Origin of the sequence: Pseudomonas japonica, from assembly GCF_900188455.1 — a bacterium.
Lineage (GTDB): Bacteria > Pseudomonadota > Gammaproteobacteria > Pseudomonadales > Pseudomonadaceae > Aquipseudomonas > Aquipseudomonas japonica.
The window spans coordinates 172,214-228,913 of sequence record NZ_FZOL01000009.1; the positions used below are offsets into that span (position 1 = coordinate 172,214).

Consider the following 56,700-nt stretch of genomic DNA (forward strand, 5'->3'; position numbering starts at 1 on the left):
CCACCGTCGAGCAGACGCACTTCAGCCGGCACGGGGGTCGATTCGGGCATGTTCACGGGTCTCCTGATGGCGGTTGGGCATGGCCTTTCGAGGGGTGGGCGGCGCCAACGTTCCTTGCTGATCGGGATGGAGTATAGGCGGGGATCGGCAGCCGCTCCGGTACTGGCCGATGACGCCGTTGTCGGCTAGCATCCTGCCTTTTACCCAGGATTGTCCTTCCATGAAGATCGTCTCGTTCAACATCAACGGCCTGCGCGCCCGACCGCACCAACTGGCGGCGTTGATCGACAAGCACCAGCCGGATGTGATCGGCCTGCAGGAAACCAAGGTCGCCGACGATCAGTTCCCGCTGGAAGACGTCCAGGCCCTCGGTTACCACGTGCACTACCACGGACAGAAAGGCCACTACGGGGTCGCCCTGCTCTCGCGCCAGGCTCCGTTGAGCCTGCACAAGGGCTTCCACACCGACGACGAGGACGCTCAGCGCCGCTTCATCTGGGGCACCTTCGCCGACGCCGACGGCACCCCGGTGACCATCATGAACGGCTACTTCCCCCAGGGCGAAAGCCGCGACCACCCCACCAAGTTCCCGGCCAAGCAGCGCTTCTACGCCGATCTGCAGGCCCTGCTGGAAACCCGGTTCAAGAACGACCAGCCACTGGTGGTCATGGGTGACGTCAACATCTCTCCGCAAGACTGCGATATCGGCATCGGCGCGGACAACGCCAAGCGCTGGCTGAAGACCGGCAAGTGCAGCTTCCTCCCGGAAGAACGCGAGTGGATGGAGAAACTCAAAGCCTGGGGGCTGACCGACAGCTTCCGCCATCTGTATCCGGACGTGACCGACCAGTTCAGCTGGTTCGACTATCGCAGCCGTGGTTTCGAAGTCGAGCCCAAGCGCGGCCTGCGCATCGACCTGATCATGACCTCCCATGGGCTGCTGCCACGGGTCAAGGCCGCCGGGGTCGACTATGAATTGCGCGGGATGGAGAAGCCTTCGGACCATGCGCCGATCTGGCTCGAGCTGAGCTGATTACCTGTCCGGGCCTGCTTTGCGGGCCCGGTCACACTTCTGTCACCTGCCTGTCTTAATCTGCCGAAACCTTCGTTTCGCGAGCCCCCGACGGCAATGACCCGCCTCTGTGCCCTTCTTCTGGCCCTGCTCACACCCCTGGCGATTGCCGATACCCTGCGCATCCAGGGCTCCAACACCATCGGCGCGACACTGGCACCGGCACTGGTCCGTGGCCTGCTGCAAAGCCGCGGTATCAGCGAGATCCACAGCGAACCCGGGGCGCAGGCCAACGAAGTGCGGATCCGCGGCGGCGACATCCAGGTAGACATCGCCGCCCACGGCAGCAGCACCGGTTTCGTCGCCCTGAAAGCAGGCGATGCCGAACTCGCCGCCGCCTCGCGACCGATCAAGGACAGCGAAGTGGCCGATCTCCAGGCCCTCGGCAACCTGACCAGCGCCGAGGCCGAGCAGGTCATCGCCCTCGATGGGGTCGCGGTGCTGGTGCACCCTGACAATCCGCTGCCGCAACTGACCATCGAACAATTGGCGCGCATCTTTTCCGGGCAGATCGCCAGTTGGGAAGAACTCGGCGTCGGTGGCGGGCCGATCCAGTTGTATGCCCGCGACGATCGCTCCGGCACCTGGGAAACCTTCAAGGCCCTGGTCCTCGATCCGCATGGACAGCGTCTGGCCGACAGCGCCCGACGCTTCGAGTCCGGCGAGGAACTGGCCGAGGCGGTGCGTCAGGACCGCCACGCCATCGGTTTCAGCAGCTTGAGCACGGTGCACGGTGCGCGGGTCCTGGCGGTCGCCGATGGTGCTTCGCGGGCCCTGCTGCCAAGCCCCGCGCAGATCGCCAGCGAGGACTACCCGCTGTCCCGTCGCCTGTATTTCTATCTGCCACCGGCGCAAGGCAATCCCCTCGCCCGCGCCCTGCTGGATTTCACCCAGAGCCCGCGCGGGCAGGCCATCGTCGCCAGCAACGGCTTCATCGACCAGCGCGTGCGCACCCTCAGCGAACCACCCCAGGCCGACATGCCGCCGAGCTACCGGCGCCTGTCCGGCGAGGCCCAGCGCCTGTCGGTCAACTTCCGTTTCCAGGAAGGCAGCGCAACCCTCGACAACAAGGCCCAGCGCGATGTCCAGCGCCTGGTGGACTACCTGAAGCAGAACCGCAAACTGGAGCGCAAGGTCGTGCTGGTAGGCTTCGGTGACGCCAAGGACGACGCTCGCCGCGCCTTTCTGCTCTCGCGCCTGCGGGCCATGGCGGTGCGTCGCGAACTGGTCAGGCAGGGTGTGACGCTGCGCGAAGTCATCGGCCTGGGTGCGGAACTGCCGGTGGCGGCCAACACCGACACCCAGGGGCGAATTCGCAATCGCCGTGTCGAAGCCTGGGTTTATTGAAGGAAAATTCCGTAAACCTTGTAAGACCTTGTAACGCTCTCATCCCGCTCCCGCCCCATTCCGCGACTAGGCTCAAGCCTGTGACGCCGGGCCCCTCTGACGGTTCGCCAACCGCCATGTCGGAGTCACTTCTTCGACATCGGGAGGGGCTCATGACAGCTCTGCATGATTTTTTCAGCGCCGAATTCCTCGGCACCAGCAGCCTGCTCTGGCTGGCTTTCATCGCTATCGTCATCGCCCTGCTGGTCTTCGACCTCGGGGTCCTGCACCGCGACCAGCACGAAATCGAAATGCGCGAGAGCCTGCTGCTGTACGCCGGCTACTTCAGCGTCGGCCTGATGTTCGGCGGCTGGATCTGGTACGAACTGGGCGCGCAGAGTGCTCTGGAGTTCTACACCGGGCTGCTGGTGGAGCAGTCGCTGTCGATGGACAACGTGTTCGTCATGGCGATGATCTTCGGCTTTTTCGGGATTCCCCGGCGCTACCAGCACCGCGTGCTGTTCTGGGGGATTCTCGGCGTGGTGCTGCTGCGGGCGATCATGATCGGTGTCGGCAGCGCACTGGTGAAGGAGTTCGACTGGATTCTCTACGTCTTCGGCGCCTTCCTGCTGCTGACCGGGGTGAAGATGCTGTTCAGCCGCCAGGAGGCCCATCCGGACCTGGCCAACAACCCGCTGGTCCGCTTCATCAGAAAGCACATGCGGGTCACCGATCGGTTGCACGAAGGGCACTTCTTCGTGCGCCTGACGCCCCCCGGGCAGACCCGGGCGCTGCTCTACGCCACGCCCCTGTTCCTCGCCCTGGTGCTGATCGAACTGGCCGACCTGGTGTTCGCCGTGGACAGCGTGCCGGCGATCTTCGCCATCACCCAGGACCCGTTCATCGTCTACACCTCGAACATCTTCGCCATTCTCGGCCTGCGCGCGCTGTACTTCGCCCTGGCGGCGCTGATGCACCGCTTCGTCTACCTCAAGTACGCGCTGGCGCTGGTGCTGATCTTCATCGGCGGGAAGATCTTCCTGCACGGGTTCATCGGCAAGATTCCGGCGCTGCTGTCGCTGGGGGTGACGTTCGGCTTGCTGGCGGGAGGGGTGGTGCTGTCGCTGTTCAAGACGCGGGAAACTGTAGAAGAAAAAGGTTGAGGCTGTTGGAGCTGCTTCGCAGCCCTTCGCGAGCAAGCTCGCTCCCACAAGAACTGCGCCGATCGGCCTTTCCTTGTGGGAGCGAGCTTGCTCGCGAAGGGCCGCAAAGCGGCCCCAGAAACCTCAATGGCTGCTACGCAGCATCTCCGCCGGCACGTACTTGCCGACCTCGTACTTGCCGATCGCCGCCCGGTGCACCTCATCCGGCCCGTCCGCCAGACGCAGGCTGCGCTGCAAGGCGTACATGTAGGCCAGCGGGAAGTCCCCGGACACCCCGGCGCCACCATGGATCTGGATCGCCCGGTCGATCACCTTCAGGGCGATGTTCGGCGCCACCACCTTGATCTGGGCGATTTCGCTGCGGGCCACCTTGTTGCCAACGGTGTCCATCATGTACGCCGCCTTCAGGGTCAGCAGGCGAGCCATGTCGATTTCCATCCGCGAGTCGGCGATCTTGTCGATGTTGCCACCCAGCCGCGCCAACGGGCGACCGAAGGCGGTGCGCTCCACCGAACGCTTGCACATCAGTTCCAGCGCCCGTTCGGCCATGCCGATGGAACGCATGCAGTGGTGGATGCGACCCGGGCCGAGACGGCCCTGGGCGATCTCGAAACCGCGCCCCTCGCCCAGCAGCACGTTTTCATAAGGCACCCGCACATTCTCGAACAGCACTTCGGCGTGGCCATGCGGCGCGTCGTCATAACCGAACACCGGCAGCGGCCGAACGATCTTCACCCCCGGCGTATCGGTGGGCACGAGGATCATCGAATGCTGCTGGTGGCGCGGGTTGTCCGGATTGCTCAGGCCCATGAAGATCATCACTTTGCAGCGCGGATCGCAGGCACCGGAGGTCCACCATTTGCGGCCATTGATGACCCACTCGTCGCCATCGCGCACGGCGCGGGCGGCCATGTTGGTGGCGTCCGACGACGCCACGCCCGGTTCGGTCATGGCGAAGGCGGAACGGATCTCGCCGCGCAGCAGCGGTTCCAGCCATTGGCGCTTCTGTTCCTCGTTGGCATAACGCACCAGCACTTCCATGTTGCCGGTGTCCGGCGCCGAGCAGTTGAACGGCTCCGGCCCGAGCAGCGAGCGGCCCATGATTTCGGCCAGCGGCGCGTATTCCAGGTTGGTCAACCCGGCACCCAGTTCCGACTCGGGCAGGAACAGGTTCCACAGGCCTTCGGCCTTGGCCTTGTTCTTCAGTTCTTCCATGATGGCCGTCGGCTGCCAGCGATCACCCTCGGCGACCTGCTGATCGAACACCGCTTCGGCGGGATAGACATAGGCATCCATGAACGCGGTGACACGTTCGCGCAGGGCCTGGACCTTGGGGGAATATGCGAAATCCATGAGCAGTACCTTCATTGGGAAAGGGGTCTGGAATGGATGCTAGATCACCGAGCAAAATCCACCTAGTCTATTTTCGGCGTGTATAAACATTCATAAGCGATATATGATCGACCCATAACACCAACAAGAGTGGCGCCCATGAACCTGAACAAGGTCGACCTCAATCTGTTCATCGTCTTCGATGCGATCTACACCGAAGCCAACCTGACCCGTGCCGGGCAGATCGTCGGCATCACTCAGCCGGCGGTATCCAACGCCCTGGCGCGGCTGCGCGAGACATTCAACGACCCGCTGTTCGTGCGCACCGCCCAGGGAATGGTACCGACGCCCATGGCGCAGAACATCATCGGTCCGGTGCGCAATGCCCTGTCGCTGCTGCGGGTGTCGGTGCAGGAAAGCCGCATCTTCAATCCCCTGCAGGCGAACAAGACCTTCCGCATCAGCATGACCGACCTCACCGAGGCGGTGATCCTGCCGCCGCTGTTCCAGCGTCTGCACCGCCTGGCGCCAGCGGTGGTGATCGAAAGCTTCCTGTGCAAGCGCCGCGAAACCACCAAGGAACTGGCCGCCGGCCGTCTCGACTTCGCCGTCGACGCCCCGCTCAACACCGACCCGCAGGTGCGCCACGTCAAGCTGATACAGGATCAGTTCGTCTGCGCCCTGCGCCAGGGTCATCCGCTGGCGAAAGGCAAGCTCAGCCTCGACGAGTACATGGGGCTGACCCACATCCATATTTCCAGTCGGCGCAATGGCCTGGGCTATGTCGACCTGGCGCTGGGCAAGATGGGCCTGCAGCGGCGCATCGCCCTGCGCTCGCAGCATTACCTGATGGCCTCGCAGGTCATGCAGCAGACCGATATGGTGATGACCGTACCCGAGCGTTTCGCCCGCCGGCACAACCTCAACTATGTGAGCCTGCCGGTGAACGGCGTGCCGCCGCTGGAAACCCATCTGTACTGGCACGAAAGCACCGACCAGGACCCGGCCAACCGCTGGATGCGCGAGCAGATGATCGAGCTGTGCCAGGCGGTGATGGCGCAGGATGAAGCGCAGCAGTAGACGCAAAAGACAATCGCGGAGCCAGGGAATGCGTGGTTCCCTGACTCCGCGATTGTGATGTTGCCCAGGATTGTCTGGTGTCCTCGAGGGCCCTATCGCTGGCAAGCCAGCGCCCACAAGGTCCGCGCCGTACTCAGGCCCACCGGTCGACACGAAACCTTGTGTGAGCTGGCTTGCCAGCGATAGGGCCCTCGAGAACACCGGAAGATCAGAAGGTCATTTCCTTCACATCATCGGCGACGATCAGCTTGCCCGCGGTCTTCTCGATGATTTCCTCGACACTCACCCCCGGCGCGGTCTCCTTGAGGATGAAGGCGCCGTTTTCGATTTCCAGGTAGGCCAGGTCGGTCAGCACCTTGCGGATGCAGCCGGCACCGGTCAGCGGCAGGCTGCAGCGCGGCAGCAGCTTGGATTCGCCGTCCTTGGAGGCGTGGGTCATGGTGACGATGATGTTCTCGGCACCGGCCACCAGGTCCATCGCCCCGCCCATGCCCTTGACCAGCTTGCCGGGAATCATCCAGGAGGCGATGTTGCCTTGCACATCGACCTCGAACGCACCCAGTACGGTCAGGTCGACATGACCGCCGCGGATCATGGCGAAGGACTCGGCGGAGTTGAAGATCGAGGCGCCACGACGGGCGGTCACGGTCTGTTTGCCGGCGTTGATCATGTCGGCATCGATCTGGCCTTCGGTGGGGAACTCGCCCATGCCGAGCAGACCGTTTTCCGATTGCAGCATCACATCCATATCCGCCGGGACGTAGTTGGCCACCAGGGTCGGGATACCGATGCCGAGGTTGACGTAGTAGCCGTCCTTGAGTTCGCGGGCGACGCGCTGGGCCATTTGTTCGCGGGTAAGTGCCATGGTCAGGATCTCTTCGTTGTTCTTGTGCGGGGACGGATCAGGCTTTGACGGTGCGCTTTTCGATGCGCTTCTCGAAGGTGCCGACGATGACCCGGTCGACATAGATGCCCGGGGTGTGGATCTCGCTCGGCAGCAGTACGCCCGGCTCGACGATTTCCTCGACCTCGACCACGGTGATCCTGCCGGCGGTGGCGGCCAGCGGGTTGAAGTTCTGCGCGGTGTTGCGGTACACCACGTTGCCGTAGTGGTCGGCCTTCCAGCCCTTGACGATGGCGAAGTCACCGGTGATGGCTTCTTCGAGGATGTACGGGCGACCGTTGAACTCGCGCACTTCCTTGCCTTCGGCGACCGGGGTGCCGTAGCCGGTGGCGGTGTAGAACGCCGGAATGCCGGCACCGCCAGCGCGCATCTTCTCGGCCAGGGTGCCTTGCGGGGTCAGTTCCACTTCCAGCTCGCCGCTGAGCAGCTGGCGCTCGAACTCGGCGTTCTCGCCAACGTAGGAGGCGACCATCTTGCGGATCTGGCGGTCTTCCAGGAGCACACCGAGACCGAAGCCGTCGACGCCGCAGTTGTTCGACACAACGGTCAGGCCGCTGACGCCACGGCGCTTGATCTCGGCGATAAGGTTCTCGGGGATGCCGCACAGACCGAAACCGCCGGCCAGTACCGTCATGTTGTCGGTCAGGCCTTCGAGGGCCTGTTCATAGGTTGCTACGCGCTTGTCCAGTCCGGCCATGTGATCCGCCTTGTTGTCGTTGTAGGAGCCCGACGGGTTGTCGGGAAGCGTCTGACGCGCATCTTCACTCGGCTCGACTGATTTGTTAATTTTGTTTTTTTCATTGATTGATTTGGAATTCAAAACAATCCCATGAACCTCAAACAACTGCGCGCCTTCGTCGCCGTCGCCACCTGCCAGAGCTTCGCCCAGGCCTGCGAGCACCTGCACCTGTCGCAACCGGCCCTGAGCCTGACCATCAAGAGTCTTGAAGAGCAGTTGGGCGGCGCCCTGCTCAGTCGTACCACCCGCAGCGTCAACCTGACCCCGGAGGGCGAGGTGCTGCTGCCGCTGGCGCGGCAACTGCTGGCGGACTGGGACAATACCGAGGAACTGCTGCGCCAGCGCTTCACCCTGCAACTGGGCCGGGTGTCCATCGCCGCCATGCCGGCCTTCGCCGGCAACCTGTTGCCGCCGGTGCTCAAGCTGTTCCGCGAGCGTTACCCGCGGGTCAATGTCACGGTGCACGACGTCATCAACGAACAGGTGCTGGAACTGGTGCGTCACCGCCGGGTCGAGCTGGGTATCGGTTTCGAACCGGAGGCCGGCGAGCCGTTGCTGTTCAGGCCGTTGTACCTGGACCGTTTCGTGGCCGTGGTCCCGAAGGATTCGCCGCTGGCCGGGCAGGCCCAGGTCAGTTGGAAAGAGCTGCTGCGCGAGGACTTCATCGCCCTGCAACGCCCGTCGGCGGTACGCCTGCTGCTGGAGCGGCATGTGGCGGCGGACCATGGCAAGCTGGCGGTCGCCTTCGAAAGCCATCAGTTGTCTACCATTGGCCGGATGGTCGCCAATGGCCTGGGGGTCAGTGCGGTGCCGGCCCTGTGCATCGGCCAGATGCGCGAACTGGGAGCACAGTGCGTGCCCCTGGTGGAGCCGAGTATCGAACGGCGGATCGGCGTGACCCTGCTGGCGGGTCACAAGCTGTCGGCGGCGGCGCAGGCGGTGCTCGACGTGCTGGTGGAGCACGTCACGGATCCGGCGTTGGGATAATGTTCCGGGACCGCCTTGCGGTCCTTTCGCGGGCAAGCCACGCTCCTACGGCGCAATGCAGGCCCGCTGTTCCGCAGGAGCGTGGCTTGCCCGCGAAAGGGCCGCAAAGCGGCCCCTATTTACAACAGGAGGTTTTCTGACAATGCGCCAAACCAATCTCGGCAACCACCAGGTTCCCGTCATCGGCCAGGGCACCTGGTACATGGGCGAGGACCCCGGCCAGCGCCGTCGCGAAGTCGCCGCCCTGCAACAGGGCATCGACCTCGGCCTGACCCTGATCGACACCGCGGAGATGTACGCCGAAGGCGGTGCCGAGGAAGTGCTCGGCGAAGCCCTGGTCGGCCGTCGCGATCAGGTTTTCCTGGTCAGCAAGGTCTATCCGCACAACGCCAGCCGCAAGGGTGCCATCGCCGCCTGCGAAGGCAGCCTCGCCCGCCTGGCCACCGACCATATCGACCTGTACCTGCTGCACTGGCGCGGCCAGTACCCGCTGGAAGAAACCGTCGAGGCCTTCGAGCGCCTGCGCGAGGCCGGCAAGATCGGCCGCTGGGGCGTCTCGAACTTCGACACCGACGACCTGCGCGAACTGGCCAACCCCGCCTGCGCCACCAACCAGGTGCTGTACAACCCGGAACAGCGCGGCATCGAATTCGACCTGCTGCCCTGGTGCCGCGAGCGGCAGATGCCGGTCATGGCCTACTGTCCGCTGGCCCAGGCCGGGCGCCTGCTGCGCCAGCCGGTGCTGGCGCGGATCGCCGAACGCCACGGCGTCACCCCGGCCCAGGTCAGCCTGGCCTGGGTCACACGCGAGGACGGCGTGATCGCCATTCCCAAGGCGGTGGAGCCCCGCCATGTGCAGCTCAATGCCGCGGCGGGTCGCTTGCAACTGACCGGCGAAGACCTGCGCGAGCTGGACCAGGCGTTTGCGCCACCGACCCGCAAGCAGCGCCTGGCCATGGTCTGAACCTCAGTGAAAATCCCGGCTGCGCACATTCAGCCCGTGTAACAACGGGCTGAGATCCTCCAGGCGGCGGGCGATCAGATGGCGCACGCCATCGGCGAACTCCAGCTTGCCCCTCACCTGCATCAACTGCGCCCCCACCAGCACCCGCCGCTGGCGCTCGGCCAGGTCGCGCCAGACCACCACATTGAGCATGCCGAACTCGTCCTCCAGGGTGACGAAGGTCACCCCGCTGGCGGTCTGCGGGCGCTGCCGGCCGACCACCAGCCCGGCCACGCTGATGCTGTCGCCGTGCTCGACATCGTCCAGCGCCCGCGAGCTGCGGCAACCCAGGCCGGTGAGGCGGCGGCGCAGCAAAGCCAGCGGATGCGGGCCGAGGGTGGTGCCCACGCTGGCGTAGTCGGCGAACAGCTCTTCGCCAAGGCTCGGCGCCGGCAGTTGCACCGCCACTTCCGGGGTCGGCTCGACGGCGGCGAACAGCGGCAGTTGCGCCTGCACCGCCGCCACTTCCCAGCGCGCCTGGTAACGGTGTCCGGCCAGCGCCGCCAGCGCATCGGCATCGGCCAGCAGGTCGCGGGCGCGGCCATCCAGTTCGGCGCGCAGGCACAGATCACCGACATCGCGAAAAGCCCGTGCCTCCCGCGCCCAGGCCAGGCGCTCGGCATCCTCCTGGCGAAAACCGCGGACCTGCCGCAGTCCGATGCGCAGGGCCAGCGCCCCGCCCGCCCCCGGCTCCAGCGTGCAATCCCAGTGGCTGTGCCGCACATCCACCGGACGGATCTCGATAGAGTGGCGGCGCGCGTCCTGGAGGACCTGGTCCGGGCTGTAGAACCCCATGGGCCAGCTGTTGATCAGGGCGCAGGCGAAGATCGCCGGCTCATGGCACTTGAGCCAGCAACTGGCGTAGGTCAGCAGGGCGAAACTGGCGGCGTGGGACTCGGGGAAGCCATAGCTGCCGAAGCCCTTGATCTGTTCGAAGATGCGCTTGGCGAATTCCAGATCGTAGCCATTGCGCAGCATGCCTTCGGTCAGGCGAATGCGGTGTGGCTCCAGTCCGCCATGGCGTTTCCAGGCGGCCATGGAACGGCGCAGCTCATCGGCCTCGCCGGGGGTGTAATCGGCGGCGACGATGGCCAGGGACATGACCTGCTCCTGGAACAGCGGTACGCCCAGGGTTCTTTTGAAGACGGCCTTGAGTTCTTCCGAGGGATAAACCACCGGCTCCTCTCCGTTGCGCCGACGCAGGTACGGATGGACCATGTCCCCCTGGATCGGCCCCGGCCGCACGATCGCCACCTGGATCACCAGGTCGTAGAACGTCTGCGGCCTGAGTCGCGGCAACATGGCCATCTGCGCCCGCGACTCGATCTGGAACACGCCGATGGTGTCGGCACGGCTGATCATGTCGTAGGTGGGCCGGTCGTCCGCGGGGATCCCGGCAATGCTCAGACGGCGCCCGCGATGCCGCTGGTAGAGATCGAAACAGCGCCGCAAGGCACTGAGCATGCCCAGCGCCAGCACATCCACCTTGAGCAGGCCGACGGCGTCGAGGTCGTCCTTGTCCCACTGGATCACCGTGCGCTCATCCATGGCGGCGTTCTCCACCGGTACCAGGCTGTCCAGCGGCTGTTCGCTGATGACGAAACCGCCCGGGTGCTGCGACAGGTGGCGGGGAAAACCCATCAGGTCGCCGGTCAACGTCAGCACCCGGTGCAGCAGCGGGCTGTCGGGGTCGAAGCCGGCTTCGACGAGACGCTCCGCCGAAGGCACGCGGTCGCTCCAGCGCCCGCAGCAGTCGGACAAGGCACCCAGCTGATCCGGCGGCAAGCCCAGTACCCGACCGATATCCCGGACCGCACCGGAGGCATGGTAGGTGCTGACCACGGCGGTCAGCGCCGCGCGATGACGACCATAGCGGTTGAACACGTACTGCAGGACTTCCTCGCGCCGGTCGTGCTCGAAGTCCACGTCGATATCCGGCGGCTCGTTGCGCTCGCGGGACAGAAAGCGCTCGAACAGCAGGCTGCTCTTGCCCGGGTCCAGCTCGGTGATGCCGAGGACGAAGCACACCACCGAATTGGCCGCCGAACCGCGCCCCTGGCAGAGAATCCCGCGCTCGCGGGCGAAGCGGACGATGTCATGCACGGTGAGGAAATAGGACGCGTATTCGAGCTCGCTGATCAGGGTCAGTTCGTGCTCCAGGGCCATCCGGTTCTTGTCACTGATGCCCCCGGGCCAGCGCTCGGGAATACGCCGCTCGCACAGTTCCCGCAACCAGCCGCCGGCGTCGTAGCCCGCGGGCACGACTTCGCGCGGGTACTGGTACTTGAGATCGCGCTTGAGATCGAAGTGGCAACGCGCGGCGACCCGCGTGCTTTCCTCCAGCAAGGCCGGTGGATACAGCGCCCTCAATTGCTCCTGGGCACGCAGATGACGCTCGCCATTGGCGAACAGGCGATGCCCGGCCTCGGCGACGGTGGTGTGATGACGAATGGCCGTCATGCAGTCCTGCAGGGCCCGCCGTCCACGGCTGTGCATATGCACGTCGCCGCAGGCCAGCGGCTCGATACCCAGTTCGCGGGCCAGTTGCCGCAGGTCGTGCAGGCGCTGACGATCGTCGTGCCCGTGGTGCAGGTGCACCGCCAGCCACAGGCGCTCGGCGAAGATCCCGCGCAGCCAGCGGCCTGGCGCGGGATCGTCCGGCGCCTCCGGCACCCAGAGAGCGAGCAGGCCGTCCATGGGCTGGGCGAAATCCTCGCGCAGCACGCGGTAGCTGCCCTTCTCGGCCCGCCGTCGGGCGCGGGTGATCAAGGCGCAGAGATGCTGGTAACCGCTGAGGTTCTCCACCAGCAGGACAAGCCTGGGCCCGTCGTCCACACGCATTTCACTGCCGACGATCAGTGGCACGCCGGTCTTCAGCGAGGCCTGCCAGGCCCGCACGATCCCCGCCAGGGTGCATTCGTCGGTGATCGCCAGCGCCTGGTAGCCCTGGTCCTTGGCCCGGGCGAACAACTCCAGGGCACTGGAGGCACCGCGCTGGAAACTGAAGTTGGACAGGCAGTGCAGCTCGGCATAGCCGCTCATGCGAACCAGCCCTGCAGCCACAGCGGGCTGTCGCGGCCGTCGCCGAACTGGCGATAGGCCCAGCCACGCTGGCCGGACGCGGTCTCGATCAGGTAGTAGTCGCGGCGCACATCGCCGCCATCCCACCAGCCGGACTCGATGCGCTCCGGCCCAGCCAGCAGGCGCAGGCCGTTCAGCGGCAATGCCCGGGGCTCATCCAGCAGCCAGCCGGGACGCGGTGCCGTGCAGCCACCGGCATTCGCCGCGGGCAGACCGGCACTGCGCCAGGCGCATTCGGGACGATGATCGGCCACCACGCCCACGGCGCGCACGGCGTCATCGCCGAGACGCGCGCGCAGGCGTTCGCGCAGTTGTTCCCAGTTCTGCTGTTGCTGGGCCCGTGCCGAAAACAGCTCGCCGGCCTGGGGCACGAAGGCCGGCAGTTCCTCGGCGCTCAGGCGCAGATTGCGTACGGGTGCCCTCAGCGTCAGTTGCTCAAGCCGCCCACGGGCCAGTTCCAGCAGACGCCCGGCCTCGCGCTCGGCCGCCAGCAGGCCGACCCGCAGCAGGGTGTCGGCGCCTTCGGCGTGCTCCAGGAACAGGCTGAAGCGCTGTACCCCGGCATCGCGTCCGGCGAGAAAGGCGGCCAGGTCCTCGATCATCCGGCGCAGCGGGAACAGCAGGGCCTGGCTGGATTCCACATCGAAATTCAGTTCCAGACGCGAGTCGAAACGGTCCGGCGGCAGGTAACAGTCCAGGGCCATGGCGCGCAGGCCGAGCAGGCGGTCGAGATGCAGTTGCACCTCGGCGGCGAAACGCCGAGCCAGGGTGTCGCGGGGCAGGGCCAGCACCTGGTCGAGCCGACGCAGGCCCATGCGGGTGAAGGCCGTGGCGGCTTCCGCCGGCAACCCGAGACGTTCGATGGGCATGGCAGCCAGGGCGGCGCGGGTCGCCTCGGGATCGCTGACGGCGAGGCCGTCATGGGCGTTGGCAAGCATGCGCGCCGCCACCGGATTACTGGCCAGGACGATGCGATGGCTGAAACCCAGGGCCCGCAACTCCTCGCGCAGGCGCGCTTCGAAACGCGGCCAGGGACCGAACAGGCCAAGGCTGGAGCGCACCTCCATCAGCAGCGCCCGGGGGTAATGCAGGCTGACCTGGGAACTGAAGCGATAGGCCCAGGCCGCGAGCAGGCGCTGCTGACGCTCGGTGGCGGCGGGATCGTGCTCGACCGTGGTGAAGCCCTGGGCCAGGGCCTGGGCGCTGGTCAGGCTCAGGCCGGCGCGCAGGCCGAGGGCACGGGCGGCCGGATTGACCGCCTGCAGCACCCGGCGATTGGCCGGGCCGGTGAGCAGCACCAGCGGCTGGTCGGCGTCGTCACGCCCGCGCAGGACGCTGTCGAGCGCCAGTTGCGGCAACAGGATGCAGGCCCAGAGCATGCCACTTCACCCCGTGTGTCCGGCAGCGATCGGGCGGTTGGGTGCCAGTCCGCCACGGCATTTGAGCACCCGCCATTGCGCCGGCCGGGTGTCGATGGCGATACGCAGGGCGGCGGGCGAAGGATTGAGCGCCGCGGCCTGGTCGCGACAGGCAAAGGCCAGGGCCTGGCCGGTTTCCGCGGCCACCTGCAGACGGCGCAGGGCGCGGTCGTCGACGCGTTGCGGCCAGCACAGCACGGCCGCGCAACTGCCGGAACGCAGGCATTGCTCGGCGGCCCAGAGGCTTTCACCGGCTTCGGCCTCGACCACCGCAAGCCAGCGCAGGTCGACCCCCGCCGCCTGCCAGGCGGGCGGGTACGGAATGAACGGTGGCGCAACCAGCACCACCCGCTCCCCCGCCCGGCTCAACCTGGCCAGGCTGGGCCAGAGCAGGTGCAGTTCGCCGGCGCCCTCGCCGGACAGCAGCAGTTCGCTGAGCGCCGCCGGCGGCCAACCGCCTCCCGGCAGCACGGCGTCCAGCGCGGCATGCCCGGTGGGTTGCAGGCCATGCGCCTCGGTCAGTGGCCGGCCCTTCCACACCCGGCGGGTGTCGAGCAGCCCGTCGAGGCTGACCACCGCGCCCATCAGTCGCGCCTCACCAGGCCGCAGAACACCCCTTCGATGACGAAGTCGCGCTCCGGGCCGACGATGATCGGCGCATAGGCCGGGTTGCGCGGCAGCAGGCGGTAATGGCCGACGCCGCGTTCGAAGCGCTTGATGGTCACCTCGCCATCGAGGCGGGCGACGATGATCTGCCCGTCGCGAGCCTCGGCCTGCTGACGGATGCCCACCAGGTCGCCATCGAGGATGCCGTCGTCGATCATCGAGTCACCGCGGACCTTGAGCAGATAGCTGGGGGTGCGGCTGAACAGGTGGGCATCCAGCATGAGCTGCTCGTGGATATCCACGTCCGGACCGATCGGCCGCCCCGCGGCGACCTGGCCGAGCACCGGGATCTCCAGCACCTCGGGACGACGCAGGGGCCCGGCCAGGCGGATGCTCCGCGCCTGGTTCGGGGTGACTTCGATGAAACCCGCCTCACAGAGGGCCTGGACATGCTTGCGCGCCACGCTGCGCGAAGCGAAGCCGAAGGTCTGGGCGATATCGGCGAGGCTGGGCGGTCGCCCTTCTCCGGCGATGCGATCGCGGATGAAAGCGAGAATGGCGCTGCGTTTGGGAGAGAGTCTGGTCATGGAGCACATTTGTACTCTTTTCCTTCCGCGCTGACCAGCCCCGTCGATCGGCAGGTATGATGGCCAGTCACTGTTACCGGATGTTCCCCCATGCTCGACGCCCTGCTCTTCGATCTCGACGGCACCCTCGCCGATACCGACAAGCTCCATCTGCTGGCCATGCAGCAACTGCTGCACGAGGACGGCCGCACGCTGACCGAGGCGCAATTCGAGGCGCATATCAGTGGACGGGCGAATGCCGATCTGTGCCGTTACCTGTTTCCGGACCGGCCACTGAGCGAGCATCTGCTCTTCGCCGAGCGCAAGGAGGCACGTTTTCGCGAGCTGTCGCCAACCCTGCAGCCGACGCCCGGGCTGCTGCGCCTGCTGGAGTACGCGCAAGGCCGCCGTATCGGCATGGCGGTGGTGACCAATGCGCCGCGGGCCAATGCCGAGCACATGCTCGCCGCGCTGGGGCTGGAGGGACGTTTCGAGCCTGTTCTGGTGGCCGAGGAACTGGCCCGGGCCAAGCCGGACCCACTGCCCTATCTCACCGGCTTGCAGCGTTTGGCTGCGCGGGCCGAAACGGCCCTGGCGTTCGAGGATTCGCTGCCGGGAGTGCAGGCCGCCAGTGGCGCCGGGATCTTCACCGTGGGCTTGACCACCAGCCAGTCGGCGCAGGCGCTGATGGCCGCGGGTGCGAGCCTGGCTGTGGCGGACTTCGAGGATGCGCGGTTGTGGGAAGTGATTGCGCGGATGAGCGGAAGATAGTTTTCGCCTGCCTCGCCAATCACCTTGACGTAAACGTCAACCTGGCTTTAGGTTAGGCCCATTGTCTTTACCAGAGCCCACCCATGAGCAGCCAGACCTACAGCATTTCCGACCTGTCCCGCGAGCTGGACATCACCACCCGGGCGATCCGCTTCTACGAGGAGCAGGGGCTTCTCAGCCCCGAACGCCGCGGCCTGGAACGCATCTACTCGGCCCGCGACAAGGTCAGCCTGAAACTGATCCTGCGTGGCAAGCGCATTGGTTTCTCTCTCGCCGAATGCCGCGAGCTGATCGAGCTGTACGACCCCAGCGGGGGCAACACCAAGCAGCTCAACAGCATGCTGGCGAAGATCGCCGAACGCCGCGCCCAGCTGGAACAGCAACTGCTCGACATCCAGCAGATGCAACTGGAACTGGACACCGCCGAGGAGCGCTGCATGCAGGCGCTGACGGCCACCCTGAACAAACAGAACAACGGCCACTGAGCCCCATCAGGAAACCCCACGCCATGCCATTGCCCGCCAAAGTTCGTCTGGTCGAAGTCGGTCCTCGCGACGGTCTGCAGAATGAAGCCCAACCCATCAGCGTCGCCGACAAGGTGCGCCTGGTCGATGACCTCACCGCCGCCGGCCTGTCCTACGTCGAAGTCGGCAGTTTCGTCTCGCCCAAGTGGGTGCCACAGATGGCCGGCTCGGCCGAGGTCTTCGCCGGCATCCGCCAGCAGCCCGGGGTGACCTATGCCGCCCTGGCCCCCAACATGCGCGGCTTCGAGGACGCCCTGGGCGCCGGGGTCAAGGAAGTGGCGGTGTTCGCCGCCGCGTCCGAGTCCTTCTCCCAGCGCAATATCAACTGCTCCATCAGCGAGAGCCTGCAACGCTTCGTGCCGATCATGGACGCCGCGCGCCAGCACGGTGTGCGGGTGCGCGGGTACGTGTCCTGCGTGCTCGGCTGCCCCTACGAGGGCCAGGTGGATGCCGCCCAGGTCGCCGCGGTGGCCCGCGAGCTGTACGAGATGGGCTGCTATGAGGTCTCCCTCGGCGACACCATCGGCACCGGCACTCCGGGCGCTACCCGCCACCTGTTCAACGTGGTCGGCGCCCAGGTGCCGCGCCCGCAACTGGCCGGGCATTTCCACGATACCTACGGCCAGGCCCTGGCCAACGTGTATGCCAGCCTGCTGGAAGGCATCAGCGTCTTCGACAGCTCGGTCGCCGGCCTCGGCGGCTGCCCGTACGCCAAGGGCGCCAGCGGCAACGTCGCCAGCGAGGACGTGCTGTACATGCTGCAAGGCCTGGGTATCGAGACCGGCATTGACCTGGAAAAGCTCATCGAAGCCGGGCAACGCATCAGTCTGGTGCTCGGGCGCGCCACTGGCTCCCGTGTGGCGCGTGCGCGCAACGCCTGCTGAATCCCCTGCTGAAACATGGCGGTAACACCTCGCGCGGGCTCACAAAGTGTTACCGCCTTCACACTTCCCAGGGAAAAACCGGGTAACACGGAAACAAATCAGCGGATTTTCCCGTGCCAGAATTTTTCTCAAACCGATCAAACCCCTGATTTCATTGGGTTTTAAAAAGTTGGCACGGCATCTGCTATATCTCTGGCACAACAAGAATAAAAAATGCGGCAAACCCAATAAAAACAAGACGTAACGGATCTGACACAACAAGAACAATACGGCAGAGACGAAGCTAACTGATTTTTTTGGAGTGGATGACTTTTCGGGGGCGTGCCCCGCAACCAGACAGAGAACAATAAAACTACCTCAAGGTAGCGCCCGTCACGGTTGGATCAGCAATGATGAAGGTCGATCAGCGCTCAAAAAAATACGTTTGCTCTTGATCCCGGATGGGGATCGCACAAGCACCAAAGAGGCAACGGTTGCCAAAAACAACAATAGACCGCCCTCCAATAACAAAAAAAGAGCACGCAACAATCTTTGAGGGGAGCTTCGGCTCCCCTCAGTGCATTCAGGGCTTTTTCAACGCCTGTCGTCCCGCTTCTCCTCCTTCCCCTCCAGCCAGTCCACCACCCAGGGCATCACCCCCAGCACCACCAGCGCCAGCACCGTGCTGAACAGCGCCGTGGCCTCGCGCCCCATGCCGGCGGCAACACCGATGGCGGCGGTCATCCACAGGCCGGCCGCGGTGGTCAGCCCCTTGACGTGACTGGCCTCCTGATCGCGGCCCTTGAGAATGGTGCCCGCGCCGAGAAAACCGATGCCGGCGACGATCCCCTGCACCACCCGGCTCAGCGCCGCATCGTCGACCCCGGCCATGCGCGGCACGAGGACGAACAGCGCCGCGCCGATCGCCACCAGCATGTGGGTACGCACACCGGCGGCCTTGCCCTTCATCTCCCGCTCGAAGCCCAGCACCGCGCCCAGCAGCGCAGCCATCAGCAGGCGCACCGACACCTGGGTCAACTGCCTGGCATCGGTGATGTCGGCAAATTCCGCCACCAGGGTCACCCACACTTCGTGCCACCAGGCGTCCATGGTCCTTGTCCATTGTCAGGGAAGTCAGACGATGGACAACGAGCGCCCGAGCAAAGTGCGACGCGACCGCTGATCGGTTGCCGGAGGCAACCCGCGCCGCCCTGCGGTCACAAGCGATAAGCCCCCCGTGACGAGGATCACGCCATGCCCATCGAGATCGACGAACAGACCCGCCGCTGCACGCTGATCGGCGAAGACCTGAATATCGAAGGCGCCGCCGAGGAAGTGCGGGTGGTGACCGACGAGCACCTGCGCATGTCGGTCGCGGAACTGGCCGGCAAGCGCGTGCCGATCACCGAAGCCGAGGCCGACGCGCTCACCGTGGCGGGTGCGGTGGATGGTCGCAGGCATCTGAAGAGCAGCGTTCCGGGCTCGATAATCTAAGGCTTCGAGCCATTTCCAGGAGAATCTGATACGGTTTTTACACAAATACCTGAGCCTGTTATGCAAACAGATGGGGCGCCATAGTGCTCTGGCCTGATCGAGGCCTGATGAGCGACGAACCATGAGCGAACACATCCCTGTCCAGATCGTCGAAGTTGCCGAGCCGTCCCACAAGAAGAAGGCCGCCAGCAGCGACGGACACATCTACACCCGCAGTTTCTCCGGTCTGTACCGCAACCTGCGCCTGGGTGGCGCGGGTTTCCTTTTCCTGCTGTTCTTCGCCACCGCCTGGCTCGACTGGGACGGTCGCCAGGCGGTGCTCTGGGACCTGGCGGAAAGCAAGTTCCACATCTTCGGCGCAACCTTCTGGCCGCAGGATTTCATCCTTCTGTCCGCCCTGCTGATCATCTGCGCCTTCGGCCTGTTCGCCATCACCGTCTTCGCCGGGCGGGTGTGGTGCGGCTACACCTGCCCGCAGAGCACCTGGACCTGGCTGTTCATGTGGTGCGAAAAAGTCACCGAGGGCGACCGCAACCAGCGCATGAAACTGGCCAAGGCCCCCTGGGGCCCGAACAAGCTGGCCCGCCGCGCCGTCAAGCACAGCCTGTGGCTGGCCATCAGCGTGCTCACCGGCCTGACCTTCGTCGGCTACTTCACCCCGATCCGTCCCCTGGCCGAGGAGCTGTTCACACTGCAGGCCGGTGGCGTCAGCCTGTTCTGGATCCTGTTCTTCACCGGCGCCACCTACATCAACGCCGGCTGGATGCGCGAAGCGGTGTGCATGCACATGTGCCCTTATGCGCGTTTCCAGAGCGTGATGTTCGACAAGGACACCCTGGCCGTGGCCTACGATCCGCGCCGCGGCGAAACCCGCGGGCCGCGCAAGAAGGAAGTCGACCACCACGCCAAGGGCCTGGGCGACTGCATCGACTGCCAGATGTGCGTGCAGGTGTGCCCCACCGGCATCGACATCCGCGACGGCCTGCAGATGGAATGCATCGGCTGCGCGGCGTGCATCGATGCCTGCGACAGCATCATGGACAAGATGAACTACCCGCGCGGCCTGATCGGCTACAAGTCCGAGCACACCCTGCAAGGTGGCCGGACCCACTGGCTGCGTCCGCGCCTGCTCGGCTACGTCACGGTACTGGTGGCGATGATCGGTGCCCTGGTCATCGCCCTGCACGAGCGCCCGATGGTCTCCATGGACGTGATCAAGGACCGTGGCCTGTTCCGCGAGAACGCCCAGGGCCAGATCGAGAACATCTACATCCTCAAGGTCATCAACAAGACCCAGCAGCCACAGGAATACCAGTTGCGCCTGCTCGACGCCGAGGGCTTCGAACTGCACGGCAAGACTCGCTTCAGCATCCCCGCCGGGGAAATGGCCGAGTTGCCGGTCTCGGTGGCGATGCTCGCCGATCGCCCCGCCAGCAGTTCCCTGGAGCTGGACTTCGAACTGGTGGACAGCGACCAGCCGGCGATTCGCAGCGTCGCCCGCAGCCGTTTCGTTGCGCCGTTGAACCGTTGATCCCCTACACTGCGTTGCCCGCCGAACCTGCAGAGCCATGATGAAACGCTACGAGAAATTCGCCGACGACATTGCCGAACTGATCTACACCGGGGTTCTCGGCCCCGGACAACGGGTGCCGTCGGTGCGCTATGCCAGCCAGACCTACGGGGTCAGCCCGTCCACGGTGTTCCAGGCCTATTACCTGCTGGAACGCCGCGGGCTGATCCGCGCCCGGCCGCGCTCGGGCTATTTCGTCAACGCCCACGCACCGCGGCCGTTCAGCGAGCCGCAGATCGGCGAGCCGGCCAGCGAGTCCACCGAAGTGGATGTCAGCGAGCTGGTGTTCTCCATCCTCGAATCGATCAAGGATCCGCACACCGTGCCGTTCGGCTCGGCCTTCCCCAGCCCGGCGCTGTTTCCCCTGCAGCGCCTGGCCCGCTCCCTGGCCAGCGCCACGCGCGACATGGACCCGCGCATGGTGGTCACCGACCTGTCGCCCGGCAATCCGCAACTGCGCCGGCAGATCGCCCTGCGCTACATGGTCGGCGGGCTGATGCTGCCGATGGAGGAACTGCTGATCACCAACGGCGCGCTGGAAGCGCTGAACCTGTGCCTGCAGGCAGTGACCGAGCCGGGCGACCTGGTGGCCATCGAAGCCCCGGCCTTCTATGCCTGCCTGCAGGTGCTGGAACGGCTCAAGCTCAAGGCCGTGGAAATTCCCGTGCATCCGCGCGAGGGCATCGACCTCGGCGTGCTGGCGCAGACCCTGGAACGGCATCCGGTCAAGGCCGTGTGGTGCATGAGCAACTTCCAGAACCCGGTGGGCGCCAGCCTGCCGGAGGACAAGAAGCGCGCCCTGGTCGAACTGTTGCGCCAGCACCAGGTGCCGCTGATCGAGGACGACGTCTACGCCGAGCTGTACTACGCGCAGCAGGCGCCGAAGCCGGCCAAGGCCTTCGACAGCGAAGGCCTGGTGATGCACTGCTGTTCGTTTTCCAAGAGCCTGGCCCCGGGCTACCGCATCGGCTGGGTCGCCGCCGGGCGTTTCGCGCAGAAGATCGAACGCCTGAAACTGATGACCTCGCTGTGCGCCTCGATGCCGGCCCAGGCGGCCATCGCCGACTACCTCCAGCACGGCGGCTACGACCGCCACCTGCGGCGCCTGCGCTATGCCCTGGAAGAACAGAAGAACGCCATGCTCGCCGCGATCGGCCGCTACTTTCCGGCGACGGTGCGGGTCAGCCATCCTTCCGGCGGCTACTTCCTCTGGCTGGAACTGCCGGAAGGCATGGACTCCCTGAAGCTGTTCCAGATGGCCCTGGCCCAGGGCATCAGCATCGCCCCGGGGCCAATCTTCTCGCCGACCCGGCGCTTCCGTAACTGCATTCGCCTGAACTACGGCAGCCCATGGAGCGAGCAATCGGAAAAAGCCATGGAAACCCTCGGAAGGATCGTACGTTCTTTCTAGCCGCCAGCCAGCCGTCGGTCTACAGTGGCGGCATTGGCTTGCGTCCGGACGTTTCCATGCCTTCCAGCGAACTCGATTCACTGCGCCTGCAATTGCGTGAGCTGCAACAGCGCAATGCTGCCCTCGAACAACAACTGGTACAGCAACCGCCGCTGGACGAGGACTTCTACCGCTTTCTCTTCGACACCATGGACGAGGGCTTCTGTGTCATCGAGTTCTTCGATGGCCCCCACGGCCCGTTGAGCGATTACATCCACGTCCTGGCCAACGCCGCCTATGCGCGGCACGCCGGCATCCCCAACGTGGTCGGACAGAAACTGCGGGAAATGGTGCCGGACGAGGCCGACGACTGGGTGGCCCGCTACGGCGCGGTGCTGCGTACCGGTCAGCCACTGCACTTCGAACAGGAACTGGTGGCCACCGGCCGCGTCCTCTCGATCACCACCTTCCGCATCGAACCGCTCGAACGTCGCCAGGTCGCTGTGCTGTTCAAGGACGTCACCGAACGCCGCCGCGCCGAAGAGGCCCTGCAACAGCTCAATGAGCAGCTGGAACAGCGTGTCCTGCAGACCGTGGCCGAGCGCCAGTTGCTGGCCAAGCTGGTGGACAACAGCATCGCCTGTGTCCAGGTGGTAAGCCCCGACCTGCGCTGGATGGCGATCAACCAGCAGGCGCTGCGCGACTTCCACTACCTCTACGACGAAGCCCCCTGTGTCGGCGACAGCGTCGAATACACCCTGCGTCGCCATCCCTCCGACTGCGCCCGCGGCCTGGCCCTGTGGCGACGGGCCCTGGCCGGCGAGGCGTTCATCGAGACCGGCGAGTTCGGCAGCGGCGAGCGCCGCCGGCACTACGAGCTGCGCTTCAATATCCTCCACGACGAGCACGGCACGCTGCGCGGGGCTTACCTGTTCGCCTATGACATCAGCACCCGGGTCGCGGAACAGCAGCGTCTGCTGCGCGCCGAGGAAGCCTTGCGCCAGGCGCAGAAGATGGAAGCGGTGGGCCAGCTCACCGGCGGTATCGCTCATGACTTCAACAACCTGCTCGACGGCATCCTCGGTGCCCACGAGCTGATGCGCCAGCGCCTGCAGCAGGAGCGGCATGCCGACCTCGGCCCGCTGCTCGATGCCGCCAGCGGCTCGGCCCAACGCGCCGCCTCGCTGGTGCACCGCCTGCTGGCGTTCTCCCGCCAGCAGACCCTGCTGCCCCAGGCGACCCACGTCGGCAGCCTGATCAGCGACATGCAGGAACTGATCTGCCGCAGCGTCGGCCCGTCCATCGAAGTGCGCAGCCATTTCGCCGACGACCTGTGGCCGACCTTCATCGACCCGCCGCAACTGGAAAGCGCCCTGCTCAACCTGTGCATCAATGCCCGCGATGCCCTGCCAGGTGGTGGACTGATCGATATCCATATCGAGAACCTGAGCCTCGACGAAGAACGCGGGTCACCGCTGGACCTGGCCGCCGGGCATTACCTGTGCCTGAGTGTCGCGGACAACGGCCTGGGCATGTCCGCCGAGGTGGCGGCACGGGCCATCGATCCGTTCTTCACCACCAAGCCGCTGGGCCAGGGCACCGGGCTCGGCCTGTCGATGGCCTACGGTTTCGTGCGTCAGTCCGGCGGGCAACTGCGCATCGTCAGCGCGCCGGGCAAGGGCACGCGCATCGAACTGTACCTGCCGCGGCATCATCAGCAGCCGGCGGCGCACCAGGCGCCGGGCGCGGCCACGCCCCTCGTCGCCCAGGGCAGTGGCGTGCATATCGTCCTGGTGGAAGACCAGGAAACCCTGCGCATGGTGATCAGCGAGGTGCTGGAGGAGTCGGGGTACCGGGTCGATGTCTACAACAGCGGCGTGGCCGCCCTGCCGGCACTGCGCAACGGGCCGGCACCGGACCTGCTGATCAGCGACATCGGCCTGCCCGGCGGGCTGAATGGCAAGCAACTGGCGGAAGCGCTGCGCCTGGCGCATCCGGGGTTGCCGGTGCTGTTCATCACCGGCTACGACGAAAGCGCCGCGCTGAGCGACGGGCAACTGGCGCCGGGGATGAGCGTGATGACCAAGCCGTTCGGGCTGGAAGCGCTGGTGCTGCGGGTGGAGCAGATGCTGGTCTAGATTGGTGGTCAGGTGAAAATTTCCAACGTGCTGTGGAGCCCATGTAAATGACGGAACGAATCTATTTACCAGGCTTGGCATTGGCTCACTACAAGGGATTCGGCCCGGATCTCCAGTTCATGGGGCCGTTCAAGGCCATCAACTTCTTCGTGGGCACCAACAACTCGGGGAAGTCTTCAATCCTGGAGTTCATTTCAAATCACTCGAACACCTTTCTCTCTCAAAGTATGGAACGCAGAGAGGCAACCGATCTGAAGGACCTGGACTTCAACGTCAAAATTCATAAAAGGGGGCCTGAAGTTGCCTTGTGCGAAAACGCGAATGAACTACGCGATAAGTCGACCTACACGTTGAGCGCCTCTGACATCCAGAATGCCTTAAGTGACCTGATTGGTAGCTACAGTGATAAGCAAGGGCTCGTTTGGTATAACAAGAACGAGCGCGACCTGATATCACACTACGCCCTATGCGAAATATCAGAAAAAAGCCTTAACCTGCTACATGACTATTACAGAACACCTCAACCCATGGAAGTATGGAAGCAACATATCATCGACAACACCCAGGACTGGTATGGTGCAAAATGCATAAGCATCCCCTCCCTACGAGAAACAACCTACACCAATGACAATACGCACAGTTCCAACGGCCAAGGATTCATCAATAGAATATCCGAAATCCAGAACCCGGCTGACTATGGGGTCAACGTCCACGCCCAATACAACAAGCTGAACGACTTCCTGCGAAAGGTTACCGAAGAGGAAAGCATAAAAATCGAGGTATCGCACAAACATGAACTGTCGGTCATCATCGAAGATAAAAAGCTGCCTATCGCCTCATTGGGCATGGGGCTCCAGCAATTGATCGTGATCGGGGTCAACTGCGTATTGAACGACGGCATTCTGATCTGCATCGAAGAGCCGGAGCTGCATCTGCATCCGACCTTGCAACGCCGTCTGATCCACTACCTGCATGAAGAGACGACGAATCAGTATTTCATCGCCACCCATTCGGCAACCCTGATAGATACCCCGAACGCCGCCATATTCCAGGTTTATCAAGCGGAGGGCTTCACCCGCGTAAGCGCTGCACCCAGCTCCGACGAACGCTGGAGCACTTTGCAGAACCTTGGCTATCGACAATCGGACCTGATCCAGAGCAACTGCATCGTCTGGGTGGAAGGCCCCTCCGACCGCCTCTATGTAAACCATTGGCTTCATAAGAAAGACAGCACGCTGCGCGAAGGCATCGACTACGCAATCATGTTCTATGGGGGACGTCTACTGGCCCACCTGAGCGCGGACGCGCCTGACAGCAAACAGGACATCGAGGCCCTGATTGCCCTGCGCAACATCAACCAGAACCTCGCCTTCCTTATCGACAGCGACAAGGACACCCCGGACAAACCCATCAACAGCACCAAAGAGAGAGTCAGGAGCGAACTAAAAAAATGCGCTGGCCTCTGCTGGATCACCCAAGGGAGAGAAATCGAGAACTACGTCTCTGCCACCTCCATGCAGGAAGCGTTGAGCACCTGTTATCCCAAATTCAAACAGCAGATCAGCAACGGCCAATACGATCACACCCTTCCGTTTCTCCGGACGGATGATAAGGAGCAGGATGTCGTCGACAAGATGAAGGTCGCGCAGAACATTTGCTCCAGAGAGGCCGAACTGGATGTGCTCGATCTGGAAGCTCGTATCGACGAGCTGGTGACGTTCATTCACCGTTGCAACGGGCATCGGGCAACAGCGCCTCGACCTGCGGATTCAATACCTTAACGCCCGCCACCAAGATCGATGAAACTCCCGGTCGAATACGAGGCCTTGTCCGACAGCAGCCAGATGATCGCCTCGGCCACTTCCTCGGCCTGCCCGCCGCGGCCCATCGGAATGCCCGGTGCCAGCTTGCTGACCCGGTCCGGGTCGCCGCTCAGGGCATGGAAGTCGGTGAAGATGTACCCCGGCCGCACCGCATTGACGCGAACGCCCTCGCCCGCCACTTCCTTGGCCAGGCCCAGGGTGAAGGTGTCCAGGGCGCCCTTGGAGGCGGCGTAGTCGACGTATTCGTTGGGCGAGCCCAGGCGCGCGGCCACCGAGGAGACGTTGACGATGCTGCCACCACTGCCGCCATGCCGCGTCGACATCCGCGCCAGGGCGTGCTTGGCGCAGAGGATCGGCCCGACCACGTTGGTCTTCATCAGTTTCAGCAGGCGGAACTCGGACATTTCCTCGACCCGGCTCTTCTGGCCGATGGTCCCGGCGTTGTTGACCAGCGCGGTGACCCGGCCCAGCTCGTGATCGACCTGGTTGAACAGATGAATGACCTCGTCCTCGACGCTGACATCGGCGCGCACGGCGATGGCCCTGGCACCCAGCTCACGGACCTGGGCCAGCACGCGCTGGGCCGCCTCGTCGTCGGCGTGATAGTTGATGCAGATCCGGTAACCCTGGCGCGCGGCCTGCAGCGCGGTGGCGGCGCCGATGCCGCGACTGGCTCCGGTGATGATGATGACCTTGTCCATGACAACCCCACTGGTGTTCAACCGCGCAAGGCTAACGCAGTCCGCCGCCGACGCAAAGCCTGCGACGCCAGCTGACAAATCTGTAATTCACTACTCAGCTTTCTGACAGGACTATCAGAATAAGGTCGTGCCATCCCTGTTGATGGACACGACGCCCCATGCCTCACCTTCCCTCCCGACGCACCTTCGTCAAGGGCCTGGCCGCCGCCGGTGCCCTCGGCGGCCTCGGTCTCTGGCGCCCGCACGCCTGGGCCCGTGGCCCCCACGATTTCGCCGAACTGGACGGCCAGCATTTCGAGCTGTTCATCGGCCAGACCGCGGTGAACATCACCGGCACCCCGCGCACCGCGCTGACCATCAACGACAGCCTGCCCGGCCCGGTGCTGCGCTGGCGCGAAGGCGATACGGTGACCCTGCGGGTGCGCAACCGTCTGGAGGAAAGCACCTCGCTGCACTGGCACGGGATCATCCTCCCGGCCAACATGGACGGCGTGCCGGGGCTGAGCTTCGCCGGCATCGAGCCCGGCGGCGACTACCTCTACCGCTTCACCCTGGAGCAGCACGGCACCTACTGGTACCACAGCCATTCGGGGCTGCAGGAGCAGGCCGGCGTCTACGGCGCCATCGTGATCGAGCCGAAGACGCCGGAGCCCCACGTCTACCAGCGCGACTGCGTACTCCTGCTCAGCGACTGGAGCGACGAGAAACCCACGGCCCTGCTGGCGCAGTTGAAGAAGCAGGCTGACTACTTCAACCGCCAGCAACGCACTGTCGGTGACTTCATCGACGACGTCGCCCGCGACGGCTGGAGCACCACCCTGGCCGAACGCGGGCAATGGGCGCAGATGCGCATGACGCCCACCGACATCGCCGATGTCAGTGCCGCCACCTACACCTACCTGCTCAATGGCCTGGCCCCGGAAGGCAACTTCACCTGCCTGTTCCAGCCCGGCGAAACCCTGCGCCTGCGCCTGATCAACGGCTCGGCGATGACCTATTTCGACTTCCGCATTCCCGGCCTGAAGCTGACGGTGATCGCCGCCGATGGCCAGCCGGTACAACCGGTGACGGTGGACGAACTGCGCCTGGCGGTGGCGGAGACCTACGATGTGCTGGTCAGCGTCGGCGATGCGCCGGCCTACACCCTGTTCGCCCAGAGCATGGACCGCAGCGGCTACGCCCGCGGCACCCTGGCCCGCGCATCAGGCCTGAGCGCCGCGGTGCCGGCGCTGGACCCGCGGCCGCGGCTGAGCATGGCGGACATGGGCCATGGCGACATGCAGGGCATGGATCACGGCGCCATGGCGGGCATGGATCACGCCAGCATGGCCGGCATGAACCACGCCATGCATGGCATGCAGCGACATCCGGACTCGGAAAGCGGCAACCCGCTGGTGGACATGCAGACCATGATGCCCACGGCCAAGCTGGACGATCCCGGTCTCGGCCTGCGCGACAACGGCCGCCGCGTGCTGACCTACGCCGATCTGAAGAGCACCTTCGCCGATCCCGACGGCCGCGAGCCGGGACGGGAGATCGAACTGCACCTGACCGGGCACATGGAGCGTTTTTCCTGGTCGTTCGACGGCATCCGCTTCTCCGACGCCGAACCCCTGCGCCTGCGCTATGGCGAGCGCCTGCGCATCACCCTGGTCAACGACACCATGATGGCCCACCCGATTCACCTGCACGGCCTGTGGAGCGACCTGGAGGACGAGCACGGTCGCTTCCAGGTGCGCAAGCACACCATCGACATGCCACCGGGCAGCCGCCGCAGCTACCGGGTCAGCGCCGATGCCCCGGGCCGCTGGGCCTACCACTGCCACCTGCTCTACCACATGGAGACCGGCATGTTCCGCGAGGTGCGCGTCGATGAATGAACGACTCAACCGGCCCCTGCTCGGCGGCATCGCCCTGCTGCTGTTGCTGGGCAGCGAAACAGTGCGCGCAGCGGCCATGGACCATTCGACGATGGACCACGGCAGCATGGACCACGGCGCGATGAATCATGCCGGCATGGATCACGGCGGCATGACGGCCGCCCCGGCGCAGCCGCGCACGCCGCTCAAACCGATCACCGACGCCGACCGTCAGGCCGCCTTCCCGCCGCTGCCCGGCCACCAGGTGCATGACCGACAGATCAACTGGGCGGTGACCGTCGAACAACTGGAGTACCAGAGCGTTGAAAACAGCAGCGCACTGAACTGGAACGGCAACGCCTGGATCGGCGGCGACATCGATCGCCTGTGGCTGCGCAGCGAAGGCGAACGGGAACAGGGCCGCACGCACAAGGCTGAACTGCAGGCGCTCTGGGGACATGCCGTCAGTCCGTGGTGGGAGGTGGTCGCGGGGCTGCGTCAGGACTTCAAGCCGGCCAGCGGCCAGACCTGGGCCGCCTTCGGTATCCAGGGCACGCCGCTGTCCAACCTCGAACTGGAAGCCACGCTGTACGCGGGTGAGCGACAACAGACCGCGCTGCGCCTGGAGGCCGCCTACGCTATCCTCCTGACGCAACGCTGGCGGCTGGAACCGAGCCTGGAGCTGAACCTCCATGGGCGTGACGACCGCAGTCGCAGCCAGGGCGCGGGGTTGTCGGACAGTGAGGCGGGGCTGCGCCTGCGCTATGAGATCACGCCGGGGTTCGCGCCCTATGTGGGGGTCAGCTTCAACCAGGCGTATGGCAGTACCGCCGATCTGATCCGCGAGGACGCCGGCGATATCGGACAGACCCGCTGGGTGGCGGGGGTTCGATTGAGATTCTGACCCTGAGGGTGGCCGCTTTGCGGCTATTCGCGGGCAAGCCACGCTCCTACGGGGCCGGCGACTTCCTGGTAGGAGCGTGGCTTGCCCGCGAAGGACCGCAAAGCGGTCCCAAGCCTGAAATACAAAGGAGATACCTATGCTGAAAAAGAACCTGATCACCCTCGGCCTGCTGGCCCTGAGCAGCCTGGCCCAGGCCAGCCAGACCATCGACGTCTACCGCGATCCGAACTGCGGCTGCTGCAAGGAGTGGATCACCCACCTGCGCGACAACGGCTACACCGTCAACGACCATGTCGAGCCGAACATGAGCGCGGTCAAACAGAAGCTCGGCGTCGCCCCGCGTCTGGCTTCCTGCCATACCGGCGTGCTCAACGGCCAGTTCATCGAAGGCCATGTTCCGGCCGAACAGATTGCCCTGCTGGGCAAGCGCCCGGACCTCAAGGGCATCGCCGTGCCGGGCATGCCAATGGGCTCGCCAGGCATGGAAATGGGCGATCACAAGGACGCCTACGAGGTCATCGGCCTGACCGCTGAAGGCAAGGACGAAGTGGTGGCGCGCTACTGATTGCGTCGGAGATTGTCCCCGCCAAGGGGACAATCTGTCTTCCCCAACCTGGATTGTCTGACTCCCATCCCGCTTGCAGAATGCACACTCCTTTTTCAACGCTGCCCCGGCAGCTCATGGAGTCCGAGCGATGCCACACGAAGGCAGCCTTCTGCAAACCGCGGTGATCTTTCTGCTGGCCGCCGTCATCTGCGTCCCCCTGGCCAAGCGCCTGCAACTCGGTGCCGTGCTCGGCTACCTGCTCGCTGGCGTGGTCATCGGCCCACAGGCCCTGGGACTGATCCGCGATACCCAGAGCGTCGCGCACATTTCCGAACTGGGCGTGGTCCTGCTGCTGTTCATCATCGGCCTGGAACTGTCGCCACGGCGCCTGTGGCTGATGCGCAAATCGGTGTTCGGCGTCGGCCTGGCCCAGGTCCTGCTGACGGGCGCGGTGATCGGCGGCATCGCCCTGCTCGGCTTCGCTCAATCGCTGCCGGCGGCGATCGTCCTCGGTCTCGGCCTGGCCTTGTCATCCACCGCGTTCGGCCTGCAGAGCCTGGCCGAAAACAAGCAGCTCAACGCCCCCCACGGGCGCCTGGCCTTCGCCATCCTGCTGTTCCAGGACATCGCCGCGATCCCGCTGATCGCCCTGGTCCCGCTGCTCGCCGCCACGGGCCCGGACACCAGCCACGGCGACAGCCTGGGCCATGGCCTGCGGGTCTTCGCCAGCATCGCCATGGTCATCGTCGGCGGGCGCTACCTGCTGCGTCCGCTGTTTCGCACCGTGGCCCGCAGCGGCCTGCCGGAAGTCTCCACCGCCACCGCGCTGCTGGTGGTGATCGGTACCGCCTGGCTGATGGAACAGGCCGGGATCTCCATGGCCCTCGGCGCCTTCCTCGCCGGTCTGCTGCTGGCGGACTCGGAATACCGCCACGAACTGGAATCACAGATCGAACCCTTCAAGGGCCTGCTCCTGGGCCTGTTCTTCATCAGCGTGGGCATGGGCGCCAACCTGCGCCTGCTGCTGGACATGCCGCTGCTGCTGATCAGCCTGACCCTGTTGCTGGTCGCGGTGAAACTGGTGCTGCTGATGCTGGTCGGGCGCTTCGCCGGTGGCCTGAACACGCTCAACGCCCTGCGTCTTGGCGTGGTGCTGGCCGCTGGTGGCGAGTTCGCCTTCGTGGTGTTCAAGCTGGGCCGCGACCAGGGTCTGTTCGATGCGCAGACCTACGACCTGCTGCTGATGACCATCACCCTGTCCATGGCCATCACCCCGCTCCTGCTGTTGGGCTGCGCGCGACTGGTCAAGCGTCCGCCGGCGCCCCGCGAAGTGCCCGAGCAGTACAAGGCCATCGCCGGCGATGCGCCGCGGGTGGTGATCGTCGGCATGGGCCGCATGGGCCAGATCGTCGCGCGCATCCTGCGGGCGCAGCGGATACCGTTCATCGCCCTGGACACCTCGGTGGATGCCATCGAGATGACCCGTCTGTTCGAAGAGGCGCCAGTGTTCTACGGCGATCCGCAGCGTGCCGAAGTGCTGCACGCGGCCAAGGTCGGCGAGGCCGAGTATCTGGTCATCACCACCGACGATCCGGAGGCGACCACCCGCACCGCCGAGCAGGTCAAGCGGCTGTATCCGCACCTGAAGGTGCTGGCCCGGGCGCGCAACCGCCAGCATGTGCACAAGCTGGTGGACGTGGGTGCCGAGCCGATTCGCGAGACCTTCCACTCCAGTCTGGAGATGAGCCGGATGGCATTGGTCGGGCTGGGCTTGAGCGAGCAGCAGGCGGACGAGCGGATTCGACGCTTTACCCGGCATGACGAGGAGGTACTGGCGGCCCAGGGTCGGGTCCGGGATGACAAGGCCAAGGTGATGCAGACGGCCAAGGAAGCGCGGGTGGAGCTGCAACGCCTGTTCGAGTCGGATACGCCGTGATGCATATCCGCGCTGGCTGCGTCGGCCATCGAGAAATATCCTACAAGACCTTTGGAAAATGATGCTGCCCATACCGTGCTGAGCTACTGGGGTCTGTTTCTCGCCGCCTTCGGCGCCGCCACGCTGTTGCCGCTGCAATCGGAGGCCGTGCTGGTCGGCCTGCTGCTGCACGATCCCGCGGCGCTGGCCAGCCTGTTGCTGGTCGCGACCCTGGGCAATGTCCTGGGCTCGATCGTCAACTGGCTGCTCGGCCGGGCCATCGAGCGCTGGCGCGACAAGCGCTGGTTCCCGTTTTCCGCCGCGCAACTGGACAAGGCGCAGCAGCGCTATCGTCGCTACGGCCAGTGGTCGCTGCTGCTGAGCTGGATGCCGCTGATCGGCGACCCACTGACCCTGATCGCCGGCATCATGCGCGAGCCGTTCTGGCGATTCGTGGTGCTGGTCACGATCGCCAAGGGCACACGCTACCTGGTGCTGGCGCTGATCACCCTGGGCTGGTTCAGCCGCTGACTTTCCAGATCATCTCCTCGGTCCAGCCCAGCTCGGCGAAATCCTGGGCGCGCAGATGGGCTTCTTCCTCGCAGAAGAACTCGTCCAGTTGCGGCGGACGCACATCGGTCTCCGCGAGCATGGCGTGAACCTGGCCACGGTGGTGGATCTGATGCTCGAACAGATGCGCCAGCAGGCGCAGGCGCTGATCGCGCTGAACCCGTACGGGGACCCGTTCGGGGCGCACGATGCTCACATAGCGCTGCAACTGGTCATCGCGCAACTGGCTGCAATAGGCGATCAGGCGGCGGTCGCTCTGGGCCTGTTCGCGCTGCAACTGCTCGGCGTTGTCGAAAGGCTCCTGCGGCTCGAAGAAGCGCCCGGCCTCTTCGTCCGCGGGCTCGCCGCGCAGCTCGCACTCCAGCGCCTGCAGGTAGAACCAGTCGACCGTGAGCAGGTGGTTGAGAGTGGCCTTGATCGACGGGAAGAAACTGCAGCGCGGCGCGACGAACTCGTCGCGGCTCAGTTGACGACAGGCCTTGTACAGGCGGTGGTTGGCCCAGGCATTGTTGTAGGCCAGGGTCAGCAGGTGGTGCGAGAGTGGCTGGCTCATGTGCACGTCCTCAGCGGAAACGTTGCAATTGCATCTCCCGCAGACGGCTGAGTGTCCGTCGGAACGGGAACTCCAGATACCCTTGAGTGTAGAGCGCTTCCAGGGGAACCTCGGCCTCCAGATAGAGCGCCACGCGCTGGTCGTAGCACTCGTCGACCAGCGCGATGAAGCGGCGTACACCGTTGTCCCTGGGCGACAGTTGCGGCAATTCGCGATCGCCGGCCACCACCCGTTCGATGCCATCCTCGGTGCCGCGGGCGATCCGCCCCGGTTGCCGCGGTGCCCCCAGGGCCGGCACGGCGCTGAGCAGAATCGCCTCGAAACGCTCGCACAGGGCCATGAACTCCATGGCCGCCAGGGGTTGTTCGCACAGCTGCGAATAGTCGCACCAGAGCACCGTTTCGCTGCGCCGGATGACCTGCACGCTGCGGTAACCGACGGCCAGGTCGGCAGCGCTGCACGGCTGATCGCCGCTCAGCGTGTCGAACAGCGCCGCGAGGGCGCAGGGCTGACCCGCCTGGCGCAACCAGTAGCGCTGCTGACCAGCGCCGGGGTGCAGGCGATGGTCCTGCTCGCCGTGTACCGGCACCACCGCCATGGACGCCTCGATGGCGGCGATGGCCGGAAGGAAGCGTTCGCGGTTGAAGCCATCGGCGTACAACTGCCGCGGCGGCTGGTTGGAGGTCGCGACCACCACTACACCGGCTTCGAACAGCTCCTGGAACAGACGGCCAAGGATGATCGCGTCGCCGATATCGTTGACGAACAGCTCGTCGAAACACAGCACGCGGATCTCGTCGGCGAGCGACCGGGCCAGCGCCCGCAACGGGTCGGCGGTGCCGTTGAGCTGGAACAGGCGCTGGTGGGTCCAGCGCATGAAGTGGTGAAAATGCTGGCGCCGGGCGGGGATGCTCAGGCAGCGGTGGAACTGGTCCATCAGCCAGGTCTTGCCCCGGCCGACCGGGCCCCAGAGGTACACGCCCGACGCGGGTCTGCCGCTCTGCACGGCGTCGAAACAGGCCTGCAAGGCTTCGACAGCCGTTTCCTGGGCGGGATCGACGACGAAACCCCGTTCGCCGATGGCCTGCTGGTAGAGCGCCAGGGGGGTATCGCTGGACATGAAGGGCCCTGTGGGAAAAAGGCCACAGGGTACCCCAGGAATGCCTTGCTTTGTGTAAGGATTTTGGCGGAATGCTGCGCGGCAGCCCCGATAACTACTCGGCCAAGCCGACCTTGAGCAACTGCCCATCCTCGTCGTCGGTCAACAGGTAGAGAAACCCGTCCGGCCCCACCCGCACATCGCGGACACGGGCATTCAACTGGCCGAGCATGCGCTCTTCATGGACGATCCTGTCGCCGTTCAGTTCCAGGCGAATCACTTCCTGCGCCGCCAGCGCGCCGATGAACAGATTGTGCTCCCACGGTTTGAAGCGCCCGCCGTCGTAGAACGCCATGCCACTGATCGCCGGAGACTTCTCCCAGACATGATGCGGCGCCACGCTGCCCTGCACCTCCTTGCCCCGCGCTTCGGGAATCGGCGTCAGCGAGTAGTTGATGCCATGGGTCGCCAGTGGCCAGCCGTAGTTCTTTCCGGGCTTGGGGATATTGATCTCGTCGCCGCCGCGCGGACCATGCTCATGGGTCCACAACTGCCCGGTCCAGGGATTGAGCGCCGCGCCCTGCTGGTTGCGGTGGCCGTAGGACCAGATCGCCGGCTGCACGTTCTTCTGCCCGACGAAGGGGTTGTCCTTGGGAATCTCGCCGTCTGGAAGGATGCGCACCACCTTGCCCTGCAACTTGTCGAGGTCCTGGGCGGTCGGGCGCTGGTTGTTCTCGCCAAGGGCGATGAACAGGTAGCCGTCGCGGTCGAACACCAGGCGCGAACCGAAGTGGTTGCCCGTGGACAGCTTCGGTTCCTGGCGGAAGATCACATTGAAGTCTTCCAGCTTGCTCAGGTCGTTGGACAGCCGCCCACGCCCCACCGCGGTACCAGCCTTGTCACCCTCGCCATCACCCTCGGCGAAGGACAGGTAGACCAGGCGATCCTGCTTGAACGTCGGCGACAGCACCACGTCGAGCAGACCTCCCTGCCCCTTGGCCCAGACTTCCGGCACGCCGCTGAGCGGTGCGCCGACCCGGCCTTCGGCACCGATCACCCGCAGGTTGCCCTGGCGCTCGGTGACCAGGATGCCCTGCTCGTCCGGCAGGAAGGCCAGGGCCCAGGGATGTTTCAGGCCGTCGGCCAGGGTCGCGACCTTGAGCGTGCCTTCCTCGCTGGGGAAGGTCCGTTCAGGCGCGGCATGAGCAATCAGCGGCAGGAGTGCGGCGGTACCGAGGGCGAGTAGCCAGGTGCGTGGAGTCATGCGGAGATCCTTTCTGCGGGCGATCACGGTACGCGCCGTGAGTCGCGGGGTGGACGGATGGGTTCCAGGCGCGGCGTCTGCTGCTCACGCCGCAGGTTGTCACCGTTGCCGATGCCACGGTTTTCGAGGGTCGGCAGGCGCGGGTCGGGCTGCGTGGAAGGGCCGCGCACGGGTGGCGTGTCGGGCAGCGTGCCCTGCTGGCTGTTGGGATTGATCGCGCGGATCGGGCTGTTGCGCGGATTGTTCTGGTCCGCGGCAAAGACCGAGGTATCGCCGAACACGACAAGCAGAGCGCCGATCAGGATCGGCAGGATTCGATGCGACATGGTCACCTCCCGCGCAGTGGGCCTTTCCAAGGCTTGGATAGCCTAGGACGCGAGAGGTTCGGGCAGAAGGCGCCGGGCTCGGCGGAGGTGATTCAATTTGTTGCAAGGGAAGCCTTTGCCCGGGAGGCCATGGCGGGCCGTGAGGTCGGCCCGCCATGGCTTGCGGGTGGATCAATAGGCCAGCGACCAGGTCAGGGTGTAGGTGCGACCGCGCCCCTGGTAGTCGTACAGGTAGGCCGGACCGTAGGTCGGCGAGTAGAACAGCGTCGCGCGCTGGCCCCAGACGGTGCTGTACTGCTTGTCCAGCAGGTTCTGGATACCGGCGCTGAAGGTACCGAATCCGGTGTCCTGACTGCCCAGCAGGTCGAAGGTGGTGTAGCCGGAGATCTTGTGCTCGGCGTCGTCCTTCAGGCTGAAGGCCCGGTTGGCCTGCAGGCGTGCGCTGCGCCCCTCGGCCTTCCAGCCGACGAAGGCAGTGGACTTGGACAGCGAGGCGTAACGGGCGTCGCGCTTGATCCAGTCGCCCGCGCTGTCTTCTTCTTCCGAACGCACCAGGTGCAGGGTGCCGCCCGCCTCCCAGCCGTTCTGGAAATGCCGGGTCAGCGCACCTTCGAAGCCGAAGTCGCGGCTCTTCTTGTCTTCGACGTTGATGGTCAGGGTCGCCGAGTCGGTGGTGATGACCTTGTCCGACCAGATGTAGTACACCGCTGCCTGCGCGTCCCAATCCAGGTCCGCGTAGCGCCAGCCCGTCTCCACCTGGCGGCTCTTGATCCCGGCCAGCGGGTTGTCGTCGACGCTGAGGCCGGCCTTGCCGTAGTACTTGGCCGGATCCGGCAGGTCGAAGCCCTCGCCGTAGTTGGCCCAGACCTGGTGACCGTTCTTGAAGTCGTAGATGGCGCCGAGATTGTAGAGGTTGACCGCGTAGTCGTTGCTGCCGCCGGGAATGCCCTTGAAGTTGCCGACATCGACATCCATCTGCTGACGCCGGGCACCACCGGACAGGGTCAGGTTGTCGGTCAGGTGCCAGTCCAGCTGGGCGTAGGCGGACAAGCCATCGACACGGTAGCTGGGATAGCGCGGCGCCTTGCTCGCCGCCTCCAGGTCGAGGCCGCCGCTGCTCGACGAGGTGCGCGCATCGAAGGTGGTCTGCTCGGCGTTGAACCGCTCGCGGTCGAGGTCGACGCCGTAGGTCAGCTTGAGACCGTCCCACTGCCTGGCGAACAGTGCCTTGAGGCCGGAGACCTCGAAGTTCTGCTGCGACGCGGCGAAGTACACGCCCCTGGAACCCGTCGGCTTGCCGCTGTTGTAGTAGGGAAACGGATAGAAGTTGTTGTCTTCCTTGCGGTACGAGGCCTGCAGGTAGAAGTCCTGGCCAAGCACGTCGGCGTGGTGATAGTTGGCGTTGAGCAACAGGCGCCGGGTCCGCGGCTCCAGGTCGGTGGACAGGCCACTGCGCAGCTCGGCGTCTTCCAGGTCCGACGGCGCGTTGTAGTTCAGGTGCGGAAAGTAGATGCCGGTGCTGCCGTGGTTGCCCGAGTCGTAGTACTGGGCCAGCAGGTCGAGGCTCTGCTCATCGTTGAACTGCATGCCCAGGCTGCCCATCACGTCGAGGGTGCGGTTGTACTGCAGGTCGGTCTGGGTGTTGTCGATGAAGATCTGCTTGCCGGCGCCGTCGTAGAAGGCTTCGTTCTGCTCGGCGGAGACCCCCAGGCGCGCATTGATGCGTTCGTTGCCGCCGCTGACCGACTGGGCGACACGGGTCGCCAGGTCGTCGCTGTTGTTGAAACCGCTGCTCGCGCCCAGTTGGGTTTCGAAACGCGCCGGGCCCGCTTCGCCCTTCTTCGTCACGATGTTGATGATGCCGCCGGTGGCGCCGCCGCCGTAAATGGCACTGGCCCCGGAGAGGATTTCGACACGCTGCACATTGAACGGCGAGATGCTGTCGAACTGCCGCGACAGGCCGCGGGAGCTGTTCTGGCTGACCCCGTCGATCATCACCAGGACATTGCGTCCACGCATGTTCTGGCCATAGTTGGTGCGTCCTTCCGGGGCCAGGTCGAGGCCCGGAACCAGCTTGCCGATGGCTTCCTTGAGGCTCACGCCGTTGCTGATCTGCTCTTTCAACTGTTCCTGGTCGACCACCCAGACGGTGCCGGGAATCTCGCTGATCGACGTGCTGGTACGCGAGGCGACGCTGACCTCGATGGGCTTGAGCGCGACGGCAGCCTGGGGCTCGCCCTTGCGCAGGATCACCGTGCGCGCATCGCTGAACTGCCAGCTCACACCGCTGCCGGCCAGCAGTAGCCGCAACGCCTGCTCGATGCTGTAGCTGCCGCGCAACCCCGGGCTGCTCAGGCCGGCCACGTCGCGGGTGGTGAACAGCAGGTGCAGGTCGGCCTGGTCGGCGAACTGGGTCAGGGTCTGGTCGAGACTCTGCGCCGGCAGGTCGAGACTGACCTGACGGGCCTGGGACGCGCTGATCTGCGCGGGGGTGGCGGCATCGCCGGCCTGGGCGACGACGACGCCGAGCAGGCTGGCAGCCACCGAGGAGGCCAGCAGGGCACGCTTGAAGGCGTGGGTGGAACGTGCTGAGGACGTGGACGGACCTTTCACTGTTTTCTTCCAGACAAATGACGTAAATGAGAATGGCTTGCTGATCAGTCTCACTACGACGATTGGGCTGCGAAGAACTTGCAGTGACTTTTCAAAAATTTTTCCGCCTGGCGGAAATCAATACAGGACGGCCAGCCACGGCAGGTAGGTGACCTTCAGCGCATAGCGCTGTTCGAGGGTGCGCAGCAGGCCGTGGGGATCGTTGAGGTCGAACACGCCGCTGACTTCCATCGCACCCAGCTGGCTGTCGGAAATCAGGATACGGCCATGCTGGTAGCGTTCCAGCTCGGCGATCACTTCCCGCAGCGGGCGACCATTGAAGATCAGCTTGCCGCGTTGCCAGGCGGTCTGCGCCAGGGCGTCGGGGCTGGCCTGGACCAGGCGCTCGCCAATCCGCGCTTCGCCCTGGGCCACCACCACCGCAGTGGTACCGCCCTCGCGGCGCACGCTGAACACCGCGCCACTGCCCTGTACCGCCTCGCCAGCGCTGTCGACCACGAAGGGTCGCGGGTCCGCCGCCGGCTCGAACAGGGCCTCGCCCTCACGCAGGGACACGCTGCGCCGCTCGCGGGTGTAGTTCACGGAAAACGCACTGGCACTGTTGAGGGTGACCCGGGAACCGTCCTCCAGGGTCACGGTACGCCGCTCGCCGATACTGGTGTGGTAGTCGGCCAGCAGCCCCGGTGCCTGTTGCCAGCCGACGTAGCCGACCACGGCCAGCAGCAGCGCGGCGGCGATCGCCGAGCCCCACTGACGACGGCGTGGTGCGGGCGGCAGTTGCGCGGCGGCCTGGGTCTGGCCGATATCGCCCCACAGCGCCTCGGCCTCCTCGGCAGCGGCCAGGTGCTCCGCGCTCAGCCCGCGCCAGCGCTGGTAGCGGGCGCGATCGGCAGCACTGGCGTTGCCCGAATGCAGCAGGACCTGCCAGTCGATGGCAGCGTCGGACAGATCGGTGAAAGGCAGCGGTTCGGACATGCGGGCTTCAATCATGGTTGTGCTTGAGCCAGTCGCGGCAATGGCGCAGGGCCTGGCCGATGTATTTTGCCACCATGCTCTCGGAAACGCCCAGCCGTTGTGCGATCTGCGCCTGGGTCAGGCCTTCGACACGGTTGAGCAGCAGCGCCTGGCGGGCGTTGTCGGACAGTTGCAAGAGGGCTTCGTCGAGCATGGCCAGGCGCTCGCGAGCGAGCAAGGTCGCCTCCGGGGCCGGTGCCGGACACACCACCTGCCCCGCCGCCTCGCTGTCGCCGAGGTGGCTTTGCTGGCGCTGCTCGCGGCGCAGGGTATCGATGGCCAGATTGCCGGCGACGCGGAAGATGAAACTGCGTGCGTGCACGACCGGCACGTCCTGCTCGTCGATCTTCACCAGCCTGAGGTAGGTTTCCTGGGCGACATCGGCCGCGCGCTGGCGATCGTTCATGCGCCGGGTCAGGAACTGCAGCAGGTCATCGTAATGTTCCTGGAAACTGGCCAGCAGCCCGGACACGGGAGACGTCAGCATAAGGGGTAGGGTCGCGCCGAAAGATAACGTTAATGAGAAGGAGTATCTTTCAAATGGCGCAAGACTTTCAACGTTGCCGTGCATTTGCCACACTCCAGGGCGATGCTTTCCCGGAGAGATGCCCATGCCCGCTCACCTTTCGCGCTTGCTGCGCAATGCCGCCGGCCTGTTGCTGGTCCTCACCCTGTCAGCCTGCGCGCTGTTCCAGGGGCGTGATCCGGTCAATATCAGCGTGATCGGCATCGAGCCGCTGCCCGGCCAGGACCTGGAGTTGCGCATGGCGGTGAAGCTGCGGGTGCAGAACCCCAATGAAACGCCGATCGAATTCGATGGCCTGGCGTTGAACCTGGAGGTGAACGGCCAGCCGCTGGCTGCCGGGGTCAGCAACCAGCGCGGCAGCATCGAGCGTTTCAGCGAGGAGGTGCTGGTGGTGCCGGTGAGCATCACGGCGTTTTCGGTGTTGCGCCAGGCCCTGGGCCTGAGCCAGATGAGCAGCCTCGACGGCATGCCCTACGAAGTGCGCGGCAAACTGGCTGGCGGCGCCTTCGGCAGTGTGCGCTTCCACGACCGCGGCACCTTCGAACTGCCGCGCTGACGATCAGGCCTTGCTGGCGCTCGCCGCGGCCATCAGCTTGTTGACTTCGCTGCGCACCATGTTGGCGTACTCCGGCGGCGCCATGCCGTCCAGCTCGGTGCGTACCCACTCCGCCCACTTGCCCTTGCGCCGCGGCTTCTCGCCGATCAGCCGGGCGGCTTCGCCCTTGGCCTTGGCCAGGTTGGTCTGCCACAGCTCGAACAGCCGGGCTTTTTCGTCTTCGATCTCGGCCCGTTCGGCAAAGCTCTTGTTGGCCAGATTGAAACTCATGGGGTAATTCCTGCCACTTGAAAATGGGCGTTATCTTACACTGTAGCCGCCGATGCCCGGCAAACCGCTGCAACTTTCCGTACGAGCGGGCATCCATTGAGGACGATCGATCATTTCTCCGAGGAAGCGTAGATGGCCAGGAAAACCACGCAGCACAGCGACAGTGAGCAGATCAAGGACCAGGCGTTCAGCGAGTTGCAGGCACTGATCGAAGAATCGGAAAAACTGCTCAACGACAGCGCCGCGCTGGTCGGCGAAGACGCCGAAACCCTGCGCGCGCAGTTGCAACTGAAGCTGAAGCAGGCCAGCCGCGCGGTGGGCACGGTGCGCGACAAGGCCAGGCCGGTGGTGGACGCCACCGAGCACTACATCGGCGGGCATCCGTGGCAGACCGTGGCGATCTCGGCGGGGTTCGGCCTGGTGATCGGGCTGTTGCTGGGGCGCAGGCCTTGAGCTGAATCCTCCCACTCCCCTTTCGAGCCTCATCGCTGCGGCTCGGCGCTCCAAGCAGCCCGTTCCCACATTGTCCGCCGCAGCGCGGACCCTGTGGGAGCTGGCTTGCCAGCGATAAAGCCGGAAAGATCTAGCGCAACTGCAACGGATCCACCACCGCACAGGCAATCGCCATCCCCACCAGTTCCGGCAGATGCTCGGCCTGCATGCGCTTCATCACCCGCGAGCGGTACAGGTCCACGGTCTTCACACTGACCTCCAGCTGCTCGGCGATCTCCCGATTGGTATAGCCCTGCACCAAGGGCACGAAGACATCGCGCTCGCGCGGGGTCAGGCTGTCGATACGCGCCTGCACGGCGTCGCGCTGACGGCTACCGACCTGGACTTTCGACGAGCGCCCCAAGGCTTCCTGCACGCTGTCCAGGAGCATCTGGTCGTTGTAGGGTTTCTCGATGAAATCGCAGGCACCGGCCTTGAACGCGCGCACCACGATCGGTACGTCGGCATGCCCGCTGACGAAGATCACCGGCAGGTCGATACCCCGCGCCCGCAGCGCCTCCTGCACGCTCAGGCCGCCCATGCCGGGCATGCGCACATCGAGCAGCACGCAGGCCGGCAGGTCGCCCTCACAGGCGTCGAGAAACGCCTGGCCACTGGTGAATGGCAATGCCTCCAGGCCCACCGACTCAAGCAGCCAGACCGTGGAGTCGAGCATGCCCTGGTCATCGTCGACCACATAGACCTTCGGATCCTGCATCAAAATCCCCTTGTTCAAACACTCGCCGCCGGCGCCAGCCGACAGCTCAGAATCAATCCCCCGCCCTCGCCCGGACTGGCCGACAAGGTGCCGCCGAAGCCTTCGACGATGCTCCGGCTCATGCTCAGGCCAAGGCCCAGCCCTTCGGGCTTGCTGGTGGTGAACGGCGTGAAGATGCCGTCCAGTTGCTCCGGCGCCACCCCTGGCCCCTGGTCGATCACCCGGATCAGCAGGCGAGCGCCTTCCTGCTCGCCACACAGCAGCACCCGCGACGGCTGCCCGGGCTGGCGCTCGCGATTGGCATCGATGGCGTTGCGCAGCAGATTGAGCAGCACCTGCTCGAGCAGGATGCGGTCGGCGTAGACCGGCGGCAGATTGTCCGTCATTCGCTGCTCGATCGTCACCTGCGCCTGATTGGCCTCCCAGGCGCACAGGCGCACCGCCTCGCGAGCGACGTCGGCCACCGACAGCGCCTGCAGGCGCCGCGGCTCCTTGCGCAGGAAGGCGCGCAGGCGCTTGATCACTTTGGCCGCGTGGGTCGCCTGTTCGCTGATCCGCTGCAGCCCCTGGGCGACCCGGCCGGCGGCCTGCGGATCGCGCTCCAGGGCATGCAGGTAACGCTGGCTGGCGGCGGCATAGTTGAGCACCGCGGCCAGCGGCTGGTTGATTTCGTGGGCAATCCCCGAGGCCAGTTCGCCGAGGGTCACCAGGCGCGCGGTATGGGCCAGTTCGTCCTGGTGCCGACGCTGCTGGGTTTCCCGCAGTTCGCGCTCGGTCATGTCGCGGGCCACCAGCGAGTAATAGCGTTCGCCGCCAGCGGCGCTGTGCGCCAGCAACACCAGCGAGACCGGAAATGCCGCGCCGCCATGGTGCGGCGCCAGCCGTGCCTCGCACTGCCAGACGCCCTCGCGCTCGGCGCGCAGCCAGCCTTCGGCATCGAGGCGCTGCAAGGCCTCGCCATCGAGCAGTTCGCGCAGGCGTGGCGCCAGTTGCACGTCGGTCAGGCCCAGCGCGCGGCGCGCCGAACCATTGAGGTAGGTCAGGCGCCCGTCCGGGTCGGTGAACAGCACCAGGTCGGTGTTGGCCTCCACCACCTCGGCCAGGCGCCGGCGGTTTTCCTGGGCCTCGATGCGCACGCTGATATCCCGCGATACGCTGACGATCTCCACCACCGTGCCGGTGTAGGTTTCACGGATGGCCCGGCTGGCGATCTCGAACCACAGGTCGCGCCCATCGCGATGCCGGACCCGGCAGGTCATGGTCTGGTAGCCATCGCGCTCCAGCGCCGCCGAGGCCTGGGCCAGGTACTGGCGGCTGTCGTGGGGATGCAGCAACGACTGCACCGCGACACCACGCAGTTCCTCCGGCCAGTAGCCAAGCAGGCGGTACGAGGCCGGCGACGCATCGAGGAAGCGACCCTCGGGGGTGTGCCGGGAAATCAGGTCGGTGGTGTTCTCGGTGATCAGCCGGTACAGACGCCGGGCCTGGGCCGCCTCGCGTTCGGCACGGCGTTCAGCGGTGGCGTCGCGACAGCGCGCGATGACCTGGTCGGCCCCGGCGGGAATGAAGGTCCACAGCAGAATGCGTTCACCGGCCTGGCTCTCGACTTCGCTGATCGCCCGCTGCTGGCCGAGGCAGGCGCTGACCAGCGCGGCATGGTTGGCCGGCAGCAGCAGCGCCAGGCTCTGCGGCGGCCAGCCGTTGAGTTCGGCGAGCATGGCCGGGTTGGCCGCGCGCAGGACGGCACCGGCATCGAGCAGCAACGAAGGCTGCGGGTCCTTGTCGAGCAAGGCCGAGGGAATCAAGGTCACAGCAATGGCTCCGGTGTTTTTATAGTATTTATACCATATTGCTATAGTCTATCTTCCATGTAACATGGCGAACAGCGTAAAAATTGCACCACCGGAACCGGCCCTCCCGTGAGCCCGTTCCATGAAACCTGATCAGAGCTAACAATCAGCCATCGGAGGTTTCAGCAGACGCTTCGGCGTGGGCTGCCTCCTGCACAGGACCACGCTTGTATGTCTATCTTCTCCCAGGGTTTGCAGCCCGCCCCCGTCAACCATGTCGCCCTCACTCCCCTGAGCTTCATCGAACGCACCGCCGCCGTTTACGGCGACTATCCCGCGGTGATCCACGGTTCGATCAGGCGCAACTGGCGGGAAACCTACCAGCGCTCCCGGCGCCTGGCCAGTGCCCTCGCCGGTCGCGGTATCGCCCAGGGCGACACGGTGGCCGTGATGTTGCCGAACATCCCGGCCATGCTCGAAGCGCACTTCGGCGTACCGATGATCGGTGCGGTGCTCAATGCCCTCAACGTGCGTCTCGACGCCGAAGCCATCGCCTTCATGCTGGAACACGGCGAAGCCAAGGTACTGATCACCGACCGCGAGTTCCACAAGGTGATCAGCGCCGCCTTGCAACTGATGAGCCATCCGCCACTGGTGGTGGATGTGGACGATCCCGAGTACGGCGAAGGCTGTGCGGTCAGCGAGCTGGACTACGAGGCCTTCCTCGCCGAGGGCGACCCCGAGTTCGCCTGGCAGTGGCCCGAGGACGAGTGGCAGGCGATCTCGCTGAACTACACCTCCGGCACCACCGGCAATCCCAAGGGCGTGGTCTATCACCACCGCGGCGCCTACCTCAACTCCCTCGGCAACCAGATGACCTGGGCCATGGGCAACCACCCGGTGTACCTGTGGACCCTGCCGATGTTCCACTGCAACGGCTGGTGCTACCCGTGGACCGTCACCGCCCTGGCCGGCACCCATGTGTTCCTGCGCCGCGTCGATCCGCAGAAGATCCTCACCCTGATCCGCGAGCACCAGGTCAGCCACCTGTGCGGCGCGCCGATCGTGCTCAACGCACTGATCAACATGCCGGACTCGGCCAAGGCGGCGATCGACCATCCGGTCAACGCCATGGTCGCCGGCGCCGCGCCACCGGCCAAGGTGATCGGCGCCGTCGAGGAAATGGGCATCAACGTCACGCACGTCTATGGCCTGACCGAGGTCTACGGCCCGGTGACAGTCTGCGCCTGGCATGCCGAGTGGGATGAAAAACCGCTGCAGGAACGGGCGCGGATCAAGTCGCGCCAGGGCGTGCGCTACGCCACCCTGGAAGGCCTGATGGTCGCCGACCAGGAGACCCTCGAACCGGTCGCGCGCGACGGCAACACCCTGGGCGAGATCTTCATGCGCGGCAACACCGTGATGAAGGGCTACCTGAAAAACCCCGAGGCCACCGCCGAAGCCTTCCGCGGCGGCTGGTTCCATACCGGCGACCTGGCGGTGTGGCACCCGGACGGCTACATCGAGATCAAGGACCGGCTCAAGGACATCATCATTTCCGGCGGCGAGAACATCTCCACCATCGAGGTGGAAGACACCCTCTATCGCCACCCCGCGGTGCTTGAAGCCGCGGTGGTCGCCCGCCCGGACGAGAAATGGGGCGAGACCCCCTGTGCCTGGATCACCCTGAAGGCCGGCTACGAGGACACCCGCGAAGCCGAGATCATCGCCTTCTGCCGCGAGCACCTGGCCGGCTTCAAGCTGCCCAAGACCGTGGTCTTCCGCGAGCTGCCGAAGACTTCCACCGGCAAGATCCAGAAGTACCTGCTGCGCGACTGGGCCAAGGCGCTCTGATCCCTCTTCCTTAGATTGCGAGAAACACGATGCCTGAATTCAATGCCCCGCTGCGCGACATGCGCTTCGTCCTCCATGAGGTGTTCCAGGGCCCAACCCAGTGGGCGCGCCTGCCGGCGCTGGCCGCCGCCGTAGATGCCGAGACCGCCGACGCCATCCTCGAAGAAGCGGCGAAGATCACCGGCCAACTGATCGCCCCGCTCAACCGCGGCGGCGACGAACAGGGGGTCGGCTTCGACGCGGGCAAGGTCACCACCCCGGACGGCTTCAAGGAAGCCTGGCGCACCTACAAGGACGGCGGCTGGGTCGGCCTGGCGGGCAACCCCGAGCACGGCGGCATGGGCATGCCGAAGATGCTCGCGGTGCAGTTCGAGGAAATGCTCTATGCCGCCAACTGCAGCTTCAGCCTGTACTCGGCGCTGAGCGCCGGCTGCTGCCTGGCCATCGACGCCCATGCCAGCGACGAACTGCGCGCACTGTACCTGCCGCGCCTGTACAGCGGTGACTGGGCCGGGACCATGTGCCTGACCGAACCCCACGCCGGTACCGACCTGGGCATCATCCGCAGCAAGGCCGAGGCGCTGGTCGACGGCAGCTACGCCATCAGCGGGACCAAGATCTTCATCACTGGCGGCGACCAGGACCTGACCGAGAATATCGTCCATCTGGTCCTGGCCAGGCTGCCGGATGCGCCGAGCGGGCCCAAGGGCATCTCGCTGTTCCTGGTGCCCAAGCGCATGGTCAATGACGATGGCAGCCTCGGCGCGGACAACGCGGTGAGCTGCGGCTCGGTCGAGCACAAGATGGGCATCAAGGCCTCCGCGACCTGCGTGATGAACTTCGACGGCGCTGTCGGCTACCTGGTGGGCGAGCCCAACCGCGGCCTGGCGGCGATGTTCACCATGATGAACTACGAGCGCCTGTCCATCGGCATCCAGGGCATCGGCTGCGCCGAGGCGTCCTACCAGAGCGCGGTGGCCTATGCCCGGGATCGCCTGCAAAGCCGCGCGGCCACCGGGCCACAGGCACAGGACAGGATCGCCGACCCGATCATCGTCCACGCCGACGTGCGGCGCATGCTCCTGACCATGCGCGCCCTGACCGAGGGCGGACGTGCCTTCGCCACCTACGTCGGCCAGCAACTGGATACCGCCAAGTACGCCGAGGACGCCGGCGAACGCGAGGCGGCGCAACGTCTGGTGGCGCTGCTGACCCCGGTGGCCAAGGCCTTCTTCACCGATACCGGCCTGGAAAGCTGCGTGCTCGGCCAGCAGGTGTTCGGCGGCCATGGCTACATCCGCGAATGGGGCCAGGAACAGCTGGTGCGCGATGTGCGCATCGCGCAGATCTACGAAGGCACCAACGGTATCCAGGCCCTCGACCTGCTGGGCCGCAAGGTGGTGGCCGACGGCGGTCAGTCCCTGGCCCTGCTGGCCGCGGAAATCCGCACGTTCTGCGCCAGCGCGCCGCCCTATGCCGAACCCTTGCTGGACGCCCTGCAACGCCTGGAGAACAGCAGCCAGTGGCTGTGCGAACAGGCCACGCGGGATGCCAACGCGGTCGGCGCGGCCTCGGTGGAGTACCTGCACCTGTTCGGCTATGTGAGCTACGCCTACATGTGGTCGCGCATGGCCGCCACCGCCCAGGCCAGGCGTGCCGACGAGCCGGAGTTCTACGAGGCCAAGCTGGCCACGGCAGCGTTCTTCTTCGCCCGCCTGCTGCCCCGGGCACTGTCCTTGCAAGCCAGCATCCAGGCGGGCAGCGACAGCCTGTTCGGGCTTGAGGCCGAGCAGTTCTGAGTGAGCGGGACATGGCAAGCCGCACGGCTTGCCATGATCTGGCGACCTTTGGTCGGTTTGTGCGGGGAAAATCGATTTTGCAGGGGGTTTCCTGCAAATAAATCTTACAACTGATAGTGATTCGCCATGATCTTGGTTCCTGCCGCCTGCCTGGCAAGGGTAGAATGGCCAAAACCGGGAGTCTCAATGAATCAGGTCAGCCCCAGCGATGACGAACTCAATGCCATCACCGATGCCGCGGCGCATTGGTGCATGCGCCTGCACGCTGAGGACTGCACCGTCGAGGAACACGCCGAGTTCGAACAATGGCTGAGTGCCAATCCCTTGCATCGCCAGGAATTCGAAGCGATGCAGGAAATCTGGATCACCGCCGACCACCTGCCCCGCCCGCCTGCCCCTGCGCAGATCCTGCAACTGCCGGTGAAGCCGCGGCCCCAGCCGCAGCGCGCGCGCCATTATGCGTCGGCGGCGGTCATCACCCTGTTGGCCCTGCCACTGGCCGGCTGGGTCGGCTGGGAACAGGGCTGGCTGCCCAATGACTATCAGTCGGAACAAAGCACCGACACCCGCAGGACCGTGACCCTCGGTGACGGCAGCGAGGTGGAGCTGAACCTTGGCACGTCCCTGCGCTACCTGCGCTTCAAGGACGAGCGACGCGTCGTCCTGAGCAAGGGCGAGGCCTTCTTCAAGGTCAGTCATGACCTGCAGCACCCGTTCGTGGTGCGCGCCGGCAGCGGCCAGACCCAGGTCACCGGGACCCAGTTCAACGTGTGGAAGTACCAGGACCAGGTCAAGGTGACCCTGGTGGAAGGTTCGGTGCTGGTCAGCAGCGACAGCTTCAAGCTCGGCAGCGGCTATCGCCTCGGCCCGGGCATGCAGGCCAGCTACAAGGCCGGCGACCTGGAGCCGAGCCTGAACCAGACCTACGCCAACGACAGCAGCCTGGCGTGGCGCAACGGCAAGCTGGTGATCGACAACCTGACCCTCGACCAGGCCCTGCCGCTGATCAACCGCTACCTGGAAAACCCGCTGCGCCTGGCCGACGCCAGCACCGGCAGCATCCGCATCAGCGGGATCTACAACACCGGCGACGTGAAGCGCCTGGTGCGCACCTTGCCCAAGGTGCTGCCGGTGTATCTGACCCAGGACAAGAATGGCGACACGGTGCTGAACCGGATTTCGCCACCACCGAAGAAGGGCTGAAGCCCCCTATCCCAACAATGCGATCCCCGTAGGAGCTGGCTTGCCTGCGAAAGGACCGCGCAGCGGTCCCAGACCTCACCGCTATCGGGGACCGCTTTGCGGTCCTTTCGCAGGCAAGCCAGCTCCTACGGGGATTGGTGTCGCCCAGAGAATACGGGGTTTTACAACACCATCGCCGCCACCCACCCCGCCGCCAGCAAGGGCAGGTTGTAGTGAATGAAGGTCGGTACCACGGTGTCCCAGATATGGTGGTGCTGGCCATCGACGTTCAGCCCCGAGGTCGGCCCCAGGGTCGAGTCCGATGCCGGCGAGCCCGCATCGCCCAGGGCGCCCGCGGTACCGACGATGCACACGGTGGCGATCGGATCGAAGCCCAACTGCACGCACAGCGGCACGAAGATCGCCGCGAGGATCGGCACGGTGGAGAACGACGAGCCGATGCCCATGGTCACCAGCAACCCCACCAGCAGCATCAGCAGGGCACCGATGCCCTTGCTGTGGTCGATCCAGGCCGCCGAGGTTTCCACCAGGCTCTTGACCTCGCCGGTGGCCTTCATCACTTCGGCGAAACCGGAGGCGGCGATCATGATGAAGCCGATCATCGCCATCATCTTCATGCCCTCGGTGAACAGGCTGTCGGTGTCCTTCCAGCGCACGATGCCGGACACCGAGAAGATCAGGAAACCGACCAGCGCACCGATGATCATCGAGTCCAGCCACAGCTGGACGATGAACGCCGCGGCAATGGCACAGCCCGCCACGACCAGGGTCAGGGGGTTGTAGCTGACCGCCACCTGCTCGACCTGCTCGATCTTTTCCAGGTCGTAGACCCGTTTCCCGCGGTAGCTGAAGAACACCGCGATCAGCAGGCCGACGAGCATGCCCGCGGCGGGAATGGCCATGGCGTGGGTGACATTCACCGCGCTGACGTCGACACCGCTGCGGGCCACGTTGGCCAGCAGGATTTCATTCAGGAAGATGTTGCCGAAGCCCACCGGCAGGAACATGTACGGGGTGATCAGGCCAAAGGTGATGACGCACGCCACCAGGCGCCGGTCGATCTGCAGACGGGTCAGGACATACAGCAGTGGCGGTACCAGCAGGGGAATGAAGGCGATATGGATCGGCAGGATGTTCTGCGAGGAAATCGCCACCACCAGCATCAGCCCGACCAGCAGCCATTTGACCCGCACGCCCCTGGCTTCGCTCTGCCCATGGAACATCGCCAGGGCGCGATCGGCCAGGGCATGGGCCAGGCCGGACTTGGCGATGGCCACGGCGAAGGCGCCGAGCAAGGCATAGGACAGCGCCACCGTGGCACCGCCGCCCAGGCCGCCGTTGAACGCCTTGAGCGTGCCCTCGATACCCAGACCACCGACCAGCCCGCCCACCAGCGCGCCGATGATCAGGGCGATGACCACATGCACGCGGGACAGGCTCAATATCAGCATGATGCCGACCGCGGCGATGACTGCATTCATTCTCTGCGAACCCCTTGAAACGAAGAAAAAGCGACAGCGTCGGCGACAGATTTGCCCTTGGGCAATGGCCGATTGACGGTATGTTTTTTGGAAGGCGCACACTCTGAAGCAGCCCTCTCCCGTTGTCAAAGTACAACGCTCCATTGAGTTGCGAGGGTCGCCTGAATGACCGAAAACGGCGCAATTCAATTGACTGTTTGAATAAAGAAACAGGCGCAGCGGCCGTTACAGACGGCAGTGCCCATTTCTTCTGGTTCAAAGGATTCGCCACATGTCCCTCAGACAGCTTTCCATCCAATGGAAGATCACCCTGCTGGCCGGACTTTGCCTCGCCGGCATCGTCACCCTGCTGGTCGGTCTTTCGCTGTATCGCATGGAGCACACGACGGAGCTGGTCAAGGCCAGCAGCATGCAGATGCTCACCGAAGCCGCCGAAGGCCGCATCGAGTCCCAGGGCGAAGTCCAGGCGCTGCACATCCGCCGCCAGTTCATGGATGCCTACCAGTACGGTGCCGGTTTCTCACGCCAGGTGCTGTTCCTCCGCGAACAGGCGGAGAAGCGCTTCCTCGATGCCTTCGACCTGCGCGAAGACCTGACTCGCCAGGTGCGCTCGGCGCTGCAGGCCAACCCCGACCTGCTCGGCCTGTCGCTGGTGTTCGAAGCAAACGCGCTGGACGGCAAGGACGAACTGTTCGCCAACCAGGAAGCCATCGGCAGCAACGAAACCGGGCGGTTCGCCCTGTACTGGTCGCAGCCGAGCCCGGGCCAACTGACCTCCATGGCCCTGCCCGAGCGGGACATGGCCGACACCACCATCGGCCCCAGCGGCGAGCCGGCCAACACCTGGTCGGTGTGCCCGCGCACCACGCGCAAGACCTGCATCACCGAACCCTACTTCTACGAGATCGCCGGCCAGCAGGTGCTGATGACCAGCATCGTGTTCCCGCTGATCGTCAATGACAAAGTCATCGCCACCCTGTCCATCGACATCAACCTGAACAGCCTGCAGGCCCTGAGCAAGCAGGCCAGCGCCAACCTGTACGGTGGCCAGACGCAGATCGGCATCATCACCCCGGCCGGCCTGCTCGCCGGCTACAGCCCGGATGCCGGCAAGCTGGCCCAGCGCTACACCGAAGTGGACAAGGACAGCGGCGACGAACTGCTGCGCCTGCTCGGTGACGGCACCACACTGCACAGCCTCCAGCATGCTGGCCGGCTGAAAGTCCTCGCCTCGTTCTCGCCGACCCCGGGCGCCAAGCCGTGGGGCGTATTGCTGGACGTACCGGAAAGCGCCCTGACCGGCCCGGCCGAAGCGCTCAAGCAGGAGCTCGACCAGCGCAATACCAGTGGCGCGATGATCGAACTGGGGCTCGGCCTGCTGGCCGCGGTGATCGGCCTGCTGCTGATCTGGCTGCTGGCCCGGGGCGTGACCCGACCGATCCTGCATGTCGCCCACCGCCTGCGTGAGATCGCCAGCGGTGACGGCGACCTGGCCAGCCGCCTGGCCTACAACAAGCAGGACGAACTGGGCGAGCTGGCCGGCTGGTTCAACCGTTTCCTCGACAAGCTGCAGCCGACCATCGCCGAAGTGAAGAGTTCGGTGCATGCCGCCCGCGACACCGCCGACAAGTCCTCGGTCATCGCCAGCCAGACCAGTGCCGGCATGGAGCAGCAGTATCGCCAGGTCGATCAGGTGGCCACCGCGTCCCATGAAATGAGCGCCACCGCTCACGACGTCGCCCGCAGCGCCGCCCAGGCGGCCCAGGCGGCGCGCGATGTCGACCAGGCCACCCGCCAGGGTCTGGCGGTGATCGACCAGACCACCCACAGCATCGATGCCCTGGCCGCCAACATGAACACCGCCATGGGCCAGGTCGAAGGCCTGGCCGAGAACAGCGAGAAGATCGGTTCGGTCCTGGAAGTGATCCGCTCCATCGCCGAACAGACCAACCTGCTGGCGCTCAACGCGGCCATCGAGGCGGCTCGTGCCGGCGAAGCCGGGCGCGGCTTCGCGGTGGTCGCCGACGAAGTGCGCAACCTGGCCCAGCGCACCCAGGAGTCGGTGGAGGAAACCCGCCAGGTGATCGAGCAGTTGCAGGCCGGTACCCGCGAGGTGGTGGGCGCCATGGACAGCAGCCATCGCCAGGCCCAGGGCAGTGTCGAGCAGGTCGGCCAGGCGGTGACCGCGCTGCGCCAGATCGGCGAGGCGGTGGCGGTGATCACCGACATGAACCTGCAGATCGCCAGCGCCGCCGAGGAACAGAGCGCGGTGGCCGAAGAAATCAGCGGCAACGTGGCGACCATCCGCGACGTCACCGAGTCGCTGTCGCACCAGGCCGAGGAATCGGCGCGGGTCAGCCAGACGCTGAACAGCCTGGCCAACCAGCAGCAGAGCCTGATGGATCACTTCAGGGTCTGATATTCACGCGCGTTCTGCAGGCGCTGGCTTGTCGTGTGACGAACCACTGCGAAAGGACCGCGCAGTGGTCCCAGATGGGTGGACTCAATCAGATCGCCGGGACCGCTGCGCGGTCCTTTCGCGAGCAAGCTGCGCTCCTACAGGGGCCTTGCAGCCGGTGAAGTCAGCGCCCTGCCCTGCGCGGCAGCTCGATATGCACCCGCAGCCCACCCAGCGGGCTCTCGCGCAACGCCATGCGGCCATGCCAGGCCTCGACGATATCCCGCACGATACCCAGCCCCAGGCCATGGCCGGCGACCTGCTCGTCCAGCCGCGCGCCCCGCTCCAGCACGCCCTCGCGGGCATCCGCGGGAATGCCCGGGCCATCGTCGTCGACCCAGAGCAGATAGCTGTCCGGCGCCTGCCGAATGCCCAGGCAGACCTCGCTGTCCGCCCATTTGCAGGCGTTGTCCAGCAGGTTGCCGAGCAGCTCCAGCAAATCCTCGCGATCCCAGGGCAAGGACAGGCCGGCGGCCACCTCGTGGCGAATAAGCAGACCATCGCCGTGGATCATGCCCAGGGTCGCCAGCAGACCGGGCAACTCGACATCGCAATCGAAATGCGCACCCGGCAAGGCATCGCCGGCCAGGCGGGCGCGGTTCAGCTCGCGGCTCAGGCGTTGCTGGATCTGCTCCAGCTGTTCGCGCAACTGCGCCGCCAGCTCCGGCGAGTCCCGCAGACGCTCGCTGGATGCCAGGCTGAGGAGCACCGCCAGCGGGGTTTTCAGGGCATGGCCGAGGTTGCCCAGGGCATTGCGCGAACGGCGCAGGCTATCCTCGGTATGGGCCAACAGGTGGTTGATCTGCGCCACCAGCGGCTCCAGCTCGCTCGGCACCTGGCTGTCCAGTTGCGTGCGCTTGCCCTGTTGCAGTTGCGCGATCTGTTCGCGGGCGCGCTCCAGCGGGCCCAGCGAGCGCTTGACGATCAGGCGCTGCAGAACCAGGACCACGATCAGGGCCAACAGGCCGAGCCCCAGACCGATCTGCTGCATGCGCCGAAACCCGTCGCGCATCGGCGTGTAGTCCTGCGCCACGCTGATGGAGATTGCCTGACCCTGGCGGCGGTAATCGGCCCGCAACACCAGAAGCTGCTGGCCTTCCGGGCCGAGTGCGAGGTCATCGAGCAGTCCGGCGGCCGGCGGCTGCGCCAGTTCGGCATCCCAGAGCGAGCGGGAACGCCAGGTCTTGCCGTCGAAGTCGATACGGAAGTAATAACCGGAGAACTGCCGGTTGTAGGCCGCGGAGATCCGGCGCTGGTCCAGTTCGACGCCATTCTGGCCCTGGACCATGGCCATCAGCAGGTTCTCGCTTTCCTTGCGCAGGCCGCTTTCCAGGTAACGATGCAGGCCCACTTCGAACAACCACAGGCTGACCTGGGCCAGGGCCAGTCCGACCACCACCAGCACCCCGACCAGGCCGAGGCTGAGGCGTGACTGGATCGACCTCACTGCACCGCCCCGCCGAACCGATAGCCCTGGCCGCGATGGGTTTCGATCACCCCGCGTCCGAGCTTGCGGCGCAGGTGGTTGACATGCACTTCGAGGACATTGGAGTCGCGTTCGGTTTCACCGTTGTAGAGGTGCTCGGCCAGATGGCTCTTGGACAGGATCTGCTGCGGATGCAGCATGAAATAGCGCAGCAGGCGGAACTCGGCGGCGGTCAGCTGTACATCCTCGCCGTCGCGACTGACGCACTGGCGGCCTTCGTCCAGATGCAGGCCGGCGGCCTCCAGGGTCGGCTGGTTGGCCAGGCCACGGGCGCGGCGCAACAGGGCCTGGATGCGCAACTGCAGCTCTTCGGGATGAAACGGCTTGCTCAGGTAATCGTCGGCACCGGCCTTGAGCCCTTCGATGCGGTCGGCCCAGGAACCGCGCGCGGTCAGGATCAGCACCGGCGCCAGCAAACCACCCGCGCGCCACTGCTGCAGCACTTCCAGCCCGGGAATGCCGGGCAGACCGAGGTCGAGCACGATCAGGTCATAGGGTTCGCTGGCCCCCTGATAGACCGCGTCGCGGCCATCGGCCAACCAATCCACCGCGTAGCCCAGGCGCTGCAGGCTGGCAGTCAGTTCATCGGCCAGGGAGACATTGTCCTCGACCAGGAGCAGGCGCATCAGTCATCTTCCTCATCTTTGAGCAGCGTGCCACTGGCGGCGTCGAGCTTGATCTCGCGGACCACGCCTTCGCCGGTCAGCAGCTCGACTTCGTAGACATACACATCATCGTCCTCCTCCAGTTCGGCTTCCAGCAAGCGCGCCCCGGGATACCGCCCCAGGGCCGATTGCAGGAGCTGTTCCAGTGGCAGGATCACGCCTTCGCGACGCAGGTGCAGGGCTTCGTCCTGGTCCAGGTCGCGAGCCAGGGCCAGCGAGCAGAAGGCCAGCAGGGCAGGCAATGCCCAGCGGGCCATTCGCGGGAGGTACGGCATCAGTTGTCCTGGACGTTCTTCAGGATCTCGCCGGTCTTGGCGTCCATGTCCACGTCCCACTCGACGTTGTTGCTGTCGCGCAGCTCGACCTTGTAGATGTAGCGGCCATATTCGTTTTCCAGCTCGCTGTCCTTCACCGTCGCGCCCGGATGCTGCGCCAGGGCTTTCTGCTTCAGGGCATCGAGGGACTGGATCTGCTGGCTCTGCACCAGCTTCACCACTTCATCCGGTTGTACGTCGTGGGCCAGGGCGATGTTGGCGCTCAGGGCCAGGGCGGCGGTAGCGAACAGGGTAGTCAGGATTTTCATGTTGGTTTCTCCAGAAAGGTCAATCGGGTACGGTGGAAAGTCTACCCAGGCGAACTTAATTGAACCTGAAAACGGCTGGCGACATGATAGCGCAGCTCTGCCCCGCACCCTCGCGGGGATTCCTTATACTTGCCGGCTTCGGCAGAGCGAGACCCCAATGACCGCCATCCACAGCAAATATCCTGCGCTGACCCTCAAGGCAGGCAAACGCGCACTGGCCCGGATTCGCCAGCGCGGCCTCGGTGCGGCGGACGTCGGCGTGCTGCCGGGCGCCGCCGGCGGTCCCAAGGCCCTGGGTATCCAGGGGCTGGACCTGGCATTGTTCGGCGACTGGCTGCCGAGTGCGCCACGGGAGCGTGCGCTGATCGGCGCCTCGATCGGCTCCTGGCGCTTCGCCAGCGCCTGCCTGCCGGACCCGGCCACGGCCATCCGCCGTCTTGGCGACCTGTATACCGCGCAGGACTTCGCCAAGGGCGTGACCCAGGCCGAGGTCTCGTCGAGTTGTCAGCGCATGCTCGACGACCTGCTCGACGGGCGTGACGCCAGCATCCTCGACAACCCCGATTACCGACTGAACATCGTCGTGGTGAAAAGCCATGGCCTGCTCGCCGACGATCATCGCGGGCGCCTGGGCATCGGCCTGTCGTCGGTGATCGCCGACAACCTGATTGGCCGACCGCGCCTGGCCCGCCATTTCGAACGCATCATCCTGCATGACGCCCGCAGCGCGCCACCGTTGCACACGCTGACCGACTTCCCGTCGCGCTACCTGCCACTGGCCGGGGACAACCTGCGTCATGCGCTGCTGGCGTCCGGATCGATCCCGATGGTGATGGAAGGCGTGCGCGACATTCCCGGCGCCGGGGCTGGCACCTACCGCGACGGTGGCCTGCTCGACTATCACCTGGACCTGCCCTACAGCGGCGAGGACATCGTGCTCTACCCGCATTTCACCGACAAAGTGATTCCCGGCTGGTTCGACAAGGCCCTGCCCTGGCGCCGCGGCGACGCCGATCGCCTGCAGGACGTGCTGTTGCTCGCGCCATCGTCGCAGTATCTGGCGCGCCTGCCGTACGGCAAATTGCCGGACCGCGGCGACTTCAAGCGTTTCATGGGCGATGCCGCGGGGCGCCAGCGTTACTGGCACACGGCAATGAGCGAAAGCCGGCGCCTGGGCGACGAGTTTCTCGAATGGGTCGAGCGCGGCGCGCTGGGCGACCATCTGCAACCCTTGTAGCGACCTTGCTGGTAAACTGCGCCCCAGCATTGGTTCTCAGAGTTATTAATCCGTGGAAATCTTCAAGGAATTCACCTTCGAATCGGCACATCGCCTGCCGAACGTCCCTGCCGGTCACAAGTGCGGTCGCCTGCACGGCCACTCGTTCAAGGTCGCCCTGCACCTGAGCGGCCCGCTGGACCCACATACCGGCTGGATTCGCGACTTCGCCGAAATCAAGGCAGTCTTCAAGCCGCTCTACGAGCAACTGGACCATAACTACCTGAACGACATTCCCGGCCTGGAAAACCCGACCAGCGAAGTGATCGCCAAGTGGATCTGGGATAATGTCAAACCGCTACTACCCGAGTTGAGCAAAGTGCGCATT

The 56,700-nt window shown here is 65.3% G+C and carries 51 protein-coding genes and 1 pseudogene (2 of these 52 only partly in view); 27 read left to right on the forward strand and 25 right to left on the reverse strand.

Annotation, left to right across the window (positions count from 1 at the left end):
- Positions 1–50 carry the 5' portion of a GNAT family N-acetyltransferase gene (locus CHB99_RS13465; protein WP_042125520.1) on the reverse strand. The gene continues 601 nt to the left of window position 1, outside the view, so only the first 50 of its 651 coding nucleotides appear in the window; it begins with the start codon at positions 48–50; its stop codon lies off the left edge, out of view.
- A 170-nt stretch (positions 51–220) separates the two neighbouring features.
- Here CHB99_RS13465 and xthA point away from each other — a divergent pair, with 170 nt between their 5' ends.
- The 3 genes from xthA to CHB99_RS13480 all read left to right on the forward strand — a co-directional run bounded on the left by xthA (position 221) and on the right by CHB99_RS13480 (position 3,561).
- A complete protein-coding gene (gene xthA / locus CHB99_RS13470; protein WP_042125523.1) occupies positions 221–1,033 on the forward strand; it encodes an exodeoxyribonuclease III in 813 nt (270 codons plus the stop codon).
- A gap of 96 nt (positions 1,034–1,129) precedes the next feature.
- Positions 1,130–2,419 carry a substrate-binding domain-containing protein gene (locus tag CHB99_RS13475; protein ID WP_042125525.1) on the forward strand — a complete coding sequence of 430 codons (1,290 nt, stop codon included), beginning with the start codon at positions 1,130–1,132 and terminating at the stop codon, positions 2,417–2,419.
- 152 nt (positions 2,420–2,571) lie between these two features.
- Entirely contained in the window at positions 2,572–3,561 is a 990-nt protein-coding gene (locus CHB99_RS13480) for a TerC family protein (protein ID WP_042125527.1), read from the forward strand.
- Between the two features lie 123 nt (positions 3,562–3,684).
- Here CHB99_RS13480 and CHB99_RS13485 read toward each other — a convergent pair whose 3' ends face one another.
- Complete coding sequence (locus CHB99_RS13485; RefSeq protein ID WP_042125529.1) at positions 3,685–4,914, reverse strand: acyl-CoA dehydrogenase; 1,230 nt, start codon at positions 4,912–4,914, stop codon at positions 3,685–3,687.
- Between the two features lie 138 nt (positions 4,915–5,052).
- Here CHB99_RS13485 and CHB99_RS13490 point away from each other — a divergent pair, with 138 nt between their 5' ends.
- Positions 5,053–5,973 carry a LysR family transcriptional regulator gene (locus CHB99_RS13490; protein WP_042125531.1) on the forward strand — a complete coding sequence of 307 codons (921 nt, stop codon included), beginning with the start codon at positions 5,053–5,055 and terminating at the stop codon, positions 5,971–5,973.
- A 208-nt stretch (positions 5,974–6,181) separates the two neighbouring features.
- On the opposite strand, the gene CHB99_RS13495 is transcribed toward CHB99_RS13490, so the two are convergent.
- Entirely contained in the window at positions 6,182–6,838 is a 657-nt protein-coding gene (locus CHB99_RS13495) for a CoA transferase subunit B (protein WP_042125533.1), read from the reverse strand.
- Positions 6,839–6,875: 37 nt separating this feature from the next.
- Entirely contained in the window at positions 6,876–7,574 is a 699-nt protein-coding gene (locus CHB99_RS13500) for a CoA transferase subunit A (RefSeq protein WP_042125535.1), read from the reverse strand.
- A 132-nt stretch (positions 7,575–7,706) separates the two neighbouring features.
- Here CHB99_RS13500 and CHB99_RS13505 point away from each other — a divergent pair, with 132 nt between their 5' ends.
- Together CHB99_RS13505 and CHB99_RS13510 are read left to right on the forward strand one after the other, a co-directional pair.
- Entirely contained in the window at positions 7,707–8,603 is an 897-nt protein-coding gene (locus CHB99_RS13505; RefSeq protein ID WP_042125537.1) for a LysR family transcriptional regulator, read from the forward strand.
- A gap of 142 nt (positions 8,604–8,745) precedes the next feature.
- Positions 8,746–9,567 (forward strand): aldo/keto reductase, encoded by an 822-nt coding sequence (locus CHB99_RS13510; protein ID WP_042125539.1) that lies wholly within the window; start codon positions 8,746–8,748, stop codon positions 9,565–9,567.
- Between the two features lie 3 nt (positions 9,568–9,570).
- On the opposite strand, the gene CHB99_RS13515 is transcribed toward CHB99_RS13510, so the two are convergent.
- Genes CHB99_RS13515 through lexA form a run of 4 tightly spaced genes read right to left on the reverse strand, consistent with a single transcriptional unit; the run spans position 9,571 to position 15,307 of the window.
- Positions 9,571–12,669, reverse strand: coding sequence for an error-prone DNA polymerase (locus tag CHB99_RS13515; protein WP_212555911.1), 3,099 nt, complete (start codon positions 12,667–12,669; stop codon positions 9,571–9,573).
- A complete protein-coding gene (locus tag CHB99_RS13520) occupies positions 12,645–14,066 on the reverse strand; it encodes a Y-family DNA polymerase (protein ID WP_042125543.1) in 1,422 nt (473 codons plus the stop codon). Before CHB99_RS13520 ends, CHB99_RS13515 begins: the two co-directional genes overlap by 25 nt.
- A 6-nt stretch (positions 14,067–14,072) precedes the next feature.
- Positions 14,073–14,690, reverse strand: a complete 618-nt coding sequence (imuA, locus tag CHB99_RS13525; RefSeq protein ID WP_042125546.1) for a translesion DNA synthesis-associated protein ImuA — start codon at positions 14,688–14,690, stop codon at positions 14,073–14,075.
- The gene (lexA, locus tag CHB99_RS13530; protein WP_042125548.1) at positions 14,690–15,307 is read right to left on the reverse strand and encodes a transcriptional repressor LexA; all 618 of its coding nucleotides are present in this window, start codon (positions 15,305–15,307) and stop codon (positions 14,690–14,692) included. The genes imuA and lexA overlap by 1 nt, the downstream gene beginning before the upstream one ends.
- An 81-nt stretch (positions 15,308–15,388) precedes the next feature.
- Between lexA and CHB99_RS13535 the strand changes: the two genes are divergently transcribed.
- The 3 genes from CHB99_RS13535 (at position 15,389) to CHB99_RS13545 (ending at position 17,456) form a co-directional block, all read left to right on the forward strand.
- Complete coding sequence (locus CHB99_RS13535) at positions 15,389–16,048, forward strand: HAD family hydrolase (protein WP_042125549.1); 660 nt, start codon at positions 15,389–15,391, stop codon at positions 16,046–16,048.
- Between the two features lie 83 nt (positions 16,049–16,131).
- The gene (locus tag CHB99_RS13540; RefSeq protein WP_042125551.1) at positions 16,132–16,533 is read left to right on the forward strand and encodes a MerR family transcriptional regulator; all 402 of its coding nucleotides are present in this window, start codon (positions 16,132–16,134) and stop codon (positions 16,531–16,533) included.
- A gap of 23 nt (positions 16,534–16,556) precedes the next feature.
- Positions 16,557–17,456 (forward strand): hydroxymethylglutaryl-CoA lyase, encoded by a 900-nt coding sequence (locus CHB99_RS13545; RefSeq protein ID WP_042125553.1) that lies wholly within the window; start codon positions 16,557–16,559, stop codon positions 17,454–17,456.
- A gap of 573 nt (positions 17,457–18,029) precedes the next feature.
- Here the strand turns inward: CHB99_RS13545 and CHB99_RS13550 are convergent.
- On the reverse strand, positions 18,030–18,545 hold the full coding sequence (locus CHB99_RS13550) for an MgtC/SapB family protein (RefSeq protein WP_042125555.1): 516 nt from the start codon (positions 18,543–18,545) through the stop codon (positions 18,030–18,032).
- Positions 18,546–18,689: 144 nt separating this feature from the next.
- On the opposite strand from CHB99_RS13550, the gene CHB99_RS13555 reads away from it, so the two are divergent.
- From CHB99_RS13555 to CHB99_RS13575, 5 genes are all read left to right on the forward strand, one after another.
- On the forward strand, positions 18,690–18,929 hold the full coding sequence (locus CHB99_RS13555) for a DUF3203 family protein (RefSeq protein WP_042125557.1): 240 nt from the start codon (positions 18,690–18,692) through the stop codon (positions 18,927–18,929).
- 121 nt (positions 18,930–19,050) lie between these two features.
- Entirely contained in the window at positions 19,051–20,460 is a 1,410-nt protein-coding gene (ccoG, locus tag CHB99_RS13560) for a cytochrome c oxidase accessory protein CcoG (protein ID WP_042125559.1), read from the forward strand.
- Between the two features lie 40 nt (positions 20,461–20,500).
- Positions 20,501–21,910 carry a GntR family transcriptional regulator MpaR gene (mapR, locus tag CHB99_RS13565; RefSeq protein WP_042125561.1) on the forward strand — a complete coding sequence of 470 codons (1,410 nt, stop codon included), beginning with the start codon at positions 20,501–20,503 and terminating at the stop codon, positions 21,908–21,910.
- A 56-nt stretch (positions 21,911–21,966) separates the two neighbouring features.
- On the forward strand, positions 21,967–24,027 hold the full coding sequence (locus CHB99_RS13570) for a hybrid sensor histidine kinase/response regulator (protein ID WP_042125562.1): 2,061 nt from the start codon (positions 21,967–21,969) through the stop codon (positions 24,025–24,027).
- 47 nt (positions 24,028–24,074) lie between these two features.
- The gene (locus CHB99_RS13575) at positions 24,075–25,808 is read left to right on the forward strand and encodes an AAA family ATPase (RefSeq protein ID WP_052419441.1); all 1,734 of its coding nucleotides are present in this window, start codon (positions 24,075–24,077) and stop codon (positions 25,806–25,808) included.
- Here the strand turns inward: CHB99_RS13575 and CHB99_RS13580 are convergent.
- Entirely contained in the window at positions 25,805–26,551 is a 747-nt protein-coding gene (locus CHB99_RS13580; protein WP_042125564.1) for an SDR family oxidoreductase, read from the reverse strand. The two genes, CHB99_RS13575 and CHB99_RS13580, sit on opposite strands and share 4 nt — an antisense overlap.
- 158 nt (positions 26,552–26,709) lie before the next feature.
- Here CHB99_RS13580 and CHB99_RS13585 point away from each other — a divergent pair, with 158 nt between their 5' ends.
- From CHB99_RS13585 to CHB99_RS13605, 5 genes are all read left to right on the forward strand, one after another.
- Positions 26,710–28,431 carry a copper resistance system multicopper oxidase gene (locus tag CHB99_RS13585; protein ID WP_042125566.1) on the forward strand — a complete coding sequence of 574 codons (1,722 nt, stop codon included), beginning with the start codon at positions 26,710–26,712 and terminating at the stop codon, positions 28,429–28,431.
- Positions 28,424–29,314, forward strand: coding sequence for a copper resistance protein B (locus CHB99_RS13590; protein WP_042125569.1), 891 nt, complete (start codon positions 28,424–28,426; stop codon positions 29,312–29,314). The genes CHB99_RS13585 and CHB99_RS13590 overlap by 8 nt, the downstream gene beginning before the upstream one ends.
- Before the next feature lie 136 nt (positions 29,315–29,450).
- Positions 29,451–29,879, forward strand: a complete 429-nt coding sequence (locus CHB99_RS13595; RefSeq protein ID WP_042125571.1) for a DUF411 domain-containing protein — start codon at positions 29,451–29,453, stop codon at positions 29,877–29,879.
- A 130-nt stretch (positions 29,880–30,009) separates the two neighbouring features.
- Entirely contained in the window at positions 30,010–31,797 is a 1,788-nt protein-coding gene (locus CHB99_RS13600; protein WP_042125574.1) for a monovalent cation:proton antiporter-2 (CPA2) family protein, read from the forward strand.
- Positions 31,798–31,872: 75 nt separating this feature from the next.
- Positions 31,873–32,307: a YqaA family protein gene (locus CHB99_RS13605; RefSeq protein WP_042125647.1), complete on the forward strand. Its 435-nt coding sequence runs from the start codon at positions 31,873–31,875 to the stop codon at positions 32,305–32,307.
- Here the strand turns inward: CHB99_RS13605 and CHB99_RS13610 are convergent.
- From CHB99_RS13610 to CHB99_RS13640, 7 genes and pseudogenes are all read right to left on the reverse strand, one after another.
- A complete protein-coding gene (locus CHB99_RS13610; protein ID WP_042125576.1) occupies positions 32,297–32,899 on the reverse strand; it encodes a DinB family protein in 603 nt (200 codons plus the stop codon). The genes CHB99_RS13605 and CHB99_RS13610 overlap by 11 nt on opposite strands.
- 10 nt (positions 32,900–32,909) lie before the next feature.
- Positions 32,910–34,019 (reverse strand): cell division protein ZapE, encoded by a 1,110-nt coding sequence (gene zapE, locus CHB99_RS13615; protein WP_042125578.1) that lies wholly within the window; start codon positions 34,017–34,019, stop codon positions 32,910–32,912.
- A gap of 94 nt (positions 34,020–34,113) precedes the next feature.
- Complete coding sequence (locus CHB99_RS13620; RefSeq protein ID WP_042125580.1) at positions 34,114–35,262, reverse strand: PQQ-dependent sugar dehydrogenase; 1,149 nt, start codon at positions 35,260–35,262, stop codon at positions 34,114–34,116.
- Positions 35,263–35,285: 23 nt separating this feature from the next.
- Entirely contained in the window at positions 35,286–35,588 is a 303-nt protein-coding gene (locus tag CHB99_RS13625; RefSeq protein WP_089266532.1) for a hypothetical protein, read from the reverse strand.
- A gap of 171 nt (positions 35,589–35,759) precedes the next feature.
- On the reverse strand, positions 35,760–38,201 hold the full coding sequence (locus CHB99_RS13630) for a TonB-dependent receptor (protein ID WP_042125582.1): 2,442 nt from the start codon (positions 38,199–38,201) through the stop codon (positions 35,760–35,762).
- Positions 38,202–38,318: 117 nt separating this feature from the next.
- Positions 38,319–39,191, reverse strand: coding sequence for a FecR family protein (locus CHB99_RS13635; RefSeq protein WP_084702748.1), 873 nt, complete (start codon positions 39,189–39,191; stop codon positions 38,319–38,321).
- A gap of 4 nt (positions 39,192–39,195) precedes the next feature.
- Positions 39,196–39,702 (reverse strand): annotated as a pseudogene (locus CHB99_RS13640) (RNA polymerase sigma factor); the annotation flags it as partial.
- Positions 39,703–39,826: 124 nt separating this feature from the next.
- Between CHB99_RS13640 and CHB99_RS13645 the strand changes: the two are divergent.
- Positions 39,827–40,297: an LEA/WHy family protein gene (locus CHB99_RS13645; protein WP_042125588.1), complete on the forward strand. Its 471-nt coding sequence runs from the start codon at positions 39,827–39,829 to the stop codon at positions 40,295–40,297.
- Between the two features lie 3 nt (positions 40,298–40,300).
- Here the strand turns inward: CHB99_RS13645 and CHB99_RS13650 are convergent, their stop codons facing one another.
- The gene (locus tag CHB99_RS13650) at positions 40,301–40,567 is read right to left on the reverse strand and encodes a hypothetical protein (protein ID WP_042125590.1); all 267 of its coding nucleotides are present in this window, start codon (positions 40,565–40,567) and stop codon (positions 40,301–40,303) included.
- A 132-nt stretch (positions 40,568–40,699) separates the two neighbouring features.
- Here CHB99_RS13650 and CHB99_RS13655 point away from each other — a divergent pair, with 132 nt between their 5' ends.
- Positions 40,700–41,020 (forward strand): ElaB/YgaM/YqjD family protein, encoded by a 321-nt coding sequence (locus CHB99_RS13655; RefSeq protein ID WP_042125592.1) that lies wholly within the window; start codon positions 40,700–40,702, stop codon positions 41,018–41,020.
- A 130-nt stretch (positions 41,021–41,150) separates the two neighbouring features.
- Here the strand turns inward: CHB99_RS13655 and CHB99_RS13660 are convergent, their stop codons facing one another.
- Positions 41,151–41,777: a response regulator transcription factor gene (locus tag CHB99_RS13660; RefSeq protein WP_042125594.1), complete on the reverse strand. Its 627-nt coding sequence runs from the start codon at positions 41,775–41,777 to the stop codon at positions 41,151–41,153.
- 14 nt (positions 41,778–41,791) lie between these two features.
- Positions 41,792–43,588, reverse strand: a complete 1,797-nt coding sequence (locus tag CHB99_RS13665; protein WP_089266534.1) for a PAS domain-containing sensor histidine kinase — start codon at positions 43,586–43,588, stop codon at positions 41,792–41,794.
- A gap of 210 nt (positions 43,589–43,798) precedes the next feature.
- Between CHB99_RS13665 and CHB99_RS13670 the strand changes: the two genes are divergently transcribed.
- The 3 genes from CHB99_RS13670 (at position 43,799) to CHB99_RS13680 (ending at position 48,423) form a co-directional block, all read left to right on the forward strand.
- Positions 43,799–45,421 carry an acyl-CoA synthetase gene (locus tag CHB99_RS13670; RefSeq protein ID WP_042125598.1) on the forward strand — a complete coding sequence of 541 codons (1,623 nt, stop codon included), beginning with the start codon at positions 43,799–43,801 and terminating at the stop codon, positions 45,419–45,421.
- 29 nt (positions 45,422–45,450) lie between these two features.
- Positions 45,451–47,220, forward strand: coding sequence for an acyl-CoA dehydrogenase C-terminal domain-containing protein (locus CHB99_RS13675; RefSeq protein WP_042125600.1), 1,770 nt, complete (start codon positions 45,451–45,453; stop codon positions 47,218–47,220).
- A gap of 186 nt (positions 47,221–47,406) precedes the next feature.
- Positions 47,407–48,423 carry a FecR family protein gene (locus CHB99_RS13680; protein WP_042125602.1) on the forward strand — a complete coding sequence of 339 codons (1,017 nt, stop codon included), beginning with the start codon at positions 47,407–47,409 and terminating at the stop codon, positions 48,421–48,423.
- Between the two features lie 161 nt (positions 48,424–48,584).
- On the opposite strand, the gene CHB99_RS13685 is transcribed toward CHB99_RS13680, so the two are convergent.
- Positions 48,585–49,904 carry a Na+/H+ antiporter family protein gene (locus CHB99_RS13685; protein ID WP_042125604.1) on the reverse strand — a complete coding sequence of 440 codons (1,320 nt, stop codon included), beginning with the start codon at positions 49,902–49,904 and terminating at the stop codon, positions 48,585–48,587.
- 271 nt (positions 49,905–50,175) lie between these two features.
- On the opposite strand from CHB99_RS13685, the gene CHB99_RS30760 reads away from it, so the two are divergent.
- On the forward strand, positions 50,176–52,323 hold the full coding sequence (locus tag CHB99_RS30760; RefSeq protein WP_042125606.1) for a methyl-accepting chemotaxis protein: 2,148 nt from the start codon (positions 50,176–50,178) through the stop codon (positions 52,321–52,323).
- Between the two features lie 163 nt (positions 52,324–52,486).
- Here CHB99_RS30760 and CHB99_RS13695 read toward each other — a convergent pair whose 3' ends face one another.
- Genes CHB99_RS13695 through CHB99_RS13710 form a run of 4 tightly spaced genes read right to left on the reverse strand, consistent with a single transcriptional unit; the run spans position 52,487 to position 55,096 of the window.
- On the reverse strand, positions 52,487–53,809 hold the full coding sequence (locus CHB99_RS13695) for a sensor histidine kinase (protein ID WP_042125608.1): 1,323 nt from the start codon (positions 53,807–53,809) through the stop codon (positions 52,487–52,489).
- Entirely contained in the window at positions 53,806–54,474 is a 669-nt protein-coding gene (locus tag CHB99_RS13700; RefSeq protein ID WP_042125610.1) for a response regulator transcription factor, read from the reverse strand. Before CHB99_RS13700 ends, CHB99_RS13695 begins: the two co-directional genes overlap by 4 nt.
- On the reverse strand, positions 54,474–54,788 hold the full coding sequence (locus CHB99_RS13705) for a PepSY domain-containing protein (RefSeq protein WP_042125612.1): 315 nt from the start codon (positions 54,786–54,788) through the stop codon (positions 54,474–54,476). Before CHB99_RS13705 ends, CHB99_RS13700 begins: the two co-directional genes overlap by 1 nt.
- The gene (locus CHB99_RS13710) at positions 54,788–55,096 is read right to left on the reverse strand and encodes a PepSY domain-containing protein (RefSeq protein WP_042125614.1); all 309 of its coding nucleotides are present in this window, start codon (positions 55,094–55,096) and stop codon (positions 54,788–54,790) included. The genes CHB99_RS13705 and CHB99_RS13710 overlap by 1 nt, the downstream gene beginning before the upstream one ends.
- A gap of 157 nt (positions 55,097–55,253) precedes the next feature.
- Here CHB99_RS13710 and CHB99_RS13715 point away from each other — a divergent pair, with 157 nt between their 5' ends.
- Both CHB99_RS13715 and queD read left to right on the forward strand, forming a co-directional pair.
- Entirely contained in the window at positions 55,254–56,333 is a 1,080-nt protein-coding gene (locus CHB99_RS13715; protein ID WP_042125616.1) for a hypothetical protein, read from the forward strand.
- A gap of 52 nt (positions 56,334–56,385) precedes the next feature.
- Positions 56,386–56,700 carry the 5' portion of a 6-carboxytetrahydropterin synthase QueD gene (gene queD / locus CHB99_RS13720; RefSeq protein ID WP_042125618.1) on the forward strand. Its footprint extends 42 nt past the window's final position, so 315 of the gene's 357 nt are visible here — the first part of the coding sequence; the start codon lies at positions 56,386–56,388; its stop codon lies beyond the right edge, outside the window.

Bases quoted from the DNA above. Each gene is read 5' to 3' on its own strand.
- xthA (WP_042125523.1), top strand. From the start codon at position 221: ATGAAGATCGTCTCGTTCAACATCAACGGCCTGCGCGCCCGACCGCAC.
- CHB99_RS13475 (WP_042125525.1), top strand. From the start codon at position 1,130: ATGACCCGCCTCTGTGCCCTTCTTCTGGCCCTGCTCACACCCCTGGCG.
- CHB99_RS13480 (WP_042125527.1), top strand. From the start codon at position 2,572: ATGACAGCTCTGCATGATTTTTTCAGCGCCGAATTCCTCGGCACCAGC.
- CHB99_RS13485 (WP_042125529.1), bottom strand. From the start codon at position 4,914: ATGGATTTCGCATATTCCCCCAAGGTCCAGGCCCTGCGCGAACGTGTC.
- CHB99_RS13490 (WP_042125531.1), top strand. From the start codon at position 5,053: ATGAACCTGAACAAGGTCGACCTCAATCTGTTCATCGTCTTCGATGCG.
- CHB99_RS13495 (WP_042125533.1), bottom strand. From the start codon at position 6,838: ATGGCACTTACCCGCGAACAAATGGCCCAGCGCGTCGCCCGCGAACTC.
- CHB99_RS13500 (WP_042125535.1), bottom strand. From the start codon at position 7,574: ATGGCCGGACTGGACAAGCGCGTAGCAACCTATGAACAGGCCCTCGAA.
- CHB99_RS13505 (WP_042125537.1), top strand. From the start codon at position 7,707: ATGAACCTCAAACAACTGCGCGCCTTCGTCGCCGTCGCCACCTGCCAG.
- CHB99_RS13510 (WP_042125539.1), top strand. From the start codon at position 8,746: ATGCGCCAAACCAATCTCGGCAACCACCAGGTTCCCGTCATCGGCCAG.
- CHB99_RS13520 (WP_042125543.1), bottom strand. From the start codon at position 14,066: ATGCTCTGGGCCTGCATCCTGTTGCCGCAACTGGCGCTCGACAGCGTC.
- imuA (WP_042125546.1), bottom strand. From the start codon at position 14,690: ATGGGCGCGGTGGTCAGCCTCGACGGGCTGCTCGACACCCGCCGGGTG.
- lexA (WP_042125548.1), bottom strand. From the start codon at position 15,307: ATGTGCTCCATGACCAGACTCTCTCCCAAACGCAGCGCCATTCTCGCT.
- CHB99_RS13535 (WP_042125549.1), top strand. From the start codon at position 15,389: ATGCTCGACGCCCTGCTCTTCGATCTCGACGGCACCCTCGCCGATACC.
- CHB99_RS13540 (WP_042125551.1), top strand. From the start codon at position 16,132: ATGAGCAGCCAGACCTACAGCATTTCCGACCTGTCCCGCGAGCTGGAC.
- CHB99_RS13545 (WP_042125553.1), top strand. From the start codon at position 16,557: ATGCCATTGCCCGCCAAAGTTCGTCTGGTCGAAGTCGGTCCTCGCGAC.
- CHB99_RS13550 (WP_042125555.1), bottom strand. From the start codon at position 18,545: ATGGACGCCTGGTGGCACGAAGTGTGGGTGACCCTGGTGGCGGAATTT.
- CHB99_RS13555 (WP_042125557.1), top strand. From the start codon at position 18,690: ATGCCCATCGAGATCGACGAACAGACCCGCCGCTGCACGCTGATCGGC.
- ccoG (WP_042125559.1), top strand. From the start codon at position 19,051: ATGAGCGAACACATCCCTGTCCAGATCGTCGAAGTTGCCGAGCCGTCC.
- mapR (WP_042125561.1), top strand. From the start codon at position 20,501: ATGAAACGCTACGAGAAATTCGCCGACGACATTGCCGAACTGATCTAC.
- CHB99_RS13570 (WP_042125562.1), top strand. From the start codon at position 21,967: ATGCCTTCCAGCGAACTCGATTCACTGCGCCTGCAATTGCGTGAGCTG.
- CHB99_RS13575 (WP_052419441.1), top strand. From the start codon at position 24,075: ATGACGGAACGAATCTATTTACCAGGCTTGGCATTGGCTCACTACAAG.
- CHB99_RS13580 (WP_042125564.1), bottom strand. From the start codon at position 26,551: ATGGACAAGGTCATCATCATCACCGGAGCCAGTCGCGGCATCGGCGCC.
- CHB99_RS13585 (WP_042125566.1), top strand. From the start codon at position 26,710: ATGCCTCACCTTCCCTCCCGACGCACCTTCGTCAAGGGCCTGGCCGCC.
- CHB99_RS13590 (WP_042125569.1), top strand. From the start codon at position 28,424: ATGAATGAACGACTCAACCGGCCCCTGCTCGGCGGCATCGCCCTGCTG.
- CHB99_RS13595 (WP_042125571.1), top strand. From the start codon at position 29,451: ATGCTGAAAAAGAACCTGATCACCCTCGGCCTGCTGGCCCTGAGCAGC.
- CHB99_RS13600 (WP_042125574.1), top strand. From the start codon at position 30,010: ATGCCACACGAAGGCAGCCTTCTGCAAACCGCGGTGATCTTTCTGCTG.
- CHB99_RS13610 (WP_042125576.1), bottom strand. From the start codon at position 32,899: ATGAGCCAGCCACTCTCGCACCACCTGCTGACCCTGGCCTACAACAAT.
- zapE (WP_042125578.1), bottom strand. From the start codon at position 34,019: ATGTCCAGCGATACCCCCCTGGCGCTCTACCAGCAGGCCATCGGCGAA.
- CHB99_RS13620 (WP_042125580.1), bottom strand. From the start codon at position 35,262: ATGACTCCACGCACCTGGCTACTCGCCCTCGGTACCGCCGCACTCCTG.
- CHB99_RS13625 (WP_089266532.1), bottom strand. From the start codon at position 35,588: ATGTCGCATCGAATCCTGCCGATCCTGATCGGCGCTCTGCTTGTCGTG.
- CHB99_RS13635 (WP_084702748.1), bottom strand. From the start codon at position 39,191: ATGATTGAAGCCCGCATGTCCGAACCGCTGCCTTTCACCGATCTGTCC.
- CHB99_RS13645 (WP_042125588.1), top strand. From the start codon at position 39,827: ATGCCCGCTCACCTTTCGCGCTTGCTGCGCAATGCCGCCGGCCTGTTG.
- CHB99_RS13650 (WP_042125590.1), bottom strand. From the start codon at position 40,567: ATGAGTTTCAATCTGGCCAACAAGAGCTTTGCCGAACGGGCCGAGATC.
- CHB99_RS13655 (WP_042125592.1), top strand. From the start codon at position 40,700: ATGGCCAGGAAAACCACGCAGCACAGCGACAGTGAGCAGATCAAGGAC.
- CHB99_RS13660 (WP_042125594.1), bottom strand. From the start codon at position 41,777: ATGCAGGATCCGAAGGTCTATGTGGTCGACGATGACCAGGGCATGCTC.
- CHB99_RS13670 (WP_042125598.1), top strand. From the start codon at position 43,799: ATGTCTATCTTCTCCCAGGGTTTGCAGCCCGCCCCCGTCAACCATGTC.
- CHB99_RS13675 (WP_042125600.1), top strand. From the start codon at position 45,451: ATGCCTGAATTCAATGCCCCGCTGCGCGACATGCGCTTCGTCCTCCAT.
- CHB99_RS13680 (WP_042125602.1), top strand. From the start codon at position 47,407: ATGAATCAGGTCAGCCCCAGCGATGACGAACTCAATGCCATCACCGAT.
- CHB99_RS13685 (WP_042125604.1), bottom strand. From the start codon at position 49,904: ATGAATGCAGTCATCGCCGCGGTCGGCATCATGCTGATATTGAGCCTG.
- CHB99_RS30760 (WP_042125606.1), top strand. From the start codon at position 50,176: ATGTCCCTCAGACAGCTTTCCATCCAATGGAAGATCACCCTGCTGGCC.
- CHB99_RS13700 (WP_042125610.1), bottom strand. From the start codon at position 54,474: ATGCGCCTGCTCCTGGTCGAGGACAATGTCTCCCTGGCCGATGAACTG.
- CHB99_RS13705 (WP_042125612.1), bottom strand. From the start codon at position 54,788: ATGCCGTACCTCCCGCGAATGGCCCGCTGGGCATTGCCTGCCCTGCTG.
- CHB99_RS13710 (WP_042125614.1), bottom strand. From the start codon at position 55,096: ATGAAAATCCTGACTACCCTGTTCGCTACCGCCGCCCTGGCCCTGAGC.
- CHB99_RS13715 (WP_042125616.1), top strand. From the start codon at position 55,254: ATGACCGCCATCCACAGCAAATATCCTGCGCTGACCCTCAAGGCAGGC.